Source organism: Microvirga terrestris (assembly GCF_015694425.1).
Taxonomy (GTDB): Bacteria; Pseudomonadota; Alphaproteobacteria; order Rhizobiales; family Beijerinckiaceae; genus Microvirga; species Microvirga terrestris.
Window position 1 is genome coordinate 847990 of the sequence record NZ_JADQDN010000001.1, and the last position, 44170, is coordinate 892159.

The window sequence follows — 44170 nt, forward strand, 5'->3', positions numbered from 1 at the left end:
GCATCCGGTGCTCGCCTTCTGCCTCGGCATGATGATGTTCTCGCTCGCGGGCATTCCGCCGCTCGCCGGCTTCTTCGCCAAGTTCGCCGTGTTTAACGCGGCCATCGAGGCCGACCTGGTGGCTCTCGCCATCATCGGCGTCGTCACCAGCGTCATCGGCGCTTACTACTACCTGCGCATCGTGAAGGTGATGTATTTCGATGAGCCGGTCGAGCGCTACGAGACCATGCCGGCAGGCGTGAAGCTGGTGCTTGCCCTTTGCAGCGTTTTCGTCGTCCTCTTCGGCATCGTTCCTTCGCCGCTCGTGGCGGCTGCGCGGGCTGCCGCGAGCTCCCTGTTCTGATCGTGCACCTGTCGCCCGAGACCGAGTCCGCCGGATACAGGCTGGTTTCCCTCGAGGCGACAGGCTCGACGAACGATGATGCGCTCCAAGCCGCTCGGTCAGGCGATCCAGGACAGCTCTGGATCACCGCCGCCGAACAGCTGGCGGGCAGGGGGCGGCACGGCCGGCAATGGTCGTCGCCTCGAGGCAACCTCTATGCCAGCCTTCTGCTCATCGATCCCTGTGACGTGGCTTGCGCACCGCAGCTCGGCTTCGTGGCGGGTCTCGCCCTTCACGAAGCCGTAGAGGCGGTCACCGGCCTTGGCGCTCCGCGCCTCGCCCTCAAATGGCCGAACGACCTCCTGCTCGACGGGGCCAAGGTCTCGGGGCTTCTCCTCGAAGGGCACGGGCTTCAGCCGGGGGGACAGCTCGCCATTGTGATCGGCTTCGGGGTAAACGTATCGTTCGCTCCCTCCGGTACGCCGTATCCGGCAGCAAGCCTGCAGCAGGTGAAGGCGAGCCTGACCCGGAATGAGGTTTTTCTCTCACTCTCTTCCGCCTTTGCCGCAACTTTCGCGGCGTGGCGGACATCCTCCCGCATGAACACGTCCGATCCATTTGGCGCCATTCGCAGGCTCTGGCTTGAGCGCGCCGCTGGGATAGGGCAGGAGGTCACCCTCCGGCTACCCTCAGGTGAGCGGCGGGGTGTCTTCGAAGGGCTCGACCGGTTTGGACGCCTGCAACTCAAGGGCAGTGCCGGCGTGGAACTCATCGACGCGGGCGACCTTTATTTTCCCAATTTGCTGCACGATATAGCCAAGCCGAGCGCTGGCGCGAAAAGGTCTCAATATTAATGGCTTCCCACCAGGACGAATTGGTTTTTCTCCCCCTCGGCGGTCTCGGCGAGATCGGCATGAACGCGGCCTTGTACGGCTTTGGGCCCGAGAACGACCGACAGTGGATCCTTGTCGATTGCGGCATGGGCTTTGGCGGTGAAGAGAACCTGCCTGGCATCGACGTCGTCTATCCGGACCTGCGCTTCATCGAGGAGGAGCGCCATAACCTTCTCGGCATCTTCATCACCCACGCCCACGAGGATCACATCGGCGCCCTCGTCGAGATGTGGCCTCGTCTGAACGCACCGGTTTATGCGACGAAGTTCGCCATCGGTCTGCTGGAAACACGCCGCCTGTCGGAGGCTAACGCGCCGAAAGTCGCCCTCAATGAAATCGCGCCGGGTCAGCGCCTGAAACTTGGCCCCTTCGATATCGAGTATGTGCCTGTCGCCCACTCGATTCCGGAATCGAATGCCCTGGCCATTCGGACGCCGCACGGTCTCGTGGTCCATACCGGCGACTGGAAGCTCGACAGCACTCCTTATCTCGGCAGCCTGACGTCGGAGGAGACCTTCCGGGGGCTTGGTGACGAAGGTGTTCTCGCCCTTGTGTGTGACTCGACGAACGTGGTGCGCGAGGGCACGAGCCCCAGCGAGGCCGACGTCTCGCGGAACCTTGCCGCACTGATCAAGGATGCTCCGCACCGGGTGGCGGTGACCACCTTTGCTTCCAATGTCGCCCGCATCCGCTCCGTAGCCGAAGCAGCCCGTGAATGCGGACGCGAAGTGATCGTCGTCGGACGCGCCATGGACCGGGTCGTCGAGGTGGCGAAGGAATGCGGATACCTCGATGATCTGCCCGAGTTCCGCGCGGCGGATAGTTTCGGCTACATGCCGCGCGACAAGGTTGTGGCCATCCTGACGGGCTCTCAAGGGGAGCCTCGTGCCGCTCTGGCCCGCATCGCTCAGGACGAGCATCCGGACATCGCGCTTTCAGCCGGTGATCGGGTGATTTTCTCCTCCCGGGCCATTCCCGGGAATGAGAAGGCAGTCGGCTCCATCATCAACAGCCTCATCGACCAGGGAATCGAGATCATCACGGATCGCACGGAACTGGTTCACGTCTCGGGCCATCCGCGCCGGGGCGAACTCGCCCAGATGTATCAGTGGACGAAGCCCCGCATCGCAATTCCGGCTCACGGCGAGCCCTTGCACCTGAGCGAGCACGCCAAGTTCGCCCGCCAGCAGGGCGTGCAGGAAGTGGTTCGTGCGAAGAACGGCAGCTTGGTGCGCCTCGCTCCTGGCCCGGCCGAGATTGTCGATACCATTCCGGCAGGACGTCTCTACCGCGATGGGAACATCGTGATCGGGGCAGGAGATCGGGCGCTCCCGGAGCGCCGCAAGCTTGCCTTCGCCGGCATCGTGACGGTCGCGATCGCCATCGACGACCGGGGCGAACTCGTGGGCGATCCAGTGATCGACGCCATGGGCCTCCCAGACAAGAACCGGCAGGGGCGGGACTTGACCGACATTATTGCCGATACTGTTGCGGACCTGCTCGATGGGCTGCCAAAAGCCAAACGACGGGATCCTGAAGCTGTCGAGAACGCCGTTCACCGGGCCGTCCGCGCCTCTGTGAACCAGGAATGGGGTAAGAAGCCTGCCTGCCACGTTCTCGTGATCGAGGCATAAGGCGCCATAGGCCGAAGGAAACCGTAATGATCGGACGTCTCAATCATGTCGCCATTGCCGTGCGCGATATCGCGGCGGCTTCCGAGCTCTATCGCAGCACCCTTGGTGCCCAGGTCTCCGCGCCTGAGGCGCTCGAGGAGCATGGCGTGACAGTGGTTTTCATTACCCTTCCTAACACCAAGATCGAGCTGCTGGAGCCTCTAGGCTCAGAGTCACCCATTGCCCGATTTCTGGAGAAGAACCCGGACGGCGGCATCCACCATATCTGCTATGAAGTGGATGACATCAACGCTGCACGGGACCAGCTTGTGAATTCCGGGGCTAGGGTGCTCGGCTCAGGCGAGCCGAAGATCGGAGCTCATGGAAAACCCGTGCTTTTCCTGCACCCCAAGGACTTCAACGGCACCCTTGTCGAACTTGAACAAGCCTGAGGACAAGCTGTTGATAAGCCTCGTCAAAACTCTTGCTGGCTCGTTCTGGTCCACGCTGGCCGTAGTGATAGTCGTCTCCGCGATTGCCGTTGCCGTCGCGGTCAACGGCTTCGACTTGCGGGTGAGCGGCGGCTTGGCCCTCTACTTCGTGATCTGGTGGGTTCTGCTTTTTGCCGTTCTGCCCTTCGACGTCCGCAGTCAGAGGGAGACCGGTGAAGTGGTCCGAGGCAGCGAGCCGGGAGCGCCGGCGCTTCCCGCCCTGCGCGAAAAGGCGATCTGGACGACACTTGTTGCTTCAGTGGTGTTGGTGATCGTCGCGGCAGTCTTCCCTTTGGCGGGACTTTAGAGAACTCCGACAAGGAGCCAAAAAAGAAAAGCAAGGCTTTCGCCTTGCCTGAACTGCCTTTTGGCAATTTTTGATCCCTGGCTTTCTTAGGCCAGCGCCTGTTTGGCGCTTAGGGGTCTTGTTCCTCCCGAAACTCGGACCGCAGCCTCTGACCCCTTAAGGTCTAAAGACGTTAGGATTTTGTTTATAGTCACCTTCCGTTGGGGTGTCACCTTTCCCAAGCCACCGATGGTGCAAATTTCGGCATTTTCGGTATTCATCTTTGGTCTAATTTATATCACCGCAGGCCCTGCGAACTGATGACAGCTTGTCTTTTGCCCGGGGCCTGTGTTGTGTGCTGGAAACGAGTCGTTACTCAGCTTTTGTTCAGATCGAGACCTTAAAAGGCGTCCCATGCGTTTGAGCCGCTACTTTCTCCCCATTCTCCGCGAGACGCCCAAAGAAGCGGAGATCGTCTCCCACCGCCTGATGCTGCGCGCGGGCATGATCCGCCAGGAATCGGCAGGCATCTACGCTTGGCTGCCCCTGGGGCTAAGGGTGCTGAACAAAGTGAACGCCATCGTCCGAGAGGAGCAGAACCGCTCCGGCGCCGTCGAGCTTCTTATGCCGACGATTCAGTCGGCGGATCTGTGGCGCGAGTCGGGCCGCTATGACGCCTATGGCAAGGAGATGCTGCGCATCCAGGACCGGCACGAGCGCGAGATGCTGTTCGGCCCCACCAATGAGGAGATGGTCACGGAGATCTTCAGGGGCTATGTGCGTTCCTACAAAGACCTGCCCCTGAATCTTTATCACATCCAGTGGAAGTTCCGCGACGAGGTGCGTCCGCGCTTCGGCGTCATGCGCTCGCGCGAGTTCCTGATGAAGGACGCCTATTCCTTCGATCTGGACCAGGCTGGGGCCGTCCATTCCTACAACAAGATGTTCGTGGCGTACCTGCGCACCTTCGCCCGGATGGGCCTAAAGGCCATTCCTATGCGGGCGGACACGGGACCCATCGGCGGAAACTTAAGCCACGAGTTCATCATCTTGGCCTCGACGGGTGAGAGCGAGGTGTTCTGCCACGCCGATTACCTGAACTTCGACATCCCGGCGGTGGATACCAATTTCGATGATATCCCCGGCCTGCAGAGCACCGTCGACAAGTGGACGTCGCTCTATGCCGCCACCTCCGAGATGCATGATGCCGCCGCCTTCGATGCCGTTCCGGACGAGAAGAAGATGTCCGCGCGCGGTATCGAGGTCGGTCATATCTTCTATTTCGGCACCAAGTATTCCGAGCCCATGGGCGCGCGAGTCATGGGGCCGGACGGGCAAGAGCGGGACGTCCATATGGGCTCCTACGGCATTGGCCCCAGCCGCCTGATCGCCGCCATCATTGAGGCGAGCCACGACGAGAACGGAATCATCTGGCCTGAGGCCGTGGCGCCCTTCGATGTGGCGATCCTCAACCTTAAGGCAGGCGACGCCGGTACGGACGCTGCCTGCGAGCGGCTCTATCGCGAGCTCTCCGCCGCTGGACGCGACGTGCTCTACGATGATCGCGACGAGCGCCCCGGTGGAAAGTTCGCCACCGCCGACCTCATCGGCGTGCCGTGGCAGGTGGTGATCGGACCGAAGGGGCTTGCGGAAGGCAAGGTGGAGTTGAAGCGCCGTGCCACCGGCGAGCGCGAGACACTGTCCCTCGAGGATGTGTCCGCCCGCCTGAGCGGCCATCAATAATCTCCATGGCCAAGGCACCGGAAACCAAAACGGCACCTACAGGGACTAAGCCCTTCTCTCTGTTCGAGTGGATGCTGGCCGGGCGCTACCTGCGCACGCGGCGGCGGGAAGGCTTCGTTTCGGTCATCGCCGGTTTCTCGTTCCTTGGGATCATGCTCGGCGTTGCCACTCTGATCGTGGTGCTCTCGGTCATGAACGGCTTTCGCAAGGAGCTGCTCGACAAGATCGTCGGCATCAACGGCCATATCTTCGTGGCGCCTATAGAAAGCCCTCTGACCGACTACCCGGAGGTGGCCGCGCGCATCGCCGCCGTGCCAGGTGTTAGGCGCGCCATTCCGCTGGTGGAGGGGCAGGCCTTCGGCTCCTCGCAATACAACGGCAGCGGTGTTCTTGTGCGCGGCATTCGCCCCGAGGATCTGCAGAAGATCGAGCACATCTCCGGCAATATCCGTCAGGGCACGCTCGATGATTTCGATGAAGGCGAGGGGGTGGCGATCGGCCGGCGTCTCGCCGATGCCCTCTCGCTTCAGGCCGGCGATACCTTCACGCTGATTACCCCGCGCGGGGCCTCCACGCCCTTCGGCACGGCGCCGCGGGTGAAGGGCTATCCGGTGAAGGCGATCTTCGAGATCGGCATGTCGGAGTTCGACTCCACCTTCGTGTTCATGCCGCTGACGGAGGCGCAGAATTATTTCAACCGCCAGGGCGACGTGCAACTGATCGAGGTCTATCTCGACAATGCAGATCGGGTGGACGAGGCCCGGGTGGCCATCGACGAGGCGGCAGGACGTCCGATCCTGATGACCGACTGGCGCCAGCGCAACCGCACCTTCTTCGGCGCCCTCGAGGTCGAGCGCAACGTGATGTTCCTCATCCTCACGCTGATCGTGCTGGTGGCGGCGCTCAATATCATCTCGGGCCTCATCATGCTCGTGAAGGACAAGTCGGAGGATATCGCGATTCTGCGGACCATGGGGGCGACACGTGGCGCCATCATGCGCGTGTTCCTGATCACCGGAGCCTCCATCGGCATTGTGGGAACAATCGCAGGCTTCGGCCTCGGTCTCCTGCTCGCGCTCAATGTCGAAACCATTCGCGATGTCATCTCGCGGCTTACGAGCACAAACCTCTTTCCGGCCGAACTCTACTTCCTGAGTCGCCTGCCGGCCGATGTGAATCCCACCGAGGTGGCGACCATCCTCGTCATGGCGATGGTGCTGTCGTTGCTCGCGACCCTCTATCCCTCTTGGCGGGCCGCGAAACTCGATCCCGTCGAGGCGTTGCGTTACGGATAAATATGTCGCCAGCCCAGTCCCAGCCCGCCCTGTACCTGTCGAAAGTCGAGCGCCGCTATCCCCAGGGGGAAAGCTTCCTCGAAGTGCTGCGTGGGGCAGACCTCGCGATTTGGCCGGGCGAGATCGTGGCGCTCGTGGCGCCTTCAGGCACCGGCAAGTCGACATTGCTCCACGTGGCAGGCCTGCTCGAAAAGCCGGACAGCGGCGAGGTCTTTGTCGGGTCGAAACAGACGGCTGCAATGAACGACCAGGACCGCACCCGGGTCAGGCGTGAAGAACTCGGATTCGTCTATCAGTTTCACCATCTCCTGCCGGAGTTCTCCGCCCTGGAGAACGTGGTGATCCCGCAGCTCATCCGCGGCCTGGCGAAGCCTGAAGCACAGAATCGGGCGAAGCAGCTTCTGACCTTCCTGGGGTTGGGCAAGCGCCTCGATCACCGCCCCGGCGAGCTCTCGGGCGGCGAGCAGCAGCGTGTTGCCATTGCCCGCGCGGTTGCCAACGCGCCCCGCCTGCTGCTGGCGGATGAACCCACTGGCAACCTTGACCCGCACACGGCCGACCGAGTTTTCCAGACTCTCGTGGCCATCGTCCGCGCCTCAAAGCTCGCGGCCCTCATCGCCACCCATAACATGGATCTCGCGGCACGCATGGACCGGCGCGTGACCATCCGCGATGGGCTGATCGTTCAACTGCCCTGAGGTTTAAAGCTCTTATTGAAGACTTCGACTGTCGCCCTCTATGGGCCCCGGTCCGCGCGTTTTTGCGCCTTTACGCTTTGTTGACTCCGTCTCGAAGCCGAACCCTGCACAGGTTTTACACAGAACATCCAATGAACAAATATGAACATATTGGGAACACGGAGATCAAACCATGCTTCGCTTCATCATCGAGACCACCGCCGAAATCGCTTCGCTCGCCATGTTCGGCTCGGCCGTGGCAATCTGGGCTCTGGTCCTTTCTCCCATCGCTTGATACCGGGAATCCACAACAACCCACCGCGATTCACAGGAACATAGTCCTCTACATCCTGGGTTAGGATTTCTGAGGAAAGAATCGTGTCACTATGCGTGTCATTGAGTGAGTAGAGTTTCATGGCGCGCATTCTTCACGACATCGGCTTCGTTCATCTTCACGTGCATTCCTCGTATTCGTTGCTCGAGGGTGCCCTGAAGATCGCGCAACTGACGAAACTCGCCGCCGCCGACAAGCAGCCGGCGCTGGCGCTCACCGACACCAACAATCTCTTCGGCGGTCTCGAATTTTCCGAGAAAATGGCGGGTTCCGGCATCCAGCCCATCGCCGGCGTCCAGCTCTCGGTCTGCTTCGAGGAGGCGGACCCAGTGGCCCGCGTGGTGCCAAAACCCGCCAACATCGTGCTGCTCGCGCAGAACGAAGAAGGCTATCGCAACCTCATGCGCCTTGTGAGCCACGCCTATTTCGGCGTGCCGCTGGGCGAAAACCCGCGCGTTGCCGCTCCCGTCCTGTCCACCCATAGTCAGGGGATCATCGCGCTTACAGGCGGCTTTACGGGGCCGCTCGACAGCGCCTTGCGCAATGGTGGGCGTCAGGATTTGGCCCAGACTCGCCTCGATATCCTGAAGGAAGCCTTCGGCCATCAGCTCTATATCGAGATCCAGCGCCACGGGCTGGAGGACGAGCGCCTGATCGAGGGCGAGTTGCTGACGCTCGCCGACCGCAACGGCCTGCCGATCGTTGCCGCCAACGAACCCTTCTTCTCGTCAGTGAAAGACTACGAAGCGCACGATGCGCTGCTCGCCATTGCGGAAGGACAGATCGTCTCAAACCCGGATCGCCGCCGCCTCTCGCCGGAGCACCATTTCAAGACGCGCCAGCAGATGGTGGAGCTGTTTGCGGATCTGCCGGATGCTCTGCAGGCGAGCGTCGAGATCGCCATGCGATGCGCGACGCGCGTGAAGACCCGCAAGCCAATCCTGCCGAGTTTCGGCACCGGCCCCGACGCAGCCACTCTCGACGAAGGCGAGGAGCTTCAGCGTCAGGCGGAAGAAGGCCTTGCCAAGCGTCTTGCCGCCCATGGCCCGGCGCCGGGGCTGACGGAGCAGATCTATCGCGACCGCCTGGCCTTCGAGGTTGGCATCATCCGCAGGATGCAGTTCCCGGGTTACTTTCTCATCGTGGCGGACTTCATCAAATGGGCGAAGGACCATGATATTCCGGTCGGTCCGGGCCGTGGTTCCGGCGCGGGCTCGCTCGTGGCCTATGCGCTCACCATCACCGATCTCGATCCCTTGCGTTTCAGTTTGCTCTTCGAGCGCTTCCTGAATCCGGAGCGCGTGTCGATGCCCGACTTCGACATCGACTTCTGCGTCGATGGCCGCGAGCGCGTGATCCAATACGTGCAGCAGCGCTACGGCGAAGAGCAGGTCGCCCAGATCATCACCTTCGGTACGCTGCTTGCCCGCGGCGTGCTGCGCGACGTTGGCCGCGTTCTGGAAATGCCCTACGGCCAGGTGGATAAACTCACCAAGCTCGTGCCGCAGAACCCAGCCAATCCGGTGACGCTCGCACAGGCAATCGAAGGCGAGCCGAAGCTGCAGACGGCGATCGACGAAGAGCCTGTGGTCAAGCGCATGCTCGACATCGCGCAGAAGCTCGAGGGCCTGCACCGGCATGCCTCGACGCACGCGGCTGGCGTGGTGATCGGCGATCGTCCGTTGCAGGAACTGGTGCCGCTCTACCGAGACCCGAAGACCGGCATGCGGGTGACCCAGTTCAACATGAAATGGGTCGAGCAGGCCGGCCTCGTGAAGTTCGACTTCCTCGGCCTCAAGACGCTCACTGTTCTGCGCACAGCCGTTGACCTCATCCGGCGCAAGGGGATCGAGATCGACCTCTCGGCACTGCCTCTCGATGACCGCAAGACCTACGAGATGCTCCAGCGCGGCGAGACGGTCGGCGTGTTCCAGGTTGAATCGGCGGGCATGCGCAAGGCCCTTGTCGAAATGGAGACCGACCGCTTCGAGGACATCATCGCTCTCGTGGCGCTCTATCGTCCGGGTCCGATGGCGAATATCCCGGTCTACTGCGCCCGCAAGCTCGGCAAGGACGAACGCAACAAGAAGGACTGGTACCCGCACGACAAGCTCGAGCCGATCCTGCGTGAGACCTTCGGCATCATCGTCTACCAGGAGCAGGTGATGGAGGTGGCCAAGGTCCTCTCCGGATACTCGCTCGGCGACGCGGACCTTCTGCGCCGCGCCATGGGTAAGAAGATCAAGGCCGAGATGGATGCGCAGCGCGAGCGTTTCGTCTCCGGTGCGAAGGAGGGCGGCCTCGACAAGGCGAAGGCCAACGAGATCTTCGACCTGCTCGCGAAATTCGCCGATTACGGCTTCAACAAGAGCCACGCGGCGGCCTACGCGCTCGTCGCGTTCCAGACCGCCTATCTGAAGGCCAATCACCCGGTCGAGTTCCTGGCCGCGTCCATGACGCTCGATCTCGACAACACCGACAAGCTGTCGGAATTCCGCCGCGAGACACAGCGCCTCGGCTTCAAGGTCATCCCGCCGTCCATCAACCGGTCGGGCGTGGTGTTCGATGTGCAGTATGACGATGAAGGCCAGGGACAGATTCTCTATGCATTGGCTGCCGTCAAAGGTGTGGGCCGGCAGGCCATCGAGAGCGTGATCGAGGCCCGTGGAGACAAGCCCTTCAAGGATCTCGCCGACTTTGCCCGGCGCATCAATCCGCGCATGATCAACAAGCGCACCCTGGAAAACCTGATCGCTGCCGGCGCCATGGACGAGCTGGAGCCGGACCGGGCGAAGGCCTGTGCCTCCGTGGAATCCATGATGAGTCTGGCCCAGCAATCCCACGAAGCAGCCAATGGCGGCATGGCCGATATGTTTGGGGGCGTCGCTTCGGCGGATGTTCAGCTGCGGATCGGATCTTACGACCCCTGGCCGGCGGCCGAGAGGCTCCAGCGGGAGTTTGATGCAGTCGGCTTCTTCCTCTCGGGGCATCCGCTCGACGAGTACGGCGACCTCCTCAAGAAGCTCCGGGTTCAGACTTGGTCTGAGTTCTGCCGTTCCGTGAAGGCAGGCAATTCTGTCGGGCGGGTGGCCGCGACCGTGCTCGATCGCCAGGAGCGGCGCACCAAGACCGGCAATAAGATGGGCATTCTCATGCTCTCCGATCAGACCGGGCAGTATGAAGCCATAATCTTCTCTGAGGGCCTCATGCGCTTTCGTGATGTGCTTGAGCCGGGCGCCGCCGTCGTCCTCATGCTGCAGGCGGGACTCGAGGGCGAGGAGGTGAGGGCGCGAATCGGCATTGCTGAGCCTCTCGAAGAAGCTCTCGCCAAGCACCAGAAGGGTATGCGGATCTTCCTCCGGGATGAACGTCCGATCTCCAGCGTCTGTGAACGGCTGAAGACCCGGGGCGAAGGGGAGGTGTCCTTGGTTCTGATTCTCGACGACGGGGATCGGGAGGTTGAGGTCAAGCTTCCCGGTAAATACATGGCCTCGCCTCAGATTGCCGGTGCCCTCCGGGCCGTGCCTGGAGTGGTAGACGTTCATATGAATTGAGGCAGTGCAGCACTTCTCCCTCGCAGAGAGAGGGTCCGGCCGAGCCAATGTTCCCATTTTGTTCTTGACTTTGGTCCTAAGCTGGGCTATATCATTGGGTAGACCTGCTTCTCTGAGGGGCGCGCTCGCGAGGCGTCGCAGTGTGGGAGCAGGCACGGTCTCGTGCAGAGGTTTCGCAAACCCCTGTGACGGGAGGCCCAGGCTGTGGGCCGGTGGTCGGAATCGGTTCAAGGCCCCCGTCGAGCAGACGGGCCACGCCTTGAGCGGTCACCGGGCTGGTCCCGCCTGTCCGCCTAAAGAAGCCGTGCGCGAAGAGGCACTCCGGCTCTTCCTTCTCACCACCCATCATCGAGCCGAGCTGCCAGTCGCGCCACCCTCGATCACCGCACAGGCTCGCAGCTCACGCTGCGGGCCCCAAGGTGCTGGCTCAATCAGCGTCATCCCGGACGAAGGGCAGGGCAGCGTATATTCCTGTGCCATGGGCCTCAGGCCTGCCCGAGATCTGTCCTGCGATGAAGGGGTCTAAGGCGGGATGGCGCCATGCTCCGGCAGGAGAACGTCCTGCTTGCGTTTCGAGCCGTTTACCCCTATATGCGCCCGCATCCCACACGCGGAATCCCCTCATGAGTCCATGAGGAACCCCCGGTGGCCGGAAGGGTCCGGTCCACTGTTCCGCGGAGGCTTAACCGGAGAATAGACTATGGCGCTTCCTGATTTCTCGATGCGCAGCCTGCTTGAGGCTGGCGCGCACTTTGGACACCAGTCCCACCGTTGGAACCCGAAGATGGGTCAGTTCATCTTCGGTACCCGCAACAACATCCACATCATCGACCTTGCCCAGACGGTTCCGATGCTGCACCGCGCCCTCCAGGCCGTCAGCGACACGGTGGCTAAGGGCGGGCGTGTGCTCTTCGTCGGTACGAAGCGTCAGGCTTCCGATGCAGTCGCCGATGCGGCCAAGCGTTCGGCCCAGTACTACGTGAACTCCCGTTGGCTCGGCGGCATGCTGACCAACTGGAAGACCATCTCCGGCTCGATCTCCCGCCTGCGCAAGGTGGACGAAATCCTTGCCGGCGGCGGCCAGGGCCTCACGAAGAAAGAGCGCCTCATGCTCGCCCGCGAGAAGGAAAAGCTCGAGCGCGCTCTTGGCGGCATCAAGGACATGGGCGGCACGCCCGACCTGATCTTCGTCATCGACACCAACAAGGAGCAGCTGGCGATCCAGGAGGCCAAGCGCCTCGGCATCCCGGTGGCAGCCATCGTCGACACGAACTGCGATCCGGACGGCATCACCTTCCCGGTTCCGGCCAACGACGACGCCGGTCGTGCGATCTCGCTCTATTGCGATCTAGTTGCTCGCGCTGCCCTCGACGGCATCTCCCGCGGTGCCGGTGACATGGGCATCGACATCGGTGCTTCCGAGAACCCGATGGCTGAAGAGCTTCCGGCCAACGACACGGTTGCTGTCCCCGCTTATGAGGGCGAGCAGTTCGAGCGTCTGGCGGCTCCCCGCGGCGCTCCGGATGATCTGACCAAGCTCAACGGTGTTGGCCCGCAGCTCGAGAAGAAGCTCAATGAAGCCGGCATCTTCCACTACTGGCAGCTCGCTGCCATGCAGCCGGCCGATTCCGCTCAGCTCGACAAGGACTTGAAGCTGAATGGCCGTCTCGAGCGCGATGGCTGGATCAACCAGGCCCGCTCGATGATCGAAGCCGCTGCTGCGTAAGCCTCACGGCGCCGCATCGTGCAGCGCCGCTTGAACGAATGATCGAGCCCGGCGTTCCACGAGCGCCGGGCTCCCTCTATGCATAAACCTTTGAAAGGAACAGCCATGGCGAACATTACCGCTGCGATGGTGAAAGAGCTGCGCGAGACGACCAGCGCCGGCATGATGGACTGCAAGGCCGCCCTCGCCGAGACCAACGGTGACATGGAGGCAGCGATCGACTGGCTCCGCAAGAAGGGCCTCTCGAAGGCTGCTAAGAAGGCTGGCCGCGTGGCCGCCGAGGGCCTCGTGGCCGTCGAGTCGTCAGGCCACACCGCGACGATCCTGGAAGTGAACTCCGAGACCGACTTCGTCGCCCGCAACGACGGGTTCCAGGCTTTCGTTCGCGAAGCCGCCAAGATCGGCCTCATGGGCAACGGCACCATCGAGTCGCTTGAGGCTGCCCACTTCCCGGGTTCGCAGACCACCGTGAAGGACCGCCTGCAGGAGCTCATCGCCACCATCGGCGAGAACATGACCCTGCGCCGCATCGCAAAGCTCGAAGTGTCGAAGGGCGTCATTGCGTCCTACGTCCACAATGCCGTCACCGAAGGCCTCGGCAAGATCGGTGTTCTCGTAGCCCTGGAATCCGAAGGTGATGTGACCGTTCTCGGCACGCTCGGCCGCCAGATCGCCATGCACGTGGCCGCCACCAGCCCGGTAGCTCTCGACGCCTCCGGCGTCGATCAGGCGACCATCGACCGCGAGACCGCGATCCTGCGCGACAAGAACGCCGGCAAGCCCGACAACGTCATGCAGAAGATCGTCGAGAGCGGCCTGAAGAGCTACTTCAAGGAAGTCACCCTCCTGGAGCAGCCCTTCGTGCACGACTCGTCGAAGACCGTGTCCCAGGTGCTCAAGGAAGCCGAGTCCAAGGCCGGCAAACCGGTCGCTCTGAAGGCCTTCGTCCGCTATGCCCTCGGCGAGGGCATCGAGAAGGAGGAGGCTCCGGACTTCGCGGCGGAAGTTGCCGCTCAGGCCGGTCTCAAGGCCTAAATCGAGCCCAACTAAAAACGGCGGCTTTCGGGCCGCCGTTTTCATGAGAGGCTTCGAAAAGAAAGGTCTGACGATGGCGACGTTCCGGCGCATCCTGGTAAAACTCTCGGGCGAGGCCCTCATGGCCCCCGACGGGTATTGGCTCGATCCTCAGATCCTGTCCTCCCTGGCAGAAGATCTCGCCCAGGCCACCCGTGCCGGGTTCGAGATCGCGGTTGTCATCGGCGGCGGCAATATCATCCGCGGTGCCCGTATGAGCGCCGCCGGCTGGATCGACCGGCCCACCGCCGATTCTATGGGCATGCTCGGCACGGTCATGAACTCTCTCGCCATCGAGACGGCCCTGAACGCCGCCGGCGTTCCGGCCCGCACCATGTCGGCGGTATCCATGCCGACGATCTGCGAAACCTATGCCCGCCAGCCCGCCCTGCATCACCTGGACAAGGGTCAGGTCGTGGTTCTGGCCGGCGGTACCGGCAACCCGTTCTTCACCACCGATACCGCCGCAGTCCTGCGCGCCGCCGAGCTGCGCTGCGATGCGGTGCTCAAGGCGACCCAGGTGGACGGCGTCTATTCGGCCGATCCCAAGAAAGACCCGAACGCGGTCCGATTCGACCGTCTGACCCATGACGAGGCCATCGCAAGGGACTTGAAGGTCATGGATACGGCGGCCTTTGCCCTGGCTCGCGAGAGCAGGCTGTCGATCATCGTGGGTTCGGTTCATGCTCCCAGCTCCATCACGGCGCTTCTCCAGGGGAAAGTGCCTTCTACGGTCGTCGCCCCTTGATCCAGGGGTCTTGATGCTGGACCCTGGGGGGCGTAAGCCCGTTTAGACAGTTCGCGTAAGGACAAAACCGATGGCTACGACCTTTGATATCGCCGATGTGAAGCGCCGCATGCAGGGCGCGATCAACGCATTCAAGAACGACTTGGCCAGTCTCAGGACGGGGCGCGCCTCCCCGAATCTGCTCGATCCGATCCAGATCGATGCCTATGGCGCATCGATGCCGATTTCGCAGGTGGCTACCGTGAACGTGCCGGAGCCGCGCCTGCTCAGCGTCCAGGTCTGGGATCGGGGCATGGTCGCTGCCGTGGAGAAGGCGATCCGCGAGTCGGATCTCGGCCTCAATCCCCAGACGGAAGGCCAGGTGATCCGCCTGCGCATCCCGGAGATGAACGAGCAGCGCCGCAAGGAGATGGTGAAGGTCGCGCACAAATATGCCGAAGAGGCGAAGGTTGCCGTTCGTCACGTGCGCCGCGACGGCCTCGACCTCCTCAAGAAGCTTGAGAAGGACAGCGCGATCAGCGAGGATGACGGCAAGCGCCATGCGGACCAGGTGCAGAAGGCGACTGATCAGTTCGTAACCGAGATCGACGGCATTCTGGTCGCCAAGGAAAAGGAAATCATGCACGTCTGATCCTTAAAGGCGTGCATTGGAACAGGACATCATGAGCGGCGAAGCCAAACGGATGGATCCAGGCTTTGCCTGCAGGGAAGCAGGCGAGGGGATGCCGGCCCATGTTGCCATCATCATGGATGGCAATGGCCGCTGGGCTGCTCAACGGGGCCTTCCCCGCTTCGAGGGGCACCGGCGCGGCGTCGAGGCAATCCGCCAGGCCGTGCGCACGGCGGGAGCCCTGGGGATCCGCTACCTGACGGTTTACAGCTTCTCCGCTGAAAACTGGCGGCGCCCGGCTGAAGAGGTCTCGGACCTCATGGGCCTGCTCAAGCGCTTCGTCAGGCATGACCTGGCGGAGCTTCACGCCAACAACATCCGGGTCAGGATTATCGGAGAGCGGGAGGGGTTGGCCTCCGACATCCGCCTTCTCCTGGATGAGGCCGAGCAGCTTACCCGTTCCAATACCGGTCTGACTCTGGTGATCGCCTTCAATTATGGGGGGCGTCAGGAGATCGTGAGCGCCGTGCGGGCGCTGGCCCTGCGAGTGAAGGAAGGCGGTCTCGATCCAGCCGAGATCGACATGGACAAAATCGAGGCGGCACTCGATACCCACGGCATACCGGATCCGGACCTGGTCATCCGGACGTCCGGCGAGCAGCGGGTTTCGAACTTTTTGACCTGGCAGACCGCCTATTCGGAGTTCATCTTCCTGCCATGCTACTGGCCTGATTTCGACGAGGCCGCATTCCGGTCCGCCGTCGACGAGTATTGCAGACGCGACCGCCGGTTCGGTGGATTGAGCGTCCGGGCTGGCTGATAATGGTTGCGGACGAAGGCTCCTCGCCACCTCATCCCAAGCCGGTCCCATCCAAGGAACTGTCGACCAGGGTTCTATCCGCCCTGGTCATGGTGGCCGCCGCGCTTCTCACGGCCTACCTGGGCGGCTGGGCCTTTTCCCTGTTCTGGCTGGCTGCCGGAATCGCGATTGTGGTGGAATGGACCGACATGACGGCGATCCAGCCCCGTCGTCTTGTCCAAGTCATTCTCGGTGTCGGCTTAGCAGCCTTGACGCTCCTCGTTCTGCTCGGTGCTGAGGTTTGGTTTTATCTGGCCGTAAGTGTTGCCTTTCTGGCAGTCGGGACCTTTGCCGTGTCCGATGCTCGGAAACGTATTTGGGCCATTTCCAGCTTTCTCTACGCGGCTCCGATCATCCTCGTCCCGCCGATCGTGCGAGCTCACCCGGATCTTGGCATCCTTGGCCTGCTCTGGATGTTTGCCGTGGTTTGGGCGACCGATATTGCGGCCTATTTCACGGGTCGGACTCTTGGAGGCCCAAAGCTCTGCCCTCCGATCAGCCCTAAGAAAACTTGGTCGGGCTTCATCGGCGGTGTCGTTGCCGCAACCGCATGCGGGCTGCTAGTAGCCTGGATCGGCCGGCGCTATGACGCTGCCCTTCCTCTGACTTTCACTGGCATCGCAGCTCTTTCCATTGTGGCATCTGTTGCCAGTCAGATTGGCGATCTGGGCGAGTCGGCTCTTAAGCGCCATTGTCAGGTCAAGGATTCGAGCCACCTCATTCCGGGACATGGCGGAGTCATGGATCGGCTCGACGGCTTCTGGGCTGTCTGTGTCATCGTCGCCCTTGTTCTTCTGACCCTTGTTGGTCCCACCGTATAGGCCTTGATGACCCGTTTTCTTACGATCCTTGGAGCAACCGGCTCGATCGGCCGTTCGACGGCGGACGTCGTGCTGGCCCACCGTGATGAGCTCAGGGTCGAGGCTGTCGTGGGCGGCCGCGATGCCCTGGCTCTGGCGGACGTCGCCCGCCGTCTTGGGGCAAAATTCGCAGCCCTTGCCGACGAGCGCGGGGGCGAAGCCTTGCGGCAGGCGCTCTCCGGCACCGGGATCGAGAGCGGAGCGGGGCAGACCGCCGTCTTGGAGGCCGCCGAGCGCGAGGCCGACATCGTCCTTGCAGCGATCAGCGGAACCGCAGGCCTCGCACCGACCCATGCCGCTCTGAAGGCGGGAAGACGGATTGCCCTGGCCAACAAGGAAAGCCTTGTCTGCGCTGGCGATGCCTTCATGGCCGATGCCCGCCGTGTCGGCGCCGAAATCATGCCGGTCGATTCCGAGCATAATGCCCTTGATCAAGCCCTCGCCGCCGGCCTCAACCGGGATGTTGAGAAGGCGATCATCACTGCGACCGGTGGGCCGTTCCGCAATGCGCCGAGGGAGCAGATCGCACGGGCTGATGCCAAGGAGGCCTCGGCCCATCCGGTCTGGTCCATGGGGTCGAAGATCAACATCGACTCCGCCACCTTGATGAACAAGGGCCTTGAACTGATCGAGGCTCACCATCTGTTCGGACTTGAGCCTGAGCGTCTCGATGTGCTGGTGCATCCGGAGGCTATCGTCCACGGCCTCGTCCAATGGAGTGATGGCGCCATCACGGCTGGCCTTGCCTTGCCTGACATGAAGGTCCCTATTGCCAACGCTCTCCGAGAGAACAGGCGCCTGAGGATGGAACTGCCTCGTCTCGATCTTGCCGCGATTGGCCGTTTAAGCTTCGAGCGGCCCGATGAGGGTCGTTTCCCGTGTCTGTCATTGGCCAAGGCGGCTCTCAGGGCCGGAGGCGCAATGCCCACGATCTTGAACGCAGCCAACGAGATCGCCGTCGAGGCCTATTTGGCAGGCGCAATCGGATTCTATGATATATCTGAGATTGTTGAGAAGGTTTGCTCAACGCTCTCTGGAAGACAGATTTTGATGCCGTCGACCGTTGCCGAGGCCTTGGCCATCGACCAGGAAGCCCGGGCAACGGCGCGCAGGCTCATTCCAGCCCCTGTCGAAGCCTCGAAGCTTCGGTAAGGCGCGAAAGGGAAACAGATGGACTTTCTTTCGACGATCAGCGGTGCAACAGGTTCCCTGTTCCTAACCCTGATCTCTTTCCTCGTCGTGCTCACGGTTGTCGTGTTCATCCACGAGTTCGGCCATTTCTGGGTGGGCCGGCTGTGCGGGGTCGGTGTCACCGCCTTCTCCATCGGATTCGGGCGCGAGCTGATCGGCTGGACGGACAAGAAGGGGACGCGGTGGAAGATTTCAGCCATCCCGCTCGGAGGGTACGTTAAGTTCGTCGGCGATCTCAACGCCGCCAGTGTCCCGGACCAGGACCAGCTCGATCAGATGCCTGTCGAGCAGCGTGCCATCAGCTTCCCTCATCAGAACGTCGCCAAGCGGGCTGCCATCGTGGCGGCGGGGCCGATCGCCAATTTCATCCTGGCCATCGCGATCTTCGCGGGCTTCAACTACTTCAATGGACGGGCGGTTCTTGAGCCGCGGATTGAGGCGGTTCAGCCGGGCAGCGCGGCCGAGAAGGCGGGTTTCCAGCCCAAGGATCTGATTCTGACCGTCGATGGCAGGAGCATACAGACCTTTGCCGACATGCAGCTGATTGTCAGCTCCAGCGCGGGCGAGCCTCTCGCGTTCACGGTGGATCGCAATGGCGAAAAGGTTAACCTAACGGCAACGCCGAATTTCGTTGAACGGACCAGCCCGTTCGGCAAGCAGCGGATTGGCCTGCTGGGCGTTGAGGCGTCCCGTGATCCCTCGGCGATCAAGCGCCTGACCTATTCTCCCTGGGGGGCCGTAAAGGCCGCCGTGGTCGAGACCTGGAACCTGGTTGAGCGAACGATTAATTTCATCCGCCGTCTGGTGGTGGGGGTGGAATCGGCCGATCAGCTCTCCGGGCCTATTGGAATCGCCCGGGCTTCCGGGACCGCCTTCGATATCGGCGGGGTCTACAGCCTTGTCAGCCTGATCGGCTTCATGTCGGTCTCCATCGGCCTTATTAACCTTTTTCCCATTCCCCTGCTGGATGGCGGGCATCTCCTGTTCTATGCCATTGAGGCCGTGCGCGGCCGTCCCTTAAGCGAAAAAGCCCAGGAAATCGGCTTCAGGATCGGGTTTGCCCTTGTGGGGATGCTCATGTTGTTCGCCACTTGGAATGATCTTGTTCACCTTGGCACCAGTTTTATGAGCCCGGGATCGTGACAAGGACGCCACGCAGGATAAAAATCGCTACTCTGTTGTGGACGCGCCGTTTGCAATAGCGGCGAAAGTTTGTACAAGCGCTTCACATGGATAAGGTTGGGGGCACTCGTCTCCAGCCTGCGGGGACACCCTCGCTAGGGATAAAGACAAAGAACGGGCCAGTTGATGATGTCGACGACCACGCCTCGCCGGAAGAAGCCGGCCACCACCGCCGTTATTGCCATCAGCGCGCTGATGGCTGGCATTACTGCCGCGGAGAGCGCCTTCGCGCAGCAGGTGGCTCCAAGGAATCGCCGTGCTTCGGCCGCACAGGGACCTATCGTCAACCGCGTGGTGGTCGAAGGAAACAAGAAGATCGAGAGCGCGGCCTTCCAGGATCAACTCCAGGCCCGCGCCCGCGCTCCCTACAACCAAGCCGCCGTGGATGCCGACGTTGCGCGCATCCTTGCGGTTTACCAGCAGTCTGGCCGAGGCCTTGCCCAGGTCACGCCGCGTGTGGTCGATCTCCCCAACGGCACGGTGGACGTGGTCTACACGGTCGTCGAGGGTGACAAGACGGGCGTGAAGGAAATCCGGTTCGTCGGCAACAATCAGGTCTCGTCGAGCCGCCTTCGCGGCGTCATGCTGACGACCGAGACGAACCTCCTGAGCTTCCTCAAGACCACCGACGTCTATGATCCGGCGCGCATCGCCAACGATCTGGAGCTGATCCGTCGCTACTACCTGAAGAACGGCTATGCGGACTTCCGCATCGTCTCCAGTGACGTGTCGTTCGACGCCAATGGCGGCGGCTACATCGTCACGATCGCCGTGGAAGAGGGTGAGCAGTATCGGGTTGGCAGCGTGAGCGTCGACCCTCGTCTGCCTGGGGTCGATCCCGAGGCTCTGCGCAGGGGAATTTCGACCTCGGAGGGTTCCGTCTACAACGCGGAAGCCGTCGAAAAGTCGGTTCAGAACCTCACCTCCAATGTCGCTCGCCAGGGCAATCCCTTTGCCCTTGCGCGCCCCGTGGGTGCCCGCGATGCTTCGACCCGCACGATCAATCTGACCTATGTGGTCGAGGAAGCGCCGCGGATCTACATCGAGCGCATCAATGTGCGCGGCAACAGCCGTACCCGCGACTACGTGATCCGTCGCGAATTCGAACTCGGCGAGGGCGATGCCTATAACCAAGTGCTGATCGACCGTGCCGAGCGCCGCCTGAACAATCTCGGCTACTTCAAGCAGGTTCGCATCTCCAACGAGCCAGGCTCTTCGGCTGACCGTGTGGTCGTGAACGTGGATGTGGAAGATCAGTCCACCGGCGCCTTCTCGATCTCGGGCGGCTATTCGACGGCCGACGGCTTCATCGGTGAAGTCTCCGTGACCGAAACCAACTTCCTGGGTCGCGGCCAGTTCGTGCGCCTTGCAGGCCAGCTCGGCCAACGCGCCCACGGCATCGATTTCTCCTTCACCGAGCCGTATTTCCTGGGCTACCGGATGTCGGCGGGTATCGATCTGTACTCGAAGTTCAGCGACCAGACCCGGTACTCCCGCTACGAAAACCGCATGACCGGCGGTACGTTGCGCCTGGGCCTTCCGTTCACGGAAGAGTTTACGATAACAGCCCGGTACTCGCTCTATCAGCAGGAAGTAACGATCCCGAATGATGCGGATCAGCCTTACAACGACTGCTCCGTGCCGATCCCGGGCGTCACAACACCTTTCAACTGTGAAACGAACGGCGAAGCGTCACTCGCGATCAAGGATGCACAGGGTGAAACGATCACTTCCCTGGCAGGCCTGACCTTCAACTACAATACACTCGACAGCACCCGGAATCCTCGCAACGGCTTCTATGGCGAGGTCAAGACGGACTTTGCCGGACTTGGCGGTGATTCCCACTATTTCCGCGTGACTGGCGACGCGCGATACTACCGCGAGTTCTTCGAGGACGTGGTCGGTATCGCCCGTGTTCAGGGCGGCCACATCATGGGCTTCGGCGACAATGGTGGGGATGGTGGTGATCTGCGCATCATCGATCAGTTCTTCATGGGCCCCTCCCTGGTGCGCGGCTTCGCGCCTAACGGCATCGGTCCACGCGACATCTCGACCGCTGACAGCAAGGCGAATGCACTCGGCGGCACCACCTATTTCGGTGGTTCGCTAGAAGTGCAGTTCCCAATTCCCGCTTTGCCGCGTGAGTTGGGCTTGAGAGGTGCTGTCTTCGCCGATGCGGGCACGCTTTTCGGTTATGATGGCCCAACCACCTTCGACGATGATACCATTGACGTGTTCGACAGCAGCAAGCTGCGCTCGTCGGTCGGCGCTTCGATCCTGTGGACTTCCCCACTTGGCCCGATCCGCTTCGACTATGCGTTCGCTCTCACCAAGGAAGAGGGGCAGCTTCTTGAGGATGGTACCAGGGTCGGCGGCGACCGCACCCAGGCCTTCCGGTTCACGGGCGGCACGCGCTTCTAATCGGGGAGGGCGCCGGAAGGCGCCCTCACTTATTCTTCATGGCTGAGTCAGATTTTTTCCCGCAAGGCCGGACGCTGAACCTGCGTCAGGTGGCGGAGATGGCAAATGTAGCGCTCCCCGACGGAACCGACGGGGAGTTTTTGCTTCGTGGAGTCGCTCCCCTTGAAAGCGCGGGCCACGGCGATCTCGCCTACATGGACAACCCTGCTTATGTCGGGGCACTGGCGGCGACCAAAGCGGCGGTCTGCCTGGTGACGCCACGTTATGCCTCCAAGGTGCCGGACGGCACGGTCGCTCTGGTCACGCCACAAGCCTATCGGATCTTCGCGCAGGTTTTGGCAATCCTATTCCCGTCCGCCATGCGGCCGGAATCCTCCTTTGCCGCGACCGGAATCTCCCCTGGCTCCTTCGTCCATCCGTCTGCGAGGCTGGAGCACGGGGTTCGCGTCGATCCGGGTGCCGTCATTGGCCCGCACGCTGAGATCGGATCGGGTACCCTGATCGGCGCCCACTCGGTCATCGGACCTAACGTCAAGATCGGGCGGGACTGTGCTGTTTCGGCCAACGTGACGGTTACCCATGCCTATCTCGGCAACCGGGTCATCCTCCACCCGGGCGTCAGAATCGGCCAGGACGGCTTCGGCTTCGCCATGGGGCCCCAGGGACATCTGAAGGTGCCGCAGATCGGGCGCGTCATCATCCAGGATGACGTGGAGATCGGGGCCAATACGACGGTCGACCGGGGTGCCAGCCGCGATACGGTGATCGGTGAGGGCACCAAGATCGATAACCTCGTCCAGATCGCCCATAACGTGGTCATCGGGCGCCACTGTGTGATCGTCGCTCAGGTCGGCATCGCCGGCTCGACCACCATCGAGGATTACGTAGCCATCGGTGGCCAGGTGGCCGTAAAAGGGCACGTCCGGATCGGCATGGGTGCCCAGATTGCGGCCACCAGCGGCGTCAACGGTGATGTTCCAGCAGGAGCCCGCTGGGGCGGCATTCCGGCCCGGCCTATGCGCGAGTGGTTCCGCGAGATCACGGCGCTGAAAAAGCTTGCATCCGGAGGCGATTCCGCCAAAGACGACGACGCGTCTTCATAACGTTTGTTGAAGGCACCCCCTACCGTTCGGAGTTCCCGTCATGTCCGAAGCGCCCACCACGCTTCAAACCGCCGATATCATGGAGATCCTGGAGCTTCTGCCGCACCGGTATCCCTTTCTCCTGGTCGACAAGATTATCGAGATCGACGGCGACAATTCGTGCATCGGCATCAAGAACGTTACCTTCAATGAGCCACAATTCACGGGCCATTTCCCCTCGCGTCCGATCTTTCCGGGCGTGTTTCTGATTGAGGCGATGGCTCAGACGGCGGGTGCTATCTGCGTGAAGGCCAAGATGGCCCAGATGGCCAAGCCGAAGCAGGTGTTTTTCATGACGATCGACAAGGTGAAGTTCCGCAAGCCGGTGGAGCCGGGGGACCGGGTCGAGTTCCACATGCGCAAGCTGAACAACCGCCGCAACATGTGGTGGTACAAGGGCGAGGCGAAGGTCGATGGTGTCCTCGTCTGCGAGGCCGAAGTCAGCGCCATGCTGGTGAACGACTGATGGAAACAGTGATTCATCCCACCGCCGTCATCGAGGACGGCGCCAAGATCGGTCCGGGGGTGAAGGTCGGACCCTTCTGCACCGTGGGGCCTGAGGTGGAACTGGGTGAAGGCTGCCAGCTTCTGAGCCATGTGGCTCTGGACGGGCGCACCACTATCGGTCCACGCACCCGGATCTTTCCGTTTGCCTCCATCGGTCATATTCCGCAGGATCTGAAATACAAGGGCGAGTCCTCGACGCTCGAGATTGGCGCCGATTGCATGATCCGCGAAGGCGTGACCATGAATCCCGGCACCGAGGGCGGTGGCCTTCGCACGGTGATCGGAGATCGCTGCGCCTTCCTGGCTAATTCCCATGTGGGCCACGACACGAAGGTCGGAAACGACTGCATCCTGTCCAACAACGTCATGCTGGCCGGCCATGTCACGGTAGGCGATTTCGTGATCTTCGGTGGAGGATCCGCGGTGATCCAATTCACCAGGGTTGGCTCTCACGCCTTCGTTGGCGGTATGTCGGGCCTGGAGAACGATCTCATTCCCTATGGCATGGCCATGGGCAACCGGGCGCATCTGGCTGGTCTCAACATCATCGGCCTGCGTCGCCGCAACTTTACACGCGAGCAGATTCACGACATCCGCCGTGCGTATCGGCTGCTATTCGCCGACGAGGGCACTTTGGCCGAGCGGGTCGAGGATGTAGCCGGCGAGTTCGATGATCATCCCTTCGTGCACGAGATTCTCGACTTCATCCGCGACCGCGGGGATCGCGCAATCTGCACGCCGCGGGATCCCGTCAGCTCATCCGGATGATGTCCCAAGGCCCCATCGCAATCCTCGCCGGGGCCGGGCAGCTTCCCATCCAGCTCTTGAGCCATCTGGAGCGGACGGGTCAGGACGTCCGTGTCTTGGCTTTTCGCGGCTTTGCTGAGGCCGAACTGCAGCGCCGCGCCCACGCCACTGTCGATCTTCTCGACCTCAAGACCATCATGAGCACCCTCGAGGGTTGGCGGCCACAGGCTGTCTCCCTCGTCGGGGCCGTGCGCCGTCCTGGATTCTCAGCGCTGCTGAGTGCCTACTCCCTTCTGCGCAACATGCATGAGGTGAAGGAGGTGATTGCGCGAGGCGACGATCAGGTGCTGCGTGGTGCCGTGATGCTCCTGGAGGAGCGAGGGCATCGGGTCGTCGGCGCCCATGAGCTTGCCCCTGACCTCGTGGCCTCCCGCATGCTCACCGGTGCGCGGCAGCCGGGAGCCGATGATCATGAGGCCACAGCCTTCGGGCTGGAGCTTCTCGCCTCTCTGTCGGACTTCGACATCGGGCAGGGTGCCGTGGTTGACCGCAGGCATGTTCTGGCCATTGAGGGGCCGGAAGGCACCGACCGCATGATCCGACGGGTGAGACACCTGCGCCAAGCCTGGTTTGGCTTTCGCCGTCGTGAGGAGGGCGGGGTGCTGATCAAGGCAGCCAAGCGGGGTCAGGACCTGCGGGTTGATATGCCAACCATTGGCCCTCGTACGGTGAGGGAAGCGGCCAAGGCGGGACTTGCCGGCATCGCTGTCGGTGCGGGATCCACCTTCGTGCTTGAGCAGGAGGAAACGCTGCGGGCGGCTGATCGCCTCGGCCTCTTCCTCATCGCCGTCGATCTGCCCTGGATGGAGAAGTCTCTTGGCTGAGAACAAGCCGCTGACGATCTGGATCGTGTCGGGCGAGGAGTCGGGCGATCAGCTTGGGGCCAAGCTGATGCGCTCCTTGAAAGTGCGGCTGGGAGCCGAGCGCCTGCGCTTCGGTGGTGTCGGCGGGCACGCCATGGCGAACGAGGGTCTGAAGTCTCTCTTCCCTCTGGAGGAGATCGCCGTCATGGGCATTTCCGCCGTGATCGCGAGGCTTCCCGCCATCCTGAAGCGCATCCGGATGACAGCAGACGCGGTGGTCGCGGCAAAGCCCGACATGCTGGTCATCATTGATAGCCCGGATTTCACGCACCGGGTCGCGAAGGCGGTGCGCCAGCGTGCCCCGGGCACTCCCATTATCGATTACGTCAGCCCATCCGTCTGGGCCTGGCGCCCAGGACGCGCTCCGAAGATGCGGGCCTATGTCGATCACCTCCTAGCGCTCTTGCCGTTCGAGCCAGAGGCGCATCAACGCCTGGGCGGCCCACCGACCACTTATGTCGGGCACCCGCTCATCGAGCGTCTCGACGAGATCAGACCGGCATCTGGAGAGCGGCAGCGCGACGAGGGGCAACCCTTCAAGCTTCTCGTCCTGCCCGGCAGTCGTCGCTCGGAAGTGAGCCGTTTAATGGAGCCGTTCGGGGCTGCCTTGGCACTTCTGAAGGAGCGCTCCCCGCATCCTTTCGAGGTGACGATCCCGGCGGTTTCGCATGTTGCGAATGAGATTCGAGCCCGGGCAGAGAGCTGGAGCTTGAAGCCGCGGATTGTCGAGGGAGAAGCGGCCAAATGGGCTGCTTTCCGGCAGGCCGATGCGGCGCTTGCCGCGTCCGGCACAGTCACTCTGGAGCTCGGGCTCTCCGGTGTGCCGATGGTGGTGGCCTACCGGGTCTCGAAGATCGAGGAAGTGCTGAAGTACCTGATCAAGGCGCCTTCCATCGTGCTCACGAACCTGGTGCTCGGTGAGAACGTCATCCCCGAACTCATCCAGTGGGACTGCACACCGGAGAAGCTGACCGAGGCGCTCCTACCCCTGCTCAGCGACACGCCGGAACGTCAGCAGCAGATTGAAGCCTTCCGCAAGCTCGATACCGTGATGAAGATCGGCGACGAGGCTCCGAGCGAACGGGCTGCCCGGATTGTGGAAGAAGTGCTTTCAGCGCGAACGTGAGCCAGTTGCCGAGGTGCAAGTGCAACGGCGCGGTGCAACCAGCACGCATGAAAAAGGGGCCTTTCGGCCCCTTTTCCTTTGATGTTATCCGATGTCTTCAGCCGCGCTGTGCGACCGTCACGTAGTCGCGCTCCGGTGAGCCCGTGTAGAGCTGGCGCGGACGGCCGATGCGCTGGGACGGGTCCTCGATCATCTCGCTCCACTGGGCGATCCAGCCGACCGTACGGGCGAGCGCGAATAGCACCGTGAACATGGAGGTCGGGAAGCCCATCGCTTTGAGGGTGATGCCCGAGTAGAAGTCGATGTTCGGGTAGAGCTTCTTCTCGACGAAGTACTCGTCCTTGAGCGCGATCTGCTCGAGTTCCACGGCCACGTCGAGGAGCGGATCGTCCTTGATGCCGAGCTCGTTGAGCACCTCGTGGGTGGTTTTCTGCATGATGCGGGCGCGCGGGTCGTAGTTCTTGTAGACCCGGTGGCCGAAGCCCATGAGGCGGAACGGATCGTTCTTGTCTTTGGCCTTGGCGATGTATTCCGGAATGCGATCGGGCGTGCCGATCTCCTCAAGCATCTTGAGGGCCGCCTCATTGGCGCCGCCGTGGGCAGGCCCCCATAGGCAGGCGATGCCGGCCGCGATGCAGGCAAAGGGATTGGCGCCCGACGAGCCGGCGAGACGCACGGTCGAAGTCGAGGCGTTCTGCTCGTGATCCGCGTGCAGGATGAAGATCCGGTCGAGCGCGCGGGAAAGCACCGGGTTGACCTTGTACTCCTCGGCCGGAACCGCAAAGCACATGCGCAGGAAGTTGGATGTGTAGTCCAGACCGTTCTGCGGATACACGAAGGGCTGGCCGATGGAATACTTGTACGCCATCGCGGCAAGCGTCGGCATCTTGGCGATCATGCGCATGGACGCGATCATGCGCTGATGCGGATCGGAGATGTCCGTAGAGTCGTGGTAGAAGGCCGAGAGAGCGCCGACGCAGGCGACCATGATCGCCATCGGGTGCGCATCGCGGCGGAAGCCCGTGAAGAACCGGTTCATCTGGTCGTGCACCATGGTGTGGCGCGTGACGCGATAGTCGAAATCGGCCTTCTGGGCGGCGGTCGGCAGCTCTCCGTAGAGGAGCAGGTAGCACGTCTCGAGGAAGTCGCCGTGCTCGGCGAGCTGGTCGATCGGATAGCCGCGGTAAAGCAGGATGCCCTTGTCGCCGTCGATATAGGTGATCTTCGACTCGGTGGCCGCCGTGGAGGTGAAACCGGGGTCGTAGGTGAACATCCCGGTCTGGCCATAAAGCTTGGAGATGTCGACGACGCTCGGGCCGATGGTGCCTTCTTTTACCGGCAGCTCCACGGACTTTCCGTCGACTGAAATGGTGCTGGAACTCATGCGTCATGGCCCTTTCAAAAGGAGGCCGGGCATAACCTAGAGCAACCGGGGGAGGAGAGTAGGCCCTCAGGGCTGCGGAACCAGGGTTTGCCGGTCGGTTTATGGCGCCTTCGGTAGCTTATCCGTAGGGAGGGAGCAAGCACGTCTAAAGGCGAGATTTACCCGCTATGCAACGGGCGCATCCTTGGTCTGGTCCCGCAGCCGCAACAGGGTTTCGTCCTTGCCGAGAACCGCCATTACGTCGAAGAGTCCGGGCGATGTAGCTCGGCCCGTGAGGGCCGCCCGAAGAGGTTGCGCAACTTGACCGAGCTTGGCTCCGAGAGCGTCCGCATGCTCGCGCACAACGGCTTCTACGCTCTGGGCCGACCAGTCGGAAACCGCCTCAAGTTTCTCGGCAATGCCAACAAGGCGAGTACGGCCGTCAGCGAGCAGGCCAGCGGCTTTTTCATCCAGTTGAAGCGGCCGTCGGGCATAGAGGTAGTAGGCGCTATCGAGCAGTTCGACGAGGTTCTTGGCGCGCTCCTTCAGGCCCGGCATGGCGGCGATCATCTTGTCGCGCAAACCAGGGGGGAAGGTCGAGCCGATGCCACGTGCAGCCCCAAGCTCCGGCAGGATTTCCTCGATGGCCTTCACCAGGCTCTCGTCCTCCGTCTGGCGCATATAGTGCCCGTTGAGATTCTCCAGCTTAGCGAAATCGAAGCGGGACGGAGAGCGCCCGATGTTCTTGAGATCGAAGGCGTCGACCATCTCCTGGGTGGAGAAAATCTCCTGGTCGCCATGGCTCCAGCCGAGACGCACGAGGTAGTTGCGCATAGCATCAGGCAGGTAGCCCATGCTGCGATAGGCCTCGACGCCGAGGGCCCCGTGGCGCTTGGACAGCTTGGCGCCGTCCGGGCCGAGGATCATCGGAACGTGGGCCATTTTGGGCACATCCCAGCCCAGGGCCTGATAGATCTGCGTCTGACGGGCCGCATTGGTAAGGTGGTCGTCGCCGCGGATAACGTGCGTTATGTTCATATCGTGATCGTCTACCACAACGGCGAGCATATAGGTGGGTGTACCGTCCGAGCGCAGGAGCACGAGGTCGTCGAGGTCTTTGTTCTGCCACACCACGCGACCCTGGACCTCGTCCTCGACGACGGTCTCGCCCTCGGTGGGCGCCTTGAGACGGATTACCGGCTTCACGCCGACCGGCGCCTCGGACGGGTCGCGATCGCGCCAGCGGCCGTCATAGCGCAGGGGACGGCCATCCTTGCGGGCGGACTCGCGCATCTCTTCCAGCTCCTGCTGGGAGGCATAGCAGTAATAGGCGCGGCCCTGGGCCAGCAGGCTCTCGGCCACCTCTTTGTGGCGGGCCGCGCGGGAGAATTGATAGACCACGTCCCCGTCCCAATCGAGGCCGAGCCATTGCAGCCCATCGAGAATGGCCGCGATGGCGGCCTCCGTTGAACGCTCCCGATCCGTGTCCTCGATGCGCAGCAGCATCTTGCCCCCATGCCGCTTGGCATAAAGCCAGTTGAACAGGGCCGTGCGTCCCCCTCCGATATGGAGAAAGCCGGTGGGAGACGGGGCGAAGCGGGTGACGACGGTCATCGCAGGGGAACCTTGACTAAAGAAACTTGAGGTAGCGCGGCCGTGCTGCCGCAGCCTTCCGACTCAATCCACAGGGTGGCTTGGGGCAGAGCGTGCGGTCGTCTAGCATGCAACGGAACCCGCGTTAAGCCGAAGCCACAATGGAAGACAATCGAGGAAGGACTTGGCCGATCCCGCGCAGTGCGACGCGGGTCGTGGCTTTGCCCCGGTCCTGGGGTACAAGCATCGAGTGGAGGCTCCTCGATGGCCGCGGCTGGCTGTCGAACGCCATCACGCAGGAGATCGAACAGCGCCGGCTCTTCCCCTGGATCCCCGTCTGTTTCGGCATCGGCATCCTCCTGTTCTTCCGGGCCGATGGCGCTCCGGCGCTCTGGGCGCCAATGGGGGCATTTGCCGTTAGCGGTGCAGCCGGCATTGCCTTGCGCCGGAACATGACGGCGCTGATCGCCATGATTGCACTGTCGGCGATCTTCGCAGGTTTTGCGGCTGGCGTGATCCGCACACGGAGCGTTGCGGCTCCAGCGCTTATGCGCATCACCATCACGACCATTGCTGGTTTTATCGAGGCGGTCGAAGACAGGGAGGAGGGGCAGAGGCTCCTCATCCGCGTCTTGGAGATGAAGGATGTTGCGGAGGCTGAGCGTCCCCGTCTTGTACGCGTATCCGTACGCGCCGGGGCAGGGCTGATGGCCGGGCAGTTCGTCACCGGCACCGCCCGCTTGCTGCCGCCGCCGGAAGCGGCGTGGCCCGGCGGCTACGACTTCGCCCGCGATGCCTACTACAAGGGCATCGGCGCCGTCGGCTCCATGGTGGGGCAAGTGCGACGTGTTAATCCATCCAAGCCACCGGATTGGTCATTGCAACTGGCAGCCCAAGTGGACGAAGCCCGCAATACGCTGACCCAACGCATCGCCACGTCCATTGGCGGCGCGGCCGGCGGTGTCGGGGCAGCCCTGGTGACCGGCAAGCGTGGGCTCATCCCGGAGCCCACGAACGATATTCTGCGCGGGGCCGGGATCTATCACATCGTGTCGATCTCCGGCCTCCACATGGTGCTGGCCGCCGGCACGTTTTCCTGGCTTGTGCGTGCGCTTTTAGCTCTGACCCCTGCGGTCGCGCTTCTCTGGACGGTGAAGAAGATCGCCGCCTTGGCGGCGATGATCGGAGCGACGATCTACTGTATCTTCTCGGGTTCCGATGTCGCGACCGAGCGCTCGCTCATCATGACGCTCGTGATGTTCGGCGCAGTACTGGTGGATCGTCCTGCGCTGAGCATCCGCAATCTTTCGATTGCCGCTCTGATCGTTCTCGCCCGTGAGCCAGAGGCGTTGCTGGGTCCAAGCTTTCAGATGTCATTCGGGGCCGTGGCCGCCATGATGGCCTTAGTGCCGCTGATGCATCGCAAACCCGTGGAACGGACACCTGCAACCACTATCGAGCTAGGCCTCCGCTGGTTAGGCCGGGCGATGCTCGGGCTCGTGACCACGACCCTGGTTGCCAGCATCGCCACGACCCCCTTCGCCGCCTATCACTTCCAATCGCTCAATCCATACGGCCTCATCGGCAATGCGCTCGCCCTGCCGCTCGTCTCAGCCGTTGTCATGCCTTCAGCCGTCCTCGGTGTTCTGGCTTATCCCTTCAGTCTGGATCGGCCTGTCTGGCAAGTGATGGGAGGGGCTGTCGAGCAGGTGCTTGCAGTATCAGCATGGGTTGGATCTTTCAGCGGCTCGACCGTGGTGGTGCCGGCGCTGAGCATCGGTGCTCTGGCGTTACTGAGCCTGGGCCTGCTTATCCTCACAATTCCGGCCTCGTCCCTGCGATGGATGGCTCTTGTTCCGGCAGGAATAGGGCTTGCACTCACGATGGTCCCGGATCGCTACGACATCTTCATAGATCGTGAAGGAGCAGGGGCGGCCATTCGCGGCAGCCAAGGCCAGCTTGCTCTTGTCGGGCGGCCATCGAACTTCGTGACCGAGCAGTGGCTGCGCGCCGATGGCGATGCCAGGAATGCGGATGATATCAGCCTCAGGCGTGAGGCACTCTGCGACAGTACTGGTTGCGTCGTGGTCGCTGGGGACGGTCGGCGAATTGCATTCGTCTTGGACTACGCAGCCTTCGAGGAGGATTGCCGCCGGGCGAACGTCATCGTCACACGGCTACAAGCCCCACTGACATGCCACGGGACTTTCGTTGTCGACGGTGAGGCGCTGAAGGAGCGCGGAGCCACGACATTGCGTCTCAGTCGGGATGCAATAGAGGTCACATCCGTCAGGAAAGGCCGCGAGGTGGTAACTTGGCCTGGTGACCGATCATTCCAAGCCGAAAGAACGCCTGCTCAGGGGAGGCCTAGACCTGCAAGGCCCGTCCCTGAGCAGGATCTTCCCGAAGACGAGATCAGTAGCGGCGAACCAGACTGACGAGCTTGCCCTGGATCTTGACCCGGTCGGGGCCGAGCACGCGGGTCTCGTAGGCTTGGTTGGCGGCCTCCAGGGCAATGGAAGAGCCTCGGCGGCGGAAGCGCTTCAGGGTCGCCTCCTCCTCGTCAATCAACGCCACGATGATGTCGCCCGTATTGGCGTTGTCCTGGCGGCGGATCACTACGAGGTCGCCGTCGAGGATACCGGCTTCCACCATGGAGTCCCCGCGCACCTCAAGAGCGAAGTGATCGCCCTGGGCCAGGAAGTCGCCTGAGAGGGTGATGGAGTGGCTGCGGGTCTGGATGGCGGAGATCGGGGTACCGGCGGCAATCCGACCCATGACCGGGATTGACATCTCGCGGTCCCGCGGATCGGAGGCTGGCTGGGGCGCAGCCTTGGCCTTGCCGGCGAGCCCGCCCTCGACCACGCTCGGCGTGAAGCGTCGCTGGCTGCCCGCACCGCTGGTGCTCTCCGGCAACCGGATCACCTCCAACGCCCGGGCCCGGTTCGGCAGGCGGCGGATGAAGCCGCGCTCCTCGAGCGCCGTGATCAGGCGGTGGATGCCGGACTTAGACTTGAGGTCGAGCGCATCCTTCATCTCGTCGAAGGACGGTGGAACCCCGGTTTCCCGCAGCCGCTCATGAATGAAGCGGAGCAATTCGTGCTGTTTGCGCGTCAGCATGGCTGGCCCTTACTGCCCACAAGTGGGCGATTCTGAAACAAATCGGGAACAAGGTAGCCGTTCTCGCTGTGTTCCGCAAGCCTCCTGCTCAGGTTAACCACCTCATCTCAATTTCGGCACCTATCACAGCCCCCGGTGTTTGGAGAGTTTACTTACCATATGGAAGGTTGTAGTGTTACTAAAGCTATAACGTTTCATTTATGCACGGTAGGCGCCCCATGACTGCATATCTCGACCAATTTTCGTCCTCTCAGGCCGATGAGATCCAGGCTCAGAGCGACCCGGCCGGCGCTACCTCATCCTTGGCGGGTATCGCTCCGACACCATGGAGCGGTGTCATACGGTACAATAATCTGAACGTTTCCACGACAACGACCGAGTTGCTGGACGGCGGGTTTCTTGTCGTTTTTTCGAAGGAAGATTATTCCACAGGGTCGGTCCGCTTCCTCTTAAGGGCGCAGATTTTCAATGCGGATGGGACGCAGCGGGGGAGTGAGATCGACCTCGGTGTGGGTCTAGGGACGCAATTTTCGGCGATAAGCGTCAAAGCCGTTACGCTTAGCGACGGGAAAGTCGCATTCGCTTGGAAAGACTTTGACGGAGCATATGTCAGGGTTTTCGATCCGCATGGCACTTATATGAGTGCAAGCAGGCAAATTGGTGGTGTAGTACCGACGAACAATGAAATTCCGTACCAGATGTTTTCAACCGGTACGGAATTTACAGTCACGTACAAGGATCCTGACGACGGCAGGCACTATTTCGCGACGTTTGGAGACAATCCGGCGGCGGGGCCAAAGGCTTCAGGCTGGACTACTGATGCCACTAACGACTTCGCATGGACGACGGTCAGTGATGGTCCGAACTCGCAGGCGAAACTGTCCGCCGCTTATCGACCAGGATCATCAGGGTTACCTGTCAGATTCCCTACCATCCAAATAGAATTGGAAGATCACCCGGGTAAGTCTACTAATCATATTCTGACCGACAACACTGTTACCGAAATCGAAATGGTGCGTAATCGCGACGGTGCTTTCCTCGTTTGGGTGAATGCAGCGGGGAAGATTTCAGCGCAACATTATGTGGTCGATTACATCCCGCCGTCAGGCGGCTTTCCCGCCGATTACCAGATCGTCAAGAATGGATCGGAGCTGACGCTCGGAACCGCAAAAGGGTCGAACTACGTCATGAAGACACTTCATGACGGACGCATGGTTCTCACCTGGGTTGGGGAAGATCAGCTTGTCCACGCGATGGTGCTGAACCAGAACGGATCCGTCTTCTGGGAAGATTTCATCGTCAACCCGAATGGAAGGCAAGGCAATCCCAGCATCAGCGTCTTGCAGGACGGTCGCTTTGTCATCAGTTGGGACGAAAACGCTGCTTCTCCAGGGCAAACGAATTCGGTCCGTGATACCAAAATCTTCGATGCCAGAACTGTCGGTGTGAACGTCACCGGTCATCAGACGAGTGACACATGGCTTTATGGCACCGGATTGAGCGATACAATTACGGGTGGGGCGAAACACGACCGACTCTATGGCGAGGCTGGCGCGGATGCGCTTAGGGGTAATTCTGGAGATGACGTTCTGTTCGGCGGCGCAGGAAATGACTCTCTCGAAGGAGGGTTCGGTAACGATGCATTGGTCGGAGGAGAAGGTAACGACACACTAAACGGCGGAGCCGACATCGACACCGTCAACTATTTCGACGCGGACGGGTTTGTGGTTGCGAGCCTTGACCCAACAGTGGCGAATGGTGGGAAGGCTGCCGGCGATGTTTTTATCGGCATTGAGAACTTGGTTGGAAGCGGGCAAGGCGATGGGCTTCGTGGCAACGAAGTCGCCAACAGGCTCGATGGGCAGGGAGGCAATGATAGAATCTACGGCGGTGGAGGCAACGACGAGCTTCTCGGAGGCATCGCGGACGATACCCTTCACGGCGGCTCTGGAAGAGATCAGCTGAAAGGTGAGGGTGGAAACGATTTCGCGTCTTATGAAGGCGGAGGGCGTGTCGAGGTAAATCTCGCAACCGGGGGCACCTTCGGCGATGCCGATGGCGACACCTATACCGAGATCGAGGGGGTGATCGGTTCCTCGTTCGACGATAAGATCGTCGGTAATAGCGGACATAACACCCTTCTAGGTGGGATTGGCAGTGATACCCTGGAGGGCGGAACGGGTAACGATAAATTCTATGGTAACGATACTGCCAATGGTGCCGACGCTGGAATCGACTTTGTCAGTTATGAAAATGCGGGTGGTCCAGTCCGGGTTACCTTAAGCATCGACACGCCAACTGGTGAGGCAGCTGGCGACACGCTGGTCGGCATCGAAGGCCTCATCGGCAGTTCGCACGCGGATACTCTCATCGGCAGCAACGACGCCAACACGCTTCGGGGCGGCAATGGAGACGATCAACTCGCCGGCTTGTATGGAGCGGACAAGCTCGAAGGAGGCGCGGGCAACGACTTTGCCGATTATCAAGTGCCGGATGTGGATCTTGTCGCAAGCCTCCTTCAGACGGAGTGGCATCTGAACACAGACGTTGCAAAGGATGATACCTACGACTCGATCGAAGGCATCATATCCGGCGATGGCAATGACATGCTGTCCGGCAACCACAATGATAATACGATCATCGGAGCAGGCGGCAACGACACACTCCAAGGCCATGACGGTGCCGACTCTCTAGATGGTGGAATCGGCAACGATTTTGCCAGTTATGCAAGCACAACGACCGGTGTCATTGCAAGCTTGGCAGGTGGAATTACGCAGACGGGTCATGCCGCAGGGGACAAATACAACAGCATCGAGGGTTTAATTGGCGGCAGTGGCAGCGACCGACTTATTGGCAACGGTTCTGCGAATACGCTACGCGGTGGCCAAGGCGACGACTCGCTAGAAGGCGGTGCTGGAATTGATCTACTTCAGGGTGGGCACGGGAGTGACACCCTTGAAGGTGGCGCTGGAGCCGATATTCTCCAGGGCGGCCAAGTGGAAATCCTCAAGGATGGTACGACACAGGACATTGTCGATACCGGAATTGACTTCGCCGACTATCGAAATTCCTCCGCTGGCGTGAACGTAAATCTCGGAGCCGGAACCGGATCGAACGGCGACGCGACAGGCGACCAGTATATCTCTATCGAAGGTGTGATCGGCTCCTCATCCAGCGATACTCTCACCGGGAGCAATGGCGCCAATACGCTGATTGGCGGTGGCGGCAACGACATCCTGAATGGTGGAGGTGGTGTGGACAGCCTTCGTGGCGGTTCCGGTGACGACACCTACATTCTCGATGACGATAACAATTCAGACCTCATCGATGAGAGCACCACGAATGGCGGCAGCGGTGAGGATACGATCAAGGTCAAGTTCTCCTATTCCATTGAGAGCAATGGTGAAATCGAGAATCTGGATGCGTCCACGGCCGCAACAACAACCAACGTTACTCTCACTGGCAACAGCTTGCGAAACCGACTGACTGGCCATGGCGGAGCCGACACACTTGATGGTGGCACTGGCAACGACATCATGGCCGGCGGTGCCGGAAGCGATACCTACTATGTCGACGAACTCAATGAGACCGTCACGGAAGCCATTGGAGGCGGGTATGACATCGTTATCGCTCGAAAACATCACCAGCTGACGGAAGGGTCCGAAATTGAGGAACTCCGTGCTGATAGCGCGGCCGGCGACATCAGTCTCAATGGCAATAGTGGAGCCAATACCATCGTTGGAAGCGATGGTAACAACACCCTTGATGGGAGAGCAGGCCTCGACTCCCTCGAAGGTGGAAAAGGCGCAGATCACCTCTATGATGTCTATACGGACGGTGGTCTCGATACGCTGAATGGAGGTGAAGGAAACGACACCTACTATATCGCCGGCGATGGTTCGAGCGTCATCATTGAGGCCAATGATGCGGCAGGCGGCATCGATACGGTCCAAGCGGACGTATCCTTTACCTTGAATGGCGGCGCCAAGGTCGAGACCCTGAAGGTCGGAGATTCCGACGATCCGGACGCTCATATCAATCTCACCGGCAATGAATTCGCCAATACACTGGTCGGTGGCGCCGGAGAGAATGTTCTCGACGGCGGCGGCGGCGCAGACTCGATGGCAGGTGGCCTCGGAGATGATACCTATCACGTCAATGATGACGGTGATCGCATTACAGAGAACGAGGATCAGGGGGCCGATACCGTCTACGCCTCAATTAACTACGCGCTGAGGAGCGGTGTGCATGTTGAAGAACTCCGAGCTGTCGCCGGTAATCAGGATATCAACCTGACTGGCAATGGGCTCTCCCAATCTATCTACGGAAACAACGGCAATAACGAGCTGAACGGCCTTTCCGGCGGAGATACTCTTGTCGGAGGCAATGGCGATGACACCTACATCATCAACGATGAAAATGATGTCGTAGACGAGAGAAATTCGACCGGCAACGATACGGTCCGCACGAAGTTCAGTTACTCACTCAACAACGCTAAGGCAGCAGATATTGAGAACCTTGAAGCTTATCAGGTTACTAACACTACAACTCTGTCATTGACCGGAAATTCTCTGGCTAACGAGATTACCGGCAATAATGGCGTCAATACTCTCGATGGCGGTGATGGCAATGACACGCTCACCGGTAACTTCGGTAACGATACGCTGCTGGGTGGCGCCGGAAGAGATAGGCTCGTCGGCGGCGGTGATGACGACTCGCTCGTTGGCGGCGCTGGACAAGACACGTTGTTGGGCGGCGCCGGAAACGATACGCTCGATGGCGGGAATGGGGACAGCCCGGACGAGCTCATCGGCGGTTCCGGCGACGACGTCTATTACATTCGCCATGCAGGGGACACGATAGACGAAGAGATCGGTGGCGGAGACAACGACACCGCGTATCTGCAGACCTCCGTTTATGGCAATGACAGAAGCCTCGCTAACCAGGCAGCCAAGGACCTTCTCGCCAACAACATCGAGAAAGTCTATATCAACGGCAAGCTGTTCAAAGCGCCTACAAACCTCACTGTCGTCGGAACGTCGGTTGATGAGAAGTCATTTCCTGGTACTCCTGTCAGCACGCTCAGTGTAGACGATGTTCCCGGTGAGAGTTTCACTTACAGTTTTCGCGATGGCCAGGGCGAAGGCGGCATAGTCGACCCGAGCGGTCAGTTCCGGATCATCAACAACAATGGCGTCTGGGAAATACGCGTAAACGATGGAGCGAACCTCGATCGCGAGGCGAGAGGTTCCTACACGTTTGTCGTGGTGGTTACCGACAGTGATGGCTTCTCGCTGGAAAAAACAGTGACCATCACGATCAACGACGTCAACGAGGCGCCGGACAACATCCGTTTCCAGAGCAGCAACGAAGACCAGATTACGATTGAGGAGAACACGACACACGTTGGCAGGTTGATCGCCGATGATCCGGAGGGCAATCCGCTTAGGTATGAACTCGCAACCACGGACAATCCAAACGGCGGCTTGTTCAACCTCAATTCAGACGGAACTCTAACTCTCAAGGCCGGCGTCGACTGGGAGACGATGGGCTCAAACAAATACTATGACGTCGCGATTATGGTGTCGGATAACATTAACCCGGCTGTGCGGAAAGTTGTACGCGTCCACATCGATAACGCAGAAGAAAATGGCACTCCTACGAATATTCGTTTCGCAAGTACAAATAATCGCGAGATTACAATCAAGGAGAACACGACAGCTATCGATTCGGTGACTGCGACAGACACCGAACTGTTGACCTACTCCTTCGCACCCAATGGAAACCCGGGCGATTTGTTCAGGATCACCTCAAACGGTGTGCTCTCGCTCAATGCTGGCGTCGACTACGAGGCGCTGAAAGTCAACAAGTACTATGAGGTTACGGTTCTCGTATCGGACAACATCAATACGCCCGTGCCGCAGGTTCTGCGCATCAATATCGAAGATGTTAATGAGGCGCCAGACCATGTCGTCTTCGAGGAAACAGGCGAAGCGTCAATCACGATTTACGAGAACACGACGGACGTTGGTCAGCTGATTGCTGAAGATCAAGAGAACAACACACTTACCTATTCGTTCGCGCAAGGTGGGAATCCGGGCAACCTGTTCGCGATTAGCCCAAATGGCGTGATCACGCTCGTGAATGGCGTCAACTACGAGACGATGGGTAACAATAAGTTTTATGAACTCGTCGTCGAAGTCTTTGACGGATCAAACACGATCAGGCGAACTGTTAGGGTCAACATTGAGAATGCCAATGATGCCCCGACTACCGTTCGTCTCAATGGCGCTGAAGCTGTAACCGTGGATGAGAACTCCATTCTTATTGGCATCCTGAGCGCATCCGACGAAGATGGGCATCAGATAAGCGGCTATACGCTTTCAGGAGTACATGCGCACCTGTTCACTGTCGTACGGAACGGTAACGCTTATGAGCTAAGAGCGATCAACGATGATGTCCTCGACTACGAAACCCTTGGTGCCTTCATCGAGCTTCATATCACCGCAACGGATAGCGAGGGGGAGGACAGCGAACCTCAGACCATTCGCATAAACATCGATCCCGTAGATCCGGTCGAGATCAATAACGTCTATCACATCGAAACTGGCAATGAAGTGATCGTGGAGGATCTGAATCCGGCAGTCGGCGGTATCGACATTGCCTGGATTCACACCTCCAGTTACACACTGAATGAAACGATTGGAATTGAAACCCTCGCAGTTCACGAGAGTGTAACTGACGGTGTTTCGATTACAGGAAACGGTCAAGCCAATACGATTATAGGCGGTATTGGTAATGACGTTCTGGATGGCGGAGGCGGTGTCGACAGTATCGTTGGGGCCGACGGAGACGACACGCTACGTGGTGGCACCGGGGACGATCGCATTGAGGATGAGAGCGGTCATAACTCGCTCGAAGGCGGTTCCGGTAATGATGTGCTCGTCGGCGGCGCCGACGACGACTATCTCGATGGTGGCGCTGACAACGACCAACTCGCCGGCAGTGCCGGCAATGACACGCTCGACGGTGGCACAGGCAATGACGTTCTAACCGGAGGTTTGGGTAACGACACCTATTACATCGACTCTGAGGATGACGTCATCGAGGAGGCAGAGGGTGAAGGTCGCGATAAAGCCTATGTCACGTTCAACTACTCTCTTGAGGGCACTCACCTGGAGGATCTGGCAGTCCAGGAAACACTATCAGAAGGCGTGCAAGTCGACCTGACCGGCAATGACCGGGACAACGAGCTCACCGGTCACGATGGCGAGAACTCGCTCGATGGGGGTAAAGGTAATGACACACTGAACGGTCATGCTGGGAATGACACGCTGAAGGGCGGCGAAGGCAACGACTACTTGGATGGTGGACGCGATTTCGATTATCTCGAAGGTGGCGATGGCAACGATCTCCTCAATGGTGGCACCGGCGTCGACACGCTGGATGGAGGCATCGGTAACGACATCTATTTCGTAGATAATCTTGAGGACGTCGTCATCGAGCTGGATCCGGATGGTGGAAAGGATACTGTCTATGCAACCAGGAACTATACGCTAGGTGCTGGAGTCCATGTGGAAACTCTCCGGTCGCCCGGCGGTAACAACCCAATCGATCTCATGGGCAATGAGTTCGCCAATACAGTCGTCGGTGCTTTTGGAAATGATACCTTAAGCGGTGACGGCGGTGACGATGCGCTGAGAGGATTGCGCGGAAACGATACGCTCAAGGGTGGCCAAGGAAATGATACCCTTGAGGGTTGGGAAGATAACGATCTGCTCGAGGGTGGATCGGGCAACGACATCCTACTGGGCGGTGCAGGAAACGACACGCTCAAGGGTGGCGAAGGCGACGATAAGCTCAAGGGTGGCGAAGGCGACGACGTTTACTTCCTCGAAGATTTCAATGACGAGATCGAGGTCGACAACGGAGACGATCAAGGCCAGGACTCGGCCTATGTTACCGCCAGCGTGATTGGGGATCGTGATGGCGATCAGGATCACGACGAAGACGACGTGAAGGTTTATGCCGAGACCCTTTGGGCAAAAGGCGTCGAAGATGTCTTCGTCGATGGGAAGTACGTCAATCCCGAAGGCGGCCTCGACGATCTCTACCACGTCTATTCCAAGGACATGGTGATCACAGAGGATCCCGATCCAACGGTTGGTGGCAACGACAAGGCGATCATCTTCGTCAATTACGAGCTCGGGCACGACGTCGGCGTAGAGACCCTGGAAGCTGGTGTCGACACCGGCGTGTCGATTACCGGCAATAATCTCGCCAACACGATCATTGGTGGTGCCGGCAACGACTGGCTGACCGGCGGCGGCGGCAAAGACAGCATTGCAGGCGGTTTCGGTGATGACGTCCTGACCGGTGGTGATACCGACGACACGATCGAAGGCGGCGATGGAAACGACATCCTGTATGGTGGCCTCGGTCAGAATAAGCTCGTAGGCGGCGCCGGAGACGACAGCTACTACATCCGTGGTGGGCTCGACGTCGCCCTCCTTGATATCGTCGAGGAAGATCTGAACCGTGATGCGGGAGGCTATGATAAGGTTTATCTCTTCACGGAAGATTTCCTCGGACAGACTGGGGAGCCTGATTGGGATACCATTCAAGCTTATGCTGAGTATCTGTGGAGCCACGGAATCGAAGAGGTCTACGTCGATGGCGAGCTGCAGGAAGAGATCGGCAGCGCCAACAACATCTATCATGTCCATGACAAGGACATGGAATTTGACGAACCTCTCGATCAAGAGTCGGGCGGCATCGACATAGCTTATATCCATCGCGAGGTCTCCGAATTCGTATTGAAGGACGAGGACGGCATCGAGACGCTGCAGGTCCACGCTGACAACACGAACAACGTGTCGCTCACTGGCAATTCTCAGGACAACACGGTCGTCGGCGGCGTCGGTAACGACACACTGAACGGTGAGGAGGGTGACGACAGCATCGTTGGTGGTAGCGGCAACGACAGCATCGTCGGCGGTGACAACGATGACTGGCTTGAAGGCGGGGCCAATGATGACACCCTGCTGGGAGGAGAAGGGGTCGATACTCTCGTTGGCGGTCATGGCAATGATCGCCTCGACGGTGGGGCTGGAAACAACACCCTGGATGGCGGAGCTGGCGCGGATACCCTGATCGGATCTGCTCCCGAGGGGATCCTAGGAGTAAACGAGCTTTACGGTGGGGAGGGTAATGACGTTTACTATCTCTACGGAGCTAATGACGTCGTGCTGGATACCGGCGACGCTGGCGATCTCGATATCGCTCATCTGAGGCTGGAGGATTTCGGCAACAATTGGGATGCGATCGATGACTATGCTCAGATCCTCCTTTGGGATAGCGGCATCGAGCAGATCTGGGTAGACGGAGTCCTCTATGGCGGTGTCGGCGGCGGCGGCAACAGTCCTGCCACGGAGATCACGCTGACCGGTGGCCCGAACGGCAACGGCTCGGTCAACGAGAATTCAGATCCCGAAACGATTGTCGGCGTTCTCGGCAACAACGACCCGGACGAAATTGATCGCCACGCCTATGGCTTCATCCTTGCGAACGGCGCATTGGCTGAAGTCGATCCATCTGGCCGGTTCCGGATTGTTCAGGAGGGCAACACCTGGCGGGTTATCGTCGAGGATCCGAGCCTGCTGGATCACGAACAAGGCGATGGCACCTATAAGGTCATGATCCGGGTGACGGACGACGGCGATCCGCCAATGTCGTATGATCATGAGGTCACGATCGTCATCAACGACGTCAACGAGACTGGCACGATCGTCACGCTGACGGGCGGCGATAAGGAAGATGGCACAGTCGATGAGAATTCGGGTCAAGGTGCTGTGGTCGGCGATCTCGGCAACAACGATCCGGATCAAGGCGACACCTTCACCTACACCTTCGAGAACGGCTCGGATGTCGATGCGGACGGCCGGTTCCGGATCGTGCAGGATGGAGACACTTGGCGTATCGTAGTCCAGGATCCGTCAAAGCTTGATCAGAGCGGCGGTTCTCACACCGTGAGGGTGGTCGTCACGGATGGTGCGACGTTCTACACGGCTGAAGTCACAATCCAGGTCAATGATGTCGACAGCAGCAATAGACTTGCTCTTGCTCAAGACATTATCGATGAAAACTCGTCGCCTGGTGCATTCATCGGTGATTTGACTTGGGGAGGTGCAGATCCCGATCCGTCCTTCACGTTCGAACTCGCCGAGAATGGAGATGCTGGTGGGCGGTTTGCTCTCAGCGGACGCACATTGATCGTGAACAATGGAGTTCTTCTCGACTTTGAGCAGAACGAGTTCCACGAGGTTTCAATCATCGTAAAGCAAAACGGGGTGATCGTCGGAACCTATGATTTGCCCGTCTATGTCGGCAATCTGGTTACTGAAGCCGCAAATGGATCCGACGGAGCTGATCGAATTGTTGCCGGTAGCGGTGACGATCAACTGAATGGTGGAGGCGGTAATGATACACTTTATGGATCGGAAGGCACCGATGTGCTTTCCGGCGGAGAAGGTGAAGACGTCTTTGTCTTCGATACTCAGCCATCAGAAGTGAACACAGACAGCATTGTCGACTTCAACGCGGGTGAGGACAAGATTCATCTTAGCATAACAGTGTTCGATGCTTTAATGTCGACTGGTACTCTTTCCGAGAACGAATTCCACATCGGTGTGAGAGCTCAAACTTGGGAGCACCGGATCATATACGATGATTGGTTGGGTGAACTCTATTACGATATCGACGGTATCGGGGATGAACAGGCCATTCTGATAGCTACTCTTCCTGGAGAACTTAGCCTAACCCGCGATAACTTCATCGTTATCTAGGAAACACGTTGGCTGAGAAGGGATCGCTCTTGCGAGCGGTGCCTCTCTCGTATATCTTTACGTTATATCATTAGGATAAAATCAAATGCCCGCTCTAAACATCGTTGTCGCTTCAGGTGGAGTGAAGCTCTCTGATACGAATGTTGGATTTAACGAGAACATCGCATCCGATGGTCAGCTGTTCCTAATTGGAACGGTTCAAAATGTGAATACCAACTTGACTTATGATTGGGCTGATCAGGGTGGTGTCGCGCAGAATGCGGGTGGGCGATATACATTCGTCCCGAGAACTGTTGGCGGACAGACGCATATAGAGATCTACGTCGCGGCAGGTATGGGTGGTGCAACCAACTTCAACTTCGAGGCCGGGTCTTTCCATGAGGTTGTACTTCAAGGAAAGAACTCACTCGGTAACGTGATAGATCAAGGGAATTTCAGGGTTACACTTACTAACGTTAACGAAGCCCCCTTGACCTTGACGCTGACGAATACAGCAAATCCGAGCTTCACCTGGATGGAGAACAGACCTGCCGGCACCTTGATTGGGGAGTTGGGGTCAACTGATCCTGATACCACTGCCGCATTCGGTCGTACCAGCCATCGCTATTCGATTGCGGACACCAATCCTGAGAACATCCGCAACGCATACGAGATTATCCAGAATCCGACGACGCGCCGGTATGAGCTTGTGGTCAAGCAAAATGCTGTTATCGATTGGGATAGCCTGCCGGCTGGCGCTAAGTATCATGACGTTGCCATTATAGTAACTGATATGAATGGTAGTGGACTGTCTCGTACGGAGACTTTCCGCATCAATCTAACGAATGATCCCTCCGACGATCCGCAGACGACCAACGATCCTCCGACGACGCCGACGATCGTGAACGGCACGGTGCTGTCGCTGACGGAGAACGCGGCTGGGACTG

Annotated in this window: 29 protein-coding genes (1 of these 29 cut by a window edge); 26 read left to right on the plus strand and 3 right to left on the minus strand. The window is 60.2% G+C overall.

The genetic code is table 11. The features are described 5' to 3' along the window. The 23 genes from nuoN to lpxB form a co-directional block, all read left to right on the plus strand. Positions 1–343 carry the final stretch of an NADH-quinone oxidoreductase subunit NuoN gene (nuoN, locus tag I2H36_RS03940; RefSeq protein WP_196262529.1) on the plus strand. The gene continues 1097 nt to the left of window position 1, outside the view, so 343 of the gene's 1440 nt are visible here — the last part of the coding sequence; its start codon lies off the left edge, out of view; the stop codon is at positions 341–343. Positions 344–345: 2 nt separating this feature from the next. Further along, positions 346–1176, plus strand: a complete 831-nt coding sequence (locus I2H36_RS03945; RefSeq protein ID WP_343234388.1) for a biotin--[acetyl-CoA-carboxylase] ligase — start codon at positions 346–348, stop codon at positions 1174–1176. Next, positions 1176–2849 (plus strand): ribonuclease J, encoded by a 1674-nt coding sequence (locus I2H36_RS03950; RefSeq protein ID WP_196262530.1) that lies wholly within the window; start codon positions 1176–1178, stop codon positions 2847–2849. The genes I2H36_RS03945 and I2H36_RS03950 overlap by 1 nt, the downstream gene beginning before the upstream one ends. A 26-nt stretch (positions 2850–2875) precedes the next feature. Then, positions 2876–3280, plus strand: a complete 405-nt coding sequence (mce, locus tag I2H36_RS03955; RefSeq protein ID WP_196262531.1) for a methylmalonyl-CoA epimerase — start codon at positions 2876–2878, stop codon at positions 3278–3280. Between the two features lie 10 nt (positions 3281–3290). Beyond that, a complete protein-coding gene (locus I2H36_RS03960; protein ID WP_343234389.1) occupies positions 3291–3626 on the plus strand; it encodes a DUF1467 family protein in 336 nt (111 codons plus the stop codon). Between the two features lie 393 nt (positions 3627–4019). Beyond that, the gene (gene proS, locus I2H36_RS03965) at positions 4020–5348 is read left to right on the plus strand and encodes a proline--tRNA ligase (RefSeq protein ID WP_196262533.1); all 1329 of its coding nucleotides are present in this window, start codon (positions 4020–4022) and stop codon (positions 5346–5348) included. A gap of 5 nt (positions 5349–5353) precedes the next feature. Beyond that, positions 5354–6643, plus strand: a complete 1290-nt coding sequence (locus I2H36_RS03970; RefSeq protein ID WP_196262534.1) for a lipoprotein-releasing ABC transporter permease subunit — start codon at positions 5354–5356, stop codon at positions 6641–6643. A gap of 2 nt (positions 6644–6645) precedes the next feature. Then, the gene (locus tag I2H36_RS03975) at positions 6646–7341 is read left to right on the plus strand and encodes an ABC transporter ATP-binding protein (protein WP_196262535.1); all 696 of its coding nucleotides are present in this window, start codon (positions 6646–6648) and stop codon (positions 7339–7341) included. 393 nt (positions 7342–7734) lie between these two features. Continuing rightward, positions 7735–11208: a DNA polymerase III subunit alpha gene (dnaE, locus tag I2H36_RS03980; protein WP_196262536.1), complete on the plus strand. Its 3474-nt coding sequence runs from the start codon at positions 7735–7737 to the stop codon at positions 11206–11208. 700 nt (positions 11209–11908) lie between these two features. Further along, positions 11909–12934: a 30S ribosomal protein S2 gene (locus I2H36_RS03985; protein WP_196262537.1), complete on the plus strand. Its 1026-nt coding sequence runs from the start codon at positions 11909–11911 to the stop codon at positions 12932–12934. Positions 12935–13039: 105 nt separating this feature from the next. Then, positions 13040–13969 (plus strand): translation elongation factor Ts, encoded by a 930-nt coding sequence (gene tsf, locus I2H36_RS03990; RefSeq protein WP_196262538.1) that lies wholly within the window; start codon positions 13040–13042, stop codon positions 13967–13969. Between the two features lie 73 nt (positions 13970–14042). Then, positions 14043–14756, plus strand: coding sequence for a UMP kinase (pyrH, locus tag I2H36_RS03995; RefSeq protein ID WP_425523267.1), 714 nt, complete (start codon positions 14043–14045; stop codon positions 14754–14756). A gap of 70 nt (positions 14757–14826) precedes the next feature. Further along, entirely contained in the window at positions 14827–15387 is a 561-nt protein-coding gene (frr, locus tag I2H36_RS04000; protein WP_196262539.1) for a ribosome recycling factor, read from the plus strand. A 31-nt stretch (positions 15388–15418) separates the two neighbouring features. Next, a complete protein-coding gene (locus I2H36_RS04005; RefSeq protein ID WP_196262540.1) occupies positions 15419–16186 on the plus strand; it encodes an isoprenyl transferase in 768 nt (255 codons plus the stop codon). A gap of 2 nt (positions 16187–16188) precedes the next feature. Further along, on the plus strand, positions 16189–17046 hold the full coding sequence (locus I2H36_RS04010; RefSeq protein WP_196262541.1) for a phosphatidate cytidylyltransferase: 858 nt from the start codon (positions 16189–16191) through the stop codon (positions 17044–17046). A gap of 6 nt (positions 17047–17052) precedes the next feature. Beyond that, a complete protein-coding gene (dxr, locus tag I2H36_RS04015) occupies positions 17053–18237 on the plus strand; it encodes a 1-deoxy-D-xylulose-5-phosphate reductoisomerase (protein WP_196262542.1) in 1185 nt (394 codons plus the stop codon). An 18-nt stretch (positions 18238–18255) separates the two neighbouring features. Continuing rightward, positions 18256–19419, plus strand: a complete 1164-nt coding sequence (rseP, locus tag I2H36_RS04020; protein ID WP_196262543.1) for an RIP metalloprotease RseP — start codon at positions 18256–18258, stop codon at positions 19417–19419. Positions 19420–19584: 165 nt separating this feature from the next. Continuing rightward, positions 19585–21879 (plus strand): outer membrane protein assembly factor BamA, encoded by a 2295-nt coding sequence (gene bamA / locus I2H36_RS04025; RefSeq protein ID WP_196262544.1) that lies wholly within the window; start codon positions 19585–19587, stop codon positions 21877–21879. Between the two features lie 38 nt (positions 21880–21917). Further along, positions 21918–22982, plus strand: coding sequence for a UDP-3-O-(3-hydroxymyristoyl)glucosamine N-acyltransferase (gene lpxD / locus I2H36_RS04030; protein ID WP_196262545.1), 1065 nt, complete (start codon positions 21918–21920; stop codon positions 22980–22982). 40 nt (positions 22983–23022) lie between these two features. After that, entirely contained in the window at positions 23023–23487 is a 465-nt protein-coding gene (gene fabZ / locus I2H36_RS04035) for a 3-hydroxyacyl-ACP dehydratase FabZ (RefSeq protein WP_036353784.1), read from the plus strand. Then, positions 23487–24296, plus strand: a complete 810-nt coding sequence (gene lpxA / locus I2H36_RS04040; RefSeq protein WP_196262546.1) for an acyl-ACP--UDP-N-acetylglucosamine O-acyltransferase — start codon at positions 23487–23489, stop codon at positions 24294–24296. The genes fabZ and lpxA overlap by 1 nt, the downstream gene beginning before the upstream one ends. Next, the gene (locus tag I2H36_RS04045; protein WP_246718609.1) at positions 24293–25159 is read left to right on the plus strand and encodes an LpxI family protein; all 867 of its coding nucleotides are present in this window, start codon (positions 24293–24295) and stop codon (positions 25157–25159) included. Before lpxA ends, I2H36_RS04045 begins: the two co-directional genes overlap by 4 nt. Further along, complete coding sequence (gene lpxB, locus I2H36_RS04050) at positions 25152–26324, plus strand: lipid-A-disaccharide synthase (protein WP_196262547.1); 1173 nt, start codon at positions 25152–25154, stop codon at positions 26322–26324. The genes I2H36_RS04045 and lpxB overlap by 8 nt, the downstream gene beginning before the upstream one ends. Before the next feature lie 97 nt (positions 26325–26421). On the opposite strand, the gene gltA is transcribed toward lpxB, so the two are convergent. Beyond that, a complete protein-coding gene (gltA, locus tag I2H36_RS04055) occupies positions 26422–27708 on the minus strand; it encodes a citrate synthase (RefSeq protein WP_196262548.1) in 1287 nt (428 codons plus the stop codon). A gap of 165 nt (positions 27709–27873) precedes the next feature. Beyond that, on the minus strand, positions 27874–29301 hold the full coding sequence (gltX, locus tag I2H36_RS04060; RefSeq protein WP_196262549.1) for a glutamate--tRNA ligase: 1428 nt from the start codon (positions 29299–29301) through the stop codon (positions 27874–27876). Positions 29302–29441: 140 nt separating this feature from the next. Here gltX and I2H36_RS04065 point away from each other — a divergent pair, with 140 nt between their 5' ends. Then, positions 29442–31718 (plus strand): ComEC/Rec2 family competence protein, encoded by a 2277-nt coding sequence (locus I2H36_RS04065; protein ID WP_196262550.1) that lies wholly within the window; start codon positions 29442–29444, stop codon positions 31716–31718. Here the strand turns inward: I2H36_RS04065 and lexA are convergent. Then, positions 31696–32400 carry a transcriptional repressor LexA gene (lexA, locus tag I2H36_RS04070; protein WP_190846672.1) on the minus strand — a complete coding sequence of 235 codons (705 nt, stop codon included), beginning with the start codon at positions 32398–32400 and terminating at the stop codon, positions 31696–31698. The two genes, I2H36_RS04065 and lexA, sit on opposite strands and share 23 nt — an antisense overlap. A gap of 218 nt (positions 32401–32618) precedes the next feature. Here lexA and I2H36_RS04075 point away from each other — a divergent pair, with 218 nt between their 5' ends. Both I2H36_RS04075 and I2H36_RS04080 read left to right on the plus strand, forming a co-directional pair. Then, positions 32619–43244 carry a cadherin domain-containing protein gene (locus I2H36_RS04075; protein WP_196262551.1) on the plus strand — a complete coding sequence of 3542 codons (10626 nt, stop codon included), beginning with the start codon at positions 32619–32621 and terminating at the stop codon, positions 43242–43244. An 85-nt stretch (positions 43245–43329) separates the two neighbouring features. Continuing rightward, positions 43330–44170, plus strand: an 841-nt coding sequence (locus I2H36_RS04080) for a cadherin repeat domain-containing protein (protein ID WP_196262552.1), incomplete at its 3' end; no start/stop codon positions are given.

Coding starts and splice junctions, on each gene's coding strand:
- I2H36_RS03950 (WP_196262530.1), top strand. CDS start 1,176: ATGGCTTCCCACCAGGACGAATTGGTTTTTCTCCCCCTCGGCGGTCTC.
- mce (WP_196262531.1), top strand. CDS start 2,876: ATGATCGGACGTCTCAATCATGTCGCCATTGCCGTGCGCGATATCGCG.
- proS (WP_196262533.1), top strand. CDS start 4,020: ATGCGTTTGAGCCGCTACTTTCTCCCCATTCTCCGCGAGACGCCCAAA.
- I2H36_RS03970 (WP_196262534.1), top strand. CDS start 5,354: ATGGCCAAGGCACCGGAAACCAAAACGGCACCTACAGGGACTAAGCCC.
- I2H36_RS03975 (WP_196262535.1), top strand. CDS start 6,646: ATGTCGCCAGCCCAGTCCCAGCCCGCCCTGTACCTGTCGAAAGTCGAG.
- dnaE (WP_196262536.1), top strand. CDS start 7,735: ATGGCGCGCATTCTTCACGACATCGGCTTCGTTCATCTTCACGTGCAT.
- I2H36_RS03985 (WP_196262537.1), top strand. CDS start 11,909: ATGGCGCTTCCTGATTTCTCGATGCGCAGCCTGCTTGAGGCTGGCGCG.
- tsf (WP_196262538.1), top strand. CDS start 13,040: ATGGCGAACATTACCGCTGCGATGGTGAAAGAGCTGCGCGAGACGACC.
- pyrH (WP_425523267.1), top strand. CDS start 14,043: ATGGCGACGTTCCGGCGCATCCTGGTAAAACTCTCGGGCGAGGCCCTC.
- frr (WP_196262539.1), top strand. CDS start 14,827: ATGGCTACGACCTTTGATATCGCCGATGTGAAGCGCCGCATGCAGGGC.
- I2H36_RS04005 (WP_196262540.1), top strand. CDS start 15,419: ATGAGCGGCGAAGCCAAACGGATGGATCCAGGCTTTGCCTGCAGGGAA.
- I2H36_RS04010 (WP_196262541.1), top strand. CDS start 16,189: ATGGTTGCGGACGAAGGCTCCTCGCCACCTCATCCCAAGCCGGTCCCA.
- dxr (WP_196262542.1), top strand. CDS start 17,053: ATGACCCGTTTTCTTACGATCCTTGGAGCAACCGGCTCGATCGGCCGT.
- rseP (WP_196262543.1), top strand. CDS start 18,256: ATGGACTTTCTTTCGACGATCAGCGGTGCAACAGGTTCCCTGTTCCTA.
- bamA (WP_196262544.1), top strand. CDS start 19,585: ATGATGTCGACGACCACGCCTCGCCGGAAGAAGCCGGCCACCACCGCC.
- lpxD (WP_196262545.1), top strand. CDS start 21,918: ATGGCTGAGTCAGATTTTTTCCCGCAAGGCCGGACGCTGAACCTGCGT.
- fabZ (WP_036353784.1), top strand. CDS start 23,023: ATGTCCGAAGCGCCCACCACGCTTCAAACCGCCGATATCATGGAGATC.
- lpxA (WP_196262546.1), top strand. CDS start 23,487: ATGGAAACAGTGATTCATCCCACCGCCGTCATCGAGGACGGCGCCAAG.
- I2H36_RS04045 (WP_246718609.1), top strand. CDS start 24,293: ATGATGTCCCAAGGCCCCATCGCAATCCTCGCCGGGGCCGGGCAGCTT.
- gltA (WP_196262548.1), bottom strand. CDS start 27,708: ATGAGTTCCAGCACCATTTCAGTCGACGGAAAGTCCGTGGAGCTGCCG.
- gltX (WP_196262549.1), bottom strand. CDS start 29,301: ATGACCGTCGTCACCCGCTTCGCCCCGTCTCCCACCGGCTTTCTCCAT.
- I2H36_RS04065 (WP_196262550.1), top strand. CDS start 29,442: ATGGAAGACAATCGAGGAAGGACTTGGCCGATCCCGCGCAGTGCGACG.
- lexA (WP_190846672.1), bottom strand. CDS start 32,400: ATGCTGACGCGCAAACAGCACGAATTGCTCCGCTTCATTCATGAGCGG.
- I2H36_RS04075 (WP_196262551.1), top strand. CDS start 32,619: ATGACTGCATATCTCGACCAATTTTCGTCCTCTCAGGCCGATGAGATC.